This is a genomic window from Sedimentitalea xiamensis (genome assembly GCF_030164465.1).
Taxonomy (GTDB): domain Bacteria; phylum Pseudomonadota; class Alphaproteobacteria; order Rhodobacterales; family Rhodobacteraceae; genus Sedimentitalea; species Sedimentitalea xiamensis.
Window position 1 is genome coordinate 114,844 of record NZ_JASNJE010000005.1, and the last position, 54,309, is coordinate 169,152.

At 63.1% G+C, this 54,309-nt stretch carries 60 protein-coding genes, 2 tRNA genes and 2 pseudogenes (1 of these 64 only partly in view); 16 read left to right on the forward strand and 48 right to left on the reverse strand.

The genetic code is table 11. The annotated features are described in order from the left end of the window. From QO034_RS06000 to QO034_RS06070, 15 genes are all read right to left on the reverse strand, one after another. Positions 1–431 carry the 5' portion of an enoyl-CoA hydratase/isomerase family protein gene (locus QO034_RS06000; protein ID WP_284484598.1) on the reverse strand. 322 nt of this gene lie to the left of the window's left edge, so 431 of the gene's 753 nt are visible here — the first part of the coding sequence; it begins with the start codon at positions 429–431; the stop codon falls past the left edge of the window. A gap of 114 nt (positions 432–545) precedes the next feature. After that, positions 546–1,247: an ABC transporter ATP-binding protein gene (locus tag QO034_RS06005; protein ID WP_284484599.1), complete on the reverse strand. Its 702-nt coding sequence runs from the start codon at positions 1,245–1,247 to the stop codon at positions 546–548. 1 nt (position 1,248) lies between these two features. Further along, entirely contained in the window at positions 1,249–2,025 is a 777-nt protein-coding gene (locus QO034_RS06010; RefSeq protein WP_284484600.1) for an ABC transporter ATP-binding protein, read from the reverse strand. Continuing rightward, a complete protein-coding gene (locus tag QO034_RS06015) occupies positions 2,022–3,326 on the reverse strand; it encodes a branched-chain amino acid ABC transporter permease (RefSeq protein WP_284484601.1) in 1,305 nt (434 codons plus the stop codon). Before QO034_RS06015 ends, QO034_RS06010 begins: the two co-directional genes overlap by 4 nt. Next, positions 3,323–4,279: a branched-chain amino acid ABC transporter permease gene (locus tag QO034_RS06020; protein ID WP_284484602.1), complete on the reverse strand. Its 957-nt coding sequence runs from the start codon at positions 4,277–4,279 to the stop codon at positions 3,323–3,325. The genes QO034_RS06015 and QO034_RS06020 overlap by 4 nt, the downstream gene beginning before the upstream one ends. A gap of 77 nt (positions 4,280–4,356) precedes the next feature. Next, positions 4,357–5,601 (reverse strand): branched-chain amino acid ABC transporter substrate-binding protein, encoded by a 1,245-nt coding sequence (locus QO034_RS06025; RefSeq protein ID WP_284484603.1) that lies wholly within the window; start codon positions 5,599–5,601, stop codon positions 4,357–4,359. Between the two features lie 495 nt (positions 5,602–6,096). Next, positions 6,097–6,894, reverse strand: coding sequence for an IclR family transcriptional regulator (locus tag QO034_RS06030; protein WP_284484604.1), 798 nt, complete (start codon positions 6,892–6,894; stop codon positions 6,097–6,099). 42 nt (positions 6,895–6,936) lie between these two features. Beyond that, a complete protein-coding gene (locus tag QO034_RS06035) occupies positions 6,937–7,965 on the reverse strand; it encodes a phosphotransferase family protein (RefSeq protein ID WP_284484605.1) in 1,029 nt (342 codons plus the stop codon). Positions 7,966–7,974: 9 nt separating this feature from the next. Further along, on the reverse strand, positions 7,975–8,625 hold the full coding sequence (locus tag QO034_RS06040; protein WP_284484606.1) for a histidine phosphatase family protein: 651 nt from the start codon (positions 8,623–8,625) through the stop codon (positions 7,975–7,977). Between the two features lies 1 nt (position 8,626). Beyond that, positions 8,627–9,631: an NAD(P)H-dependent flavin oxidoreductase gene (locus tag QO034_RS06045; RefSeq protein ID WP_284484607.1), complete on the reverse strand. Its 1,005-nt coding sequence runs from the start codon at positions 9,629–9,631 to the stop codon at positions 8,627–8,629. Then, complete coding sequence (locus QO034_RS06050) at positions 9,631–10,827, reverse strand: acetyl-CoA C-acyltransferase (protein WP_284484608.1); 1,197 nt, start codon at positions 10,825–10,827, stop codon at positions 9,631–9,633. The genes QO034_RS06045 and QO034_RS06050 overlap by 1 nt, the downstream gene beginning before the upstream one ends. Before the next feature lie 19 nt (positions 10,828–10,846). Beyond that, positions 10,847–11,776 carry an SDR family NAD(P)-dependent oxidoreductase gene (locus tag QO034_RS06055; RefSeq protein ID WP_284484609.1) on the reverse strand — a complete coding sequence of 310 codons (930 nt, stop codon included), beginning with the start codon at positions 11,774–11,776 and terminating at the stop codon, positions 10,847–10,849. Between the two features lie 18 nt (positions 11,777–11,794). Beyond that, a complete protein-coding gene (locus QO034_RS06060; RefSeq protein WP_284484610.1) occupies positions 11,795–12,616 on the reverse strand; it encodes an SDR family NAD(P)-dependent oxidoreductase in 822 nt (273 codons plus the stop codon). A 9-nt stretch (positions 12,617–12,625) separates the two neighbouring features. Next, entirely contained in the window at positions 12,626–13,735 is a 1,110-nt protein-coding gene (locus QO034_RS06065; protein ID WP_284484611.1) for an acyl-CoA dehydrogenase family protein, read from the reverse strand. Continuing rightward, positions 13,732–14,901 carry an acyl-CoA dehydrogenase family protein gene (locus tag QO034_RS06070; protein ID WP_284484612.1) on the reverse strand — a complete coding sequence of 390 codons (1,170 nt, stop codon included), beginning with the start codon at positions 14,899–14,901 and terminating at the stop codon, positions 13,732–13,734. The genes QO034_RS06065 and QO034_RS06070 overlap by 4 nt, the downstream gene beginning before the upstream one ends. 139 nt (positions 14,902–15,040) lie before the next feature. Between QO034_RS06070 and QO034_RS06075 the strand changes: the two genes are divergently transcribed. Beyond that, positions 15,041–16,036 (forward strand): NADPH:quinone oxidoreductase family protein, encoded by a 996-nt coding sequence (locus QO034_RS06075; RefSeq protein ID WP_284484613.1) that lies wholly within the window; start codon positions 15,041–15,043, stop codon positions 16,034–16,036. A gap of 3 nt (positions 16,037–16,039) precedes the next feature. Here the strand turns inward: QO034_RS06075 and QO034_RS06080 are convergent, their stop codons facing one another. Beyond that, positions 16,040–16,696 (reverse strand): histidine phosphatase family protein, encoded by a 657-nt coding sequence (locus QO034_RS06080; protein ID WP_284484614.1) that lies wholly within the window; start codon positions 16,694–16,696, stop codon positions 16,040–16,042. Between the two features lie 56 nt (positions 16,697–16,752). Between QO034_RS06080 and QO034_RS06085 the strand changes: the two genes are divergently transcribed. The 5 genes from QO034_RS06085 to QO034_RS06105 all read left to right on the forward strand — a co-directional run bounded on the left by QO034_RS06085 (position 16,753) and on the right by QO034_RS06105 (position 20,376). Next, positions 16,753–17,577 carry an enoyl-CoA hydratase-related protein gene (locus tag QO034_RS06085; RefSeq protein ID WP_284484615.1) on the forward strand — a complete coding sequence of 275 codons (825 nt, stop codon included), beginning with the start codon at positions 16,753–16,755 and terminating at the stop codon, positions 17,575–17,577. Positions 17,578–17,591: 14 nt separating this feature from the next. Then, entirely contained in the window at positions 17,592–18,593 is a 1,002-nt protein-coding gene (locus QO034_RS06090; RefSeq protein WP_284484616.1) for an NADP-dependent oxidoreductase, read from the forward strand. A gap of 20 nt (positions 18,594–18,613) precedes the next feature. Further along, positions 18,614–19,093 (forward strand): MaoC family dehydratase, encoded by a 480-nt coding sequence (locus QO034_RS06095; protein WP_284484617.1) that lies wholly within the window; start codon positions 18,614–18,616, stop codon positions 19,091–19,093. An 82-nt stretch (positions 19,094–19,175) separates the two neighbouring features. After that, a complete protein-coding gene (gene aroQ / locus QO034_RS06100; protein WP_284484618.1) occupies positions 19,176–19,616 on the forward strand; it encodes a type II 3-dehydroquinate dehydratase in 441 nt (146 codons plus the stop codon). Between the two features lie 4 nt (positions 19,617–19,620). Next, positions 19,621–20,376: a LuxR family transcriptional regulator gene (locus tag QO034_RS06105; RefSeq protein WP_284484619.1), complete on the forward strand. Its 756-nt coding sequence runs from the start codon at positions 19,621–19,623 to the stop codon at positions 20,374–20,376. Positions 20,377–20,920: 544 nt separating this feature from the next. Here the strand turns inward: QO034_RS06105 and tsf are convergent. Both tsf and rpsB read right to left on the reverse strand, forming a co-directional pair. Then, on the reverse strand, positions 20,921–21,796 hold the full coding sequence (gene tsf, locus QO034_RS06110) for a translation elongation factor Ts (protein ID WP_284484620.1): 876 nt from the start codon (positions 21,794–21,796) through the stop codon (positions 20,921–20,923). Positions 21,797–21,871: 75 nt separating this feature from the next. Further along, complete coding sequence (gene rpsB, locus QO034_RS06115) at positions 21,872–22,747, reverse strand: 30S ribosomal protein S2 (RefSeq protein WP_284484621.1); 876 nt, start codon at positions 22,745–22,747, stop codon at positions 21,872–21,874. A 284-nt stretch (positions 22,748–23,031) separates the two neighbouring features. Between rpsB and ugpB the strand changes: the two genes are divergently transcribed. From ugpB to QO034_RS06135, 4 genes are all read left to right on the forward strand, one after another. Then, entirely contained in the window at positions 23,032–24,342 is a 1,311-nt protein-coding gene (gene ugpB / locus QO034_RS06120) for a sn-glycerol-3-phosphate ABC transporter substrate-binding protein UgpB (protein WP_284484622.1), read from the forward strand. A gap of 157 nt (positions 24,343–24,499) precedes the next feature. Then, a complete protein-coding gene (gene ugpA, locus QO034_RS06125; RefSeq protein WP_284484623.1) occupies positions 24,500–25,381 on the forward strand; it encodes a sn-glycerol-3-phosphate ABC transporter permease UgpA in 882 nt (293 codons plus the stop codon). An 11-nt stretch (positions 25,382–25,392) separates the two neighbouring features. Then, on the forward strand, positions 25,393–26,229 hold the full coding sequence (gene ugpE / locus QO034_RS06130; protein ID WP_284484722.1) for a sn-glycerol-3-phosphate ABC transporter permease UgpE: 837 nt from the start codon (positions 25,393–25,395) through the stop codon (positions 26,227–26,229). Between the two features lie 3 nt (positions 26,230–26,232). Next, positions 26,233–27,252: an ABC transporter ATP-binding protein gene (locus QO034_RS06135; RefSeq protein ID WP_284484624.1), complete on the forward strand. Its 1,020-nt coding sequence runs from the start codon at positions 26,233–26,235 to the stop codon at positions 27,250–27,252. On the opposite strand, the gene QO034_RS06140 is transcribed toward QO034_RS06135, so the two are convergent. From QO034_RS06140 to QO034_RS06150, 3 genes are all read right to left on the reverse strand, one after another. Beyond that, positions 27,249–28,088 (reverse strand): lysophospholipid acyltransferase family protein, encoded by an 840-nt coding sequence (locus QO034_RS06140; protein WP_284484625.1) that lies wholly within the window; start codon positions 28,086–28,088, stop codon positions 27,249–27,251. The genes QO034_RS06135 and QO034_RS06140 overlap by 4 nt on opposite strands. Further along, positions 28,085–28,849 carry a GNAT family N-acetyltransferase gene (locus QO034_RS06145; RefSeq protein WP_284484626.1) on the reverse strand — a complete coding sequence of 255 codons (765 nt, stop codon included), beginning with the start codon at positions 28,847–28,849 and terminating at the stop codon, positions 28,085–28,087. Before QO034_RS06145 ends, QO034_RS06140 begins: the two co-directional genes overlap by 4 nt. A 117-nt stretch (positions 28,850–28,966) precedes the next feature. Next, positions 28,967–29,149, reverse strand: a complete 183-nt coding sequence (locus tag QO034_RS06150; RefSeq protein WP_284484627.1) for a DUF3553 domain-containing protein — start codon at positions 29,147–29,149, stop codon at positions 28,967–28,969. 29 nt (positions 29,150–29,178) lie between these two features. Here QO034_RS06150 and QO034_RS06155 point away from each other — a divergent pair, with 29 nt between their 5' ends. Beyond that, on the forward strand, positions 29,179–29,775 hold the full coding sequence (locus QO034_RS06155; RefSeq protein ID WP_284484628.1) for a histidine phosphotransferase family protein: 597 nt from the start codon (positions 29,179–29,181) through the stop codon (positions 29,773–29,775). 33 nt (positions 29,776–29,808) lie between these two features. Here QO034_RS06155 and QO034_RS06160 read toward each other — a convergent pair whose 3' ends face one another. The 9 genes from QO034_RS06160 to QO034_RS06200 all read right to left on the reverse strand — a co-directional run bounded on the left by QO034_RS06160 (position 29,809) and on the right by QO034_RS06200 (position 37,327). Then, positions 29,809–31,074: a glutamate-5-semialdehyde dehydrogenase gene (locus QO034_RS06160; protein WP_284484629.1), complete on the reverse strand. Its 1,266-nt coding sequence runs from the start codon at positions 31,072–31,074 to the stop codon at positions 29,809–29,811. Between the two features lie 52 nt (positions 31,075–31,126). After that, on the reverse strand, positions 31,127–32,233 hold the full coding sequence (gene proB / locus QO034_RS06165; protein WP_284484630.1) for a glutamate 5-kinase: 1,107 nt from the start codon (positions 32,231–32,233) through the stop codon (positions 31,127–31,129). Further along, a complete protein-coding gene (gene obgE / locus QO034_RS06170; protein WP_284484631.1) occupies positions 32,221–33,255 on the reverse strand; it encodes a GTPase ObgE in 1,035 nt (344 codons plus the stop codon). Before obgE ends, proB begins: the two co-directional genes overlap by 13 nt. A 35-nt stretch (positions 33,256–33,290) precedes the next feature. After that, positions 33,291–33,827: a GNAT family N-acetyltransferase gene (locus QO034_RS06175; RefSeq protein ID WP_284484632.1), complete on the reverse strand. Its 537-nt coding sequence runs from the start codon at positions 33,825–33,827 to the stop codon at positions 33,291–33,293. After that, entirely contained in the window at positions 33,824–34,432 is a 609-nt protein-coding gene (locus QO034_RS06180) for a LysE family translocator (RefSeq protein WP_284484633.1), read from the reverse strand. Before QO034_RS06180 ends, QO034_RS06175 begins: the two co-directional genes overlap by 4 nt. A gap of 80 nt (positions 34,433–34,512) precedes the next feature. Then, on the reverse strand, positions 34,513–34,782 hold the full coding sequence (rpmA, locus tag QO034_RS06185; protein ID WP_284484634.1) for a 50S ribosomal protein L27: 270 nt from the start codon (positions 34,780–34,782) through the stop codon (positions 34,513–34,515). A gap of 11 nt (positions 34,783–34,793) precedes the next feature. Beyond that, positions 34,794–35,447: a 50S ribosomal protein L21 gene (locus QO034_RS06190; RefSeq protein WP_284484635.1), complete on the reverse strand. Its 654-nt coding sequence runs from the start codon at positions 35,445–35,447 to the stop codon at positions 34,794–34,796. 186 nt (positions 35,448–35,633) lie between these two features. After that, entirely contained in the window at positions 35,634–36,455 is an 822-nt protein-coding gene (locus QO034_RS06195) for a DUF2059 domain-containing protein (protein ID WP_284484636.1), read from the reverse strand. Next, positions 36,455–37,327: a DUF2059 domain-containing protein gene (locus QO034_RS06200; RefSeq protein WP_407696729.1), complete on the reverse strand. Its 873-nt coding sequence runs from the start codon at positions 37,325–37,327 to the stop codon at positions 36,455–36,457. The genes QO034_RS06195 and QO034_RS06200 overlap by 1 nt, the downstream gene beginning before the upstream one ends. Before the next feature lie 122 nt (positions 37,328–37,449). Between QO034_RS06200 and QO034_RS06205 the strand changes: the two genes are divergently transcribed. Beyond that, positions 37,450–37,539 (forward strand) — tRNA-Ser (locus tag QO034_RS06205). A 156-nt stretch (positions 37,540–37,695) separates the two neighbouring features. Here QO034_RS06205 and QO034_RS06210 read toward each other — a convergent pair. Then, entirely contained in the window at positions 37,696–38,316 is a 621-nt protein-coding gene (locus tag QO034_RS06210) for a hypothetical protein (protein WP_284484637.1), read from the reverse strand. A 432-nt stretch (positions 38,317–38,748) separates the two neighbouring features. Between QO034_RS06210 and QO034_RS06215 the strand changes: the two genes are divergently transcribed. After that, complete coding sequence (locus QO034_RS06215) at positions 38,749–38,958, forward strand: TOBE domain-containing protein (RefSeq protein ID WP_284484638.1); 210 nt, start codon at positions 38,749–38,751, stop codon at positions 38,956–38,958. Here the strand turns inward: QO034_RS06215 and QO034_RS06220 are convergent. The 16 genes and pseudogenes from QO034_RS06220 to iscR form a co-directional block, all read right to left on the reverse strand. Beyond that, positions 38,913–39,674 (reverse strand): annotated as a pseudogene (locus QO034_RS06220) (ABC transporter ATP-binding protein); the annotation flags it as partial. The gene QO034_RS06215 and the pseudogene QO034_RS06220 sit on opposite strands and share 46 nt — an antisense overlap. A 59-nt stretch (positions 39,675–39,733) precedes the next feature. Then, positions 39,734–40,756, reverse strand: a complete 1,023-nt coding sequence (locus tag QO034_RS06225; RefSeq protein ID WP_284484639.1) for a FecCD family ABC transporter permease — start codon at positions 40,754–40,756, stop codon at positions 39,734–39,736. Then, entirely contained in the window at positions 40,729–41,757 is a 1,029-nt protein-coding gene (locus QO034_RS06230; RefSeq protein WP_284484640.1) for an iron ABC transporter substrate-binding protein, read from the reverse strand. Before QO034_RS06230 ends, QO034_RS06225 begins: the two co-directional genes overlap by 28 nt. Further along, positions 41,758–42,537: a molybdate ABC transporter substrate-binding protein gene (locus QO034_RS06235; RefSeq protein WP_284484641.1), complete on the reverse strand. Its 780-nt coding sequence runs from the start codon at positions 42,535–42,537 to the stop codon at positions 41,758–41,760. It lies immediately after the preceding gene. A 22-nt stretch (positions 42,538–42,559) separates the two neighbouring features. Next, on the reverse strand, positions 42,560–42,982 hold the full coding sequence (locus QO034_RS06240; protein ID WP_321169988.1) for an SAM-dependent methyltransferase: 423 nt from the start codon (positions 42,980–42,982) through the stop codon (positions 42,560–42,562). 322 nt (positions 42,983–43,304) lie between these two features. Further along, positions 43,305–43,418: pseudogene (locus QO034_RS06245) on the reverse strand (IS6 family transposase); the annotation flags it as partial. A gap of 505 nt (positions 43,419–43,923) precedes the next feature. Further along, positions 43,924–44,000 (reverse strand) — tRNA-Arg (locus tag QO034_RS06250). Positions 44,001–44,217: 217 nt separating this feature from the next. Then, the gene (locus QO034_RS06255) at positions 44,218–45,438 is read right to left on the reverse strand and encodes a cysteine desulfurase (RefSeq protein ID WP_284484725.1); all 1,221 of its coding nucleotides are present in this window, start codon (positions 45,436–45,438) and stop codon (positions 44,218–44,220) included. Then, positions 45,431–46,021: a Yip1 family protein gene (locus tag QO034_RS06260; RefSeq protein ID WP_284484643.1), complete on the reverse strand. Its 591-nt coding sequence runs from the start codon at positions 46,019–46,021 to the stop codon at positions 45,431–45,433. Before QO034_RS06260 ends, QO034_RS06255 begins: the two co-directional genes overlap by 8 nt. Beyond that, positions 46,018–46,503 (reverse strand): YIP1 family protein, encoded by a 486-nt coding sequence (locus tag QO034_RS06265; RefSeq protein ID WP_284484644.1) that lies wholly within the window; start codon positions 46,501–46,503, stop codon positions 46,018–46,020. The genes QO034_RS06260 and QO034_RS06265 overlap by 4 nt, the downstream gene beginning before the upstream one ends. Next, positions 46,503–47,783 (reverse strand): SufB/SufD family protein, encoded by a 1,281-nt coding sequence (locus QO034_RS06270; protein ID WP_284484645.1) that lies wholly within the window; start codon positions 47,781–47,783, stop codon positions 46,503–46,505. Before QO034_RS06270 ends, QO034_RS06265 begins: the two co-directional genes overlap by 1 nt. Further along, positions 47,783–48,538, reverse strand: coding sequence for a Fe-S cluster assembly ATPase SufC (gene sufC / locus QO034_RS06275; protein WP_284484646.1), 756 nt, complete (start codon positions 48,536–48,538; stop codon positions 47,783–47,785). The genes QO034_RS06270 and sufC overlap by 1 nt, the downstream gene beginning before the upstream one ends. A gap of 112 nt (positions 48,539–48,650) precedes the next feature. Next, positions 48,651–48,896, reverse strand: a complete 246-nt coding sequence (locus QO034_RS06280; protein WP_284484647.1) for a hypothetical protein — start codon at positions 48,894–48,896, stop codon at positions 48,651–48,653. Beyond that, positions 48,889–50,412, reverse strand: coding sequence for a Fe-S cluster assembly protein SufB (sufB, locus tag QO034_RS06285; RefSeq protein WP_284484648.1), 1,524 nt, complete (start codon positions 50,410–50,412; stop codon positions 48,889–48,891). The genes QO034_RS06280 and sufB overlap by 8 nt, the downstream gene beginning before the upstream one ends. A 16-nt stretch (positions 50,413–50,428) precedes the next feature. Continuing rightward, positions 50,429–51,472, reverse strand: coding sequence for a cysteine desulfurase family protein (locus tag QO034_RS06290; RefSeq protein WP_284484649.1), 1,044 nt, complete (start codon positions 51,470–51,472; stop codon positions 50,429–50,431). Further along, on the reverse strand, positions 51,469–51,930 hold the full coding sequence (gene iscR / locus QO034_RS06295; RefSeq protein WP_284484650.1) for a Fe-S cluster assembly transcriptional regulator IscR: 462 nt from the start codon (positions 51,928–51,930) through the stop codon (positions 51,469–51,471). Before iscR ends, QO034_RS06290 begins: the two co-directional genes overlap by 4 nt. Positions 51,931–52,110: 180 nt before the next feature. Here iscR and QO034_RS06300 point away from each other — a divergent pair, with 180 nt between their 5' ends. From QO034_RS06300 to QO034_RS06310, 3 genes are read left to right on the forward strand one after another with little or no spacing between them, the layout of a single operon-like run. After that, positions 52,111–52,764 (forward strand): alpha/beta hydrolase, encoded by a 654-nt coding sequence (locus QO034_RS06300; RefSeq protein WP_284484651.1) that lies wholly within the window; start codon positions 52,111–52,113, stop codon positions 52,762–52,764. A 14-nt stretch (positions 52,765–52,778) separates the two neighbouring features. Beyond that, the gene (locus QO034_RS06305) at positions 52,779–53,012 is read left to right on the forward strand and encodes a hypothetical protein (RefSeq protein WP_284484652.1); all 234 of its coding nucleotides are present in this window, start codon (positions 52,779–52,781) and stop codon (positions 53,010–53,012) included. Beyond that, complete coding sequence (locus QO034_RS06310) at positions 53,009–53,614, forward strand: HD domain-containing protein (RefSeq protein WP_284484653.1); 606 nt, start codon at positions 53,009–53,011, stop codon at positions 53,612–53,614. Before QO034_RS06305 ends, QO034_RS06310 begins: the two co-directional genes overlap by 4 nt. Here QO034_RS06310 and QO034_RS06315 read toward each other — a convergent pair. Continuing rightward, a complete protein-coding gene (locus QO034_RS06315; RefSeq protein WP_284484654.1) occupies positions 53,599–54,015 on the reverse strand; it encodes an acyl-CoA thioesterase in 417 nt (138 codons plus the stop codon). The genes QO034_RS06310 and QO034_RS06315 overlap by 16 nt on opposite strands. Between the last annotated feature and the right edge of the window lie 294 nt (positions 54,016–54,309).

Sequence of the window (54,309 nt, forward strand, 5' to 3'; positions counted from 1 at the left end):
GGTCCCACCGGGAAATCGGCGCCGACGCGGATCTCGGCCAGACCAAAGCGCACATTCGGGGCCGCAAGGCGGAAATCGCTTGCAAGCACGAAGAACAGGCCGCCCGCGATCGCGGCCCCGTTGACCGCGACGACGGTCGGTTTGGGACAGGCAAACAGGCTCAGGAACCCTTCGTTGAGCCCTTTGACGATACCGTGCTGGTCCTTCAGATCGAATTTCTGCGCTTCCTTGAGATCGAGACCGGCGGAAAAGACCTTGAATTCGCTGGAAAGCATGATCGCCCGCACCTCGTCGTCGGCTCCAAGACTGTCGATGATCCGGCCGAAATCCGACAGGAACGCGGCGCTCAGAGCATTGACGGGGGGGCGGCCGAGCCGGATTTCAACAACGCCGTCTTCATGGTCGATGCGGGTCAGGTATTCTGCCGTCATGGCATTCTCTTTCGTTTCATTTCGCCATCTACAAATCTTCGACACGCTGCACGGCAATCGGCTGCGGCACAACCCTAGCCCGTCTGAACGGGTGTTCCCTGGGACAAAGACCGATCAGACCTCGAGCCATTCCTTGCGCACATCGTCGCGGGACCGAAGTTCTTCCGGCGTGCCTTCGAAGACCATCTGTCCATGCCCCATCACGTAGACCCGGTCGGCAATGTCCATTGCGATGGCGAGCTTTTGCTCCACCAGCAATGTGGACACGCCACGGCTGGCGATCTCCTTCAGGAGTTCGCCGACCTTTTGCGTCATCTGCGGCGACAGCCCTTCGGTGGGTTCGTCGATCATGATGAAATCCGGGTCGCCCATCAGGGTCCGGCACATGGTCAGCATCTGCTGTTCGCCGCCGGACAGAACCGACGCTTCGACGTCCGCGCGATTGAGCAGATTCTCGAACAGATTGAACATGTCCTGCATCGACCAGCGCCCGGACCCGTCCTTCTGGCCGGGCTTGAGTCCCAGGATCAGGTTCTGCCGCGTGGTCAGTCCCGGAAAGATGTCCCGGTTCTCAGGCACGTATCCGATGCCGAGGTTGGCGATCTCGAAGGCTTTCTTGCCGGCGATGTCCTGCCCTTTGAAACGCACCGTTCCATGCGGTTCGACCTCGCCCATGATGGCCTTGCAGGTGGTCGACCGCCCGACCCCGTTGCGTCCCAGAAGCGCGACGATCTCGCCCTCTTCGATGGCGATGTTGACGCCCTGAAGAATATGGGACTTGCCGTAATAGGCGTGCAGATCCTGTACGTGCAGCATGTTAGTGTTCTGCCTCCAATGCGGCGCCAAGATAGGCTTCTTGCACCTTGGGGTTGGCGCGCACCTCTTCGGGGCGGCCGGTGGCAATGATCTCGCCATAAACCAGAACGGAAATGTAATCGGCGAGGCCGAACACCACGCCCATGTCATGTTCCACCATCACCAGCGTCTTGTCTTCGGTCACGGTGCGGATCAGTTCGACGATGTAATCGGTTTCCGAATGGCTCATCCCGGCGGTGGGTTCATCCAGCATGATGACGTTGGCGCCGCCGGCGATCGTGATCCCGATTTCCAGCGCCCGCTGTTCCGCATAGGACAAAACGCCGGCCGGCAGATCGCGCCGCGCGGTGAGGTTGATCTGCTCCAGGATGCTGTCGGCGGCATCCGTCAGATCCTGTGACCGGCTCACCATGTTCCAAAAGGAATACCTGTAGCCCTTGGACCACAAGAGCGAGCAGCGGACGTTTTCGAAGACGCTCATCTTCGGGAAGATGTTGGTGATCTGGAACGACCGGCTCAGTCCCATCCGGTTGATCTGGAACGGCGCCAATCCGGCCAGATCGCGGCCATGCAAACGCACCTTTCCCGAGGTCGGCGGGAAACGCCCCGTGATCAGGTTGAACAGCGTCGACTTGCCCGCGCCGTTCGGGCCGATGACCGCATGGCGTTCGCCCTTTCCGATCTTCAGGTTGACGCCGCGGATGATCTTTGCCTTGCCGAAACTCTTGTGCAGGTTCTCGATGGCCAGCGCGGGTGTCGAATTCGCAGAAGAGTTCATGTGCGGCCTCCGGAGAAATTGTTGGCCTTGTGCCAGGCTTCCACGAGTCCGGGCACGTTCCGGCGCGTTATCCAGAATGCGGCTGCGGTGACGACGATCGCGATGATCCAGGGAAAGACGGCGTGACTGTCAAAGGTCGTCCAGAACAGCGTCATTTCATCTTCGCCGGTGGCGGCATGCCGGAAATGAAAGATCATTTCGACCAGCGCCGACAGGCCGAGGATCGTGATCAGGCCCGGTAACAGCGTCCTGATGTAGGGCAGGACCAGATGCCGCGCCTTGCCGAACTTGAAAGCCGGAACATGCATCATGATCAGTCCGGCAAGACCGCCCGGAAAGAACATGACCGTCGAAACGAAGAGCACCCCGGCATAGAAGGCCCAGAGATCGGTTTGCAGGCTCAGCACGGTCTGCACCAGCGTGAAGACGATGGCACCCAGGATCGGCCCGAAGAAGAACCCGACACCGCCGAGAAAGGTCACCAGAAGGATCACGCCGGAAGACGTCGTATTGAGGTTCTCTTCGGTCAGGATCTCGTAGTTGATCGCAAAGAGCGCCCCGGCGATCCCGGCAAAAAAGCCGGAAAAGATGAAACTGTAAAACCGGACCCATCTCGCGGAATAGCCGAGGAATTCGGCGCGTTCCGGGTTGTCCCGCACCGCATTGGCCATGCGCCCGATGGGCGTGCGTGAAAACAGATACATCAGGAGGGTCGAGATCATCAGCCAGGCGGAAATCAGGTAATAGACTTCGATCTGTTTCAGGAACTCGATGCCGAAGAACGGCAGGCTGTAGGTCCGGTCGCCCGAAATCCCTTCCTCGCCGCCAAAGAACGCCACGATGATGATTGAAGAGGCGGCGATCAGTTCGCCCACACCGAGGCTGATCATGGCGAAAACAGTGCCCGCGCTGCGGGTGGAAAAGCTGCCGACGATCATCGCCAGGCCCATTCCGAAGAGACCGCCAAAGATCGGCAGCAATGGCAATGGCAGCACGGCGAAGAACTCGGTCGCGTTCATGATGTGCATGCAGGCAAAGCCGCCGATACCAGAATAGACCGCATGGCCGAAGGACAGCATCCCCCCCTGCCCCAGCAGCATGTTGTAGGCCAGCGCAAAGACGATCGTGATCGCCATCTGGTTCATGATGGTGATGGCGGAATTGTTGGTGAAGATCATCGGCAAGACGATGAGAACCAAAGCCGCCACGATCCACGGAGTGGCGCTGATGGTCATGGATCCGGCGCGCATCCGCTGGGCGGGCTTGGTCGGATCGGTCGTTATCTGGTCTTGCTCGTTCATGCGTCTCGTTTCCCAAGCAGGCCGTAGGGACGGAAGATCAGGATCAGCACCATCAGGATATACGGCAGGATATCGGCAATCTGCGGGCTGGTGATCGTCCAAAGATCCCGGAAAATGTTGTCATCGAGGTACTCCGGCGTCGAGATGCCGATGCCGTTCAGGATGTCTTCCATGCGGATGTTGTAGGATTTGGCGAATGTCGTGATCCAGCCGATCAGCAACGAGGCGACCAGCGCGCCCCAGAGCGACCCCAGCCCCCCGATCACGATGGTCACGAAAACGATGGACCCGAGCACGAAGGCCATGCCGGGGAACGTGCCAAGCACCGGCCCGGCGATCGCCCCGGCGACCCCGGCCAGGGCCGTGCCGACGCCGAAGACGCCCATGAAGATCAGCGGCACGTTGTGGCCAAGCGCCTCGACGGTTCGCGGATAGCTCAACGCGGCCTGGATGATCATCCCGACGCGGGTCTTGGTCAGGACGAACAGCAGCCCGATGAAGATCGCCACCGAGATGAAGATCATGAAGATCTTGTAGGCGGGGATCGAGTTGCCGGCGATGGCGAAAGCGGTGAAATTCAGGACTTCGGGAATGTCGAAGGGCATCTGGTTCTTGCCCCAGATGAACTGCACCAGTTCCTCGATCAGCAGGGCAAGGCCGAAGGTGAAGATCAGTTCCGGAACATGGCCGTATTGGTGGACCCGTCGCAACCCGTAGCGTTCAACCCCGGCGCCGGCGATCCCGACGATGATCGGCGCGACCAGAAGCCCCACCCAAAACCCCATGTATAGGCTGATCTGATAGGCGAAATAGGCGCCTAGCATGTAAAAGCTGGCATGGGCGAAGTTGAGCACGCCCATCATGGAAAAGATCAGGGTGAGGCCAGCGGACAGCATGAAAAGCAGCAGTCCCGTCACCAGCCCGTCGATCAGATTGACGAGTACGAGCTCCATCTGGCCCTCCGGTCAGTCATGTGATTATGCGAAAACGCCCGCTCCGGCCCGCGACGGGCCGGAGCGGAGTGACCGGGTTACGGCCGTTCCATTTTACAGGTGGTCGGGCTGTCCATCCCGGCCATTTCGATCGTGGATTCCGCCACGACGCCAAAGCCGGAATTGTCATAGTCGAATGTCACGCCTTCGTTCGTGTGCACCGCGATATGCATGTTCTGGATCGCCTGATGGTCCTGCGGCCGCATGTAGACCTTTGTGCCCCACATGCTGTCATATTCCATGCCTTCCAGTGCGGACGCGACCGCGACGACGTCCGTCGATGTCCCGGCGGCCTGGATGGCCTGCGCCAACATGCCGATCGTATTGGAAATGCGGGACTGGTCCACGTTGCCATCCGGATACTTGGCCTTGTAAGCGGTGTAATAGGCAGCGGCTTCTTCGGTCGGCGGCGGGTTGATCTGGCCTTCGCTGATCAGACGGATCGACCCTTTGCCACCTTCGCCGAACGCGGCCGTGATGCCGCTGCCGGCTGCATAGTAGGTGTAGATCGGGCCGGTGAAGCCGTTCTCGATGATCGACTTGCCGAGACCCAGCATGTCGGCCCCCCAGTTGCCGGTGATCACGGCGTCGGTTTCGGCGCCCACGATCTTGCGGGCATAGGGGGTGAAGTCCTTGACCTTACCGATCGGGTGCAATTCGTTGCCGACGATCTGGATGTCCGGACGTTTCGCGGCTAGGTTGGCTTCCGCCGCCTCGGCGACTGCCTTGCCGAAGGAATAATCCTGACCGATCACGTAGACGTTCTTGATGCCCTCGTTGGCCGCGATCACATCGGTCAGCGCATCCATCTTGATGTCCGCGTTGGCGTCAAAGCGGAAATGCCAGAAATTGCACTTCTCGTTGGTCAACGCCGGATCGACCGCGGCATAGTTCAGGAACAGAACCCTGCTGTCGGGGTTGCGCTTGTTGTGCTTGTCGACGGCTTCGGTCAGCGCATTGGCGACGCCGGAACTGTTGCCCTGCACGATGTAGCGAACGCCCTGGTCGATGGCGACCTGAAGCTGGATCAACGATTCCTTCGGGCTGATCTTGTTGTCAAAGCCGATGACCTCGAACATCTGACCGTCCAGAACGCCGCCCTTCGCGTTCACCAGGGTTTCGGCGGCAAACTCGAACTGATGCAGGCCGTTGGTTCCGGTCGCCGCGAACGGACCCGAAAGCGGGTCGATGAAGGCGATCTTGATGTTCTCTGCAAAGGCCGTCGTAGAGCCGATGATGAGCGCCAGAGCCGTTGTGACGCCAAGCTGTTTTGTCTTCCGCATGTGGTTTCCTCCCTTACACGCAACTCGACATGCCTGCGTGCATTTTTTATCGTCGAGCTTGCGCCAAAGCCTTGCATATCGACCGTCAATGTCAAGCGCAGAGGCGTTGGAAACCGTTCCGTCTTTTCCTGCGCCGCGACGGCTCCGGAACCCGGCATTTGAGCGATAATCACGGTCCGAAAGAAAACACCGCTCCACGTCGAATTCCAGCTTCACGAATCTACATTAAAGTCATCAAGCAAGATATTGGTATCTTAAGTTATTTCGTGTTCATCACAAGCTTTCCAAATCGATCTGATGCGTCGTAGGCGGAACGAAACTGACCCTTTTTCAGGCGCTTTCGGTATGCTGGCCGCGCGGTTTTTCTTTGGGTCATACGTCCTGTTTTGACGGTCGGACCGAAGCAAAGACGTCGCGTTCAAACAGAGATTTGTTCCGCTGTGCAGAATTATGTTCCACCTGACAGCGAGTGATTCCCGTTGGCCGGCAGACTCGCTAGGGACGCGAACTCAGCGTCCTGGCGGCGGCCAGCAGTTCCTTGGCGTAGTAACCTTCCAGCTGCTTCTTCTTGACGTGAAAGGACGGCCCACCGACGTTCAGCCCGTAGACCCGCGCACCGTTCAGGGAAATTACCGGAACCGCAATTCCGTTGACATCCGCGCGCCAGTCCCCGTATCCGGTGCAATACCCGTGTTCTTCGTATTCCGCGGCGGCGCGGGCGTAACTGCTTTGCCGCCTGTCTTCCTCGTCGGGGTCTTCCCTTCGGCCCATTTCGAACGCATCGGCCCGTTCCTCTTCGGACATGCCGACCAGAATGGCCCGCCCGATGGCCGAAAAGAACAGCGGTAGCCTGGATCCGACATGCATGCTCAGAGACACGTTTTCTCGCGAACGTTGAACCGCAATGTAAACGACATCAAGCCTGTGACGTTCCGCCAACGCGCAGGTGATGTAGGAATTCGGACCATCCCGCAGGTCGCGCATCACGGCCAGCGCCCGGTCGTTCATCTCCAGGGACGACAGGACGCCATAGCCCAGTTGCAGAACCCCGGCGCCAAGGCGATACATCCCGGTGTTCGGATCCGCCACGAGATAATCCAGAACGCAAAGCGTATGAGTCAGCCGCGACACGGTCGGTTTCGGCAGACCGGTGCGTTCCGCGATATCCGTATTGGTCAGCTCCGCCTCGCCGGGACGAAAACAGCGCAGGACATCCAGACCCCGCGCCAGAGCCGTGATGAAGTTCCGGTCCTTGGATTCGTCGGGATCGTCCCTGAACACATCGTCGGACATCAGGCCGCGCTCCTTGTGACCGGCACCATCATTCGGTTCTCCTCATCCTTTCAGCGCCTTGAGGCCGTTTTCGGCAAAGACCGGAACATATTGCCCGACCTTCATGGCGCGTTCCGGGTTGCTCGCGTTTCCATCCAGGGCGCGTTTCAGAACCCCCTGGATGATCGCAGCCATTCTGAAGAAGCAGAAGGACAGGTAGTATCCGAAGTTGTCTATCCCCGGTAAACCCCTGCGTTCGCAATAGCTTGCGATGAATTCTTCATCGCTTGGCAAGCCCAGGGCGGCGCGGTCGATACCCGCCAGCCCCCGGCCTTCACGGCCCGCCGGCATCTGCCATTGCATGATGACGGAGGCGAGATCGGCAAACGGGTGCCCGATGGTCGACAGTTCCCAGTCCAGAACCGCCAGGCAACGGATTCCGTCCTTCTGGAAGATCATGTTGTCGATGCGATAGTCCCCGTGCACCAGGGTGCGCTGCCCGTCGTCATCCGGCATCCCGTCGACAAGCGCCCGCATCAATTCGTCCATCGCCGGGATCCGAGATGTTTCAGAGGCGCGGTACTGCTTGGACCAGCGCCCGACCTGGCGTTCGAAATAGTTTCCCGGCGGGCCATAGTCCGACAGGCCGACCGCGTCGATATCGACCATGTGCAGAGCCGCGAGAACCCGGTTCATGTCGCCGATCACCGCGGAGCGTTCCGGGTTGGAGAGATCGGGCATCGTCGGGTCGCTGAAGTTGCGCCCGTCGACGTGATCCATGATGTAGAACATGGAGCCGATGACGCTGTCATCATCGCAGAGCAGGTGCATTTTGGCGACAGGCACATCCGTGTCTGCGAGCGCCCTTTGAACCCGGAACTCCCGGTCTACCGCATGCGCGGATTTCAGGAGCGATCCCGGCGGCTTGCGCCGCAGCACATAGTTCTTCTTGGGTGTCATCAGCAGGAAGGTGGGGTTGGACTGCCCGCCCTCGAACTTGCGCGCGCTCAGCGGACCTTCGAAACCGGGAAGGTTGCCGGCGAGATAGGTGCCTACGGCCTCCAGATCGAGCGTTTGGGCGGTGTTCGTCATGTCCTGTCCTCAGCTAAAAGTCAGCAGCTTCGCGGTTTCCTGCGTGGAAAAATGCGGTGTCGCATTGAATTCATGCAGAAAAAACGCTTCTCGGGAAAAGAAGAACCGTGTCCAGGACGTGTTCTTGACCTGGAGGTTCAGCGCGATCATCTGCTCGGGCGGGGCACCGAGACTCCGGGAAACGAGTTGCCCGATCGGACCTCCGGAACTGATCACCAGCACCCGGCGCGCGTCGGTCTGCGTCGCGAAAAGCCGCGCCGCGTCCACCCGGTCCACGAAGGCTTTCCAGCTTTCACGCGCGCTGGCCAGACCGCCGCCCTGCCAGTCGAGGATGGTTTCGCGCAGGGTCCGGAAATGCGTTTTGCGGTCGTGGCGCACCGGATCGGGCACCTGCCCGCCGAACCGTGTGTTCAGCAGATCGTGGAAATCGTATTCGTTGAGGCCGGGATGGGTGTCCGGGCTATCGGTAAACCCCATGGACCGCAGTGTCTCCTGCTGGCGCTTCAACGTGCCCGTCACCAGCCGGTCGGGCATCCAGCCGGCGTCGCGCAGCGCCTGCCCGGCCAGTTCGGACTGGCGGTGCCCCAGGTCCGACAAACGGTCGTAATCGTCTTCGCCGAAACTGGCCTGCGCGTGGCGTATGACAAGAAGCTCAGCCATGTCAGGGCGCGAACTCCGCCGCCAGGGATGCTCCGGCGTGCAGGTATTCCTTTTCGATCCGGTTCACGAGGCTTGCGACATCGGCCACTTCGCGCACCGCGCCAATGCCCTGCCCCGCGCCCCAGATTTCCTTCCAGGCCTTGGGTTTGGAGGAGCCGGAGCTGAAATTCATCGAAGACGCATCCGCCGAGGGCAGGTTCTCCGGGTCCATTCCGGCCGCCATGATCGACGGTTTCAGGTAGTTTCCGGAAACCCCGGTGAAGAGAGACGAGGTCACGATGTCCTCGGCCCCGCTGGACACGATCATGTCCTTGTAACCGCTCTGGGCATTCGCCTCGCGCGTCGCGATGAAAGGCGATCCCATGTATCCGAAATCCGCCCCGACCGCGCGGGCCGCCAGCAGGGCCTCGCCGCTGGCGATCGCGCCGGACAGCAACAGCGGACCGTCGAACCAATCGCGGATCTCGCGGATGAGCGCAAAGGGCGACTGCGGGCCGGCGTGCCCCCCGGCCCCGGCGGCAACGGCGATCAGCCCGTCCGCCCCCTTGTCGATGGCCTTGCGGGCAAAGGTGTTGTTGATGATGTCGTGCAGCACGACTCCGCCGCAGGAATGCGCGGCCTCGTTGACCTCGACCCGCGCGCCCAGCGACGTGATCCACACCGGCACCTTGTGCCGCACACAAATCTCGAGATCCCTGTCCAGACGACCGTTGGACCGGTGCACGATCTGGTTCACCGCGAAGGGCGCCGCTGGCCGGTCCGGATTGGCCTGGTTGTGGCGGTCGAGTTCTTCGTTGATCCGCGTGAGCCATGTGTCCAGCAACGGATGCTCTCCATCGGCTTCCCGCGCGTTCAGCGCCGGGAACGCCCCGACGATCCCGGCCTTGCATTGCGCGATCACCAGGTCCGGCGCCGAAACGATGAATAGCGGCGCGGCCACGAGCGGCAGCCGCAGCCCGCGCAGCGCTTTCGGCAGGCGACTGTCGTCGCGACCCCATTTCGTCATCAGAGAACCTCGAAGAGGCCGGCCGCCCCCATGCCACCGCCGACGCACATGGTGCAGACGACATATTTCGCGCCCCGCCGCTTGCCTTCGATCAGGGCATGGCCGACCATCCGCGCGCCGGACATGCCATAGGGATGTCCGATCGAGATCGCGCCGCCATCGACATTCAGAAGTTCGTCGGGGATGCCGAGCTTGTCGCGGCAGTAGAGAACCTGCACCGCGAAGGCCTCGTTCAACTCCCAAAGCCCGATATCGTCCATCTTGAGCCCATGCGCGGCCAACAGTTTCGGCACCGCGAAGACCGGGCCGATCCCCATCTCGTCCGGTTCGCAGCCGGCTGCCATCGCGCCCACGTAACGCCCCAGCGGTTCAAGGCCGCGCTGTTCGGCCAGTTTCGCCTCCATGACTATGGCGGCAGAGGCGCCGTCCGACAACTGGCTGGCGTTGCCCGCGGTGATATACCGGCCTTCGGCGATCGACATGCCGTTCTTGAATACGGGCGACAACGCCTCAAGGTTCTCGATGGTGGTGCCGGGACGGTTGCCTTCGTCCCTGGACAGCGTCACCTCCTGGTCGCTGATCTCTTTCGTCTCGCGGTCCTGCACCTTCATCACCGTGCTCATCGGGACGATTTCCGCATCGAACCGGCCCGCGTCCTGACCTGCGGCGGTGCGTTGCTGGGATTGCAGCGCATAGGCATCCTGATCTTCGCGGCTCACGCCATAGCGCGCCGCGACGGTTTCCGCCGTCTCCAGCATGCTCATGTAGATGTCGGGCTTGTTCTGTTTCAGCCAGGGGTCCGCCCCGACGCGCATGTCCGGGGTCTGCACCATGGAAATGCTGTCGACGCCGCCGCCGATCACGACCTCCATGCCGTCGGTCAGAACCTGCTTGGCCGCCGTCGCGATGGCCATCATGCCTGACGCGCACTGCCGGTCCAGCGACATGCCCGCCACCGTCACCGGCAATCCGGCCCGGATCGCCGCCTGGCGCGCGATATTGCCGCCGGACAACCCCTGCTGAAGCGCCGCGCCGATCACGCAGTCGCTGATCTCTGCCGGATCGACGCCAGCGCGCTGCACCGCATGAGTGATCGCATGAGCGGTCAACGCCTGTGGCGTGGTGGCGTTGAAAGCCCCGCGATAGGCCTTGCCGATGGGGGTACGGGCGGTGGAAACGATGACGGCGTCGCGCATGGCGATCTCCTTTTGCTGTTCAGTTGCCCCAGTCGAGCGTCAGCCCACGGGCCTCGGCCGCGTTGCGGACGTATTTTCGGGTCTGTTCAAAGGCGTTCTGCAATTCTTCCTGGCCATCGGCATCCGAAATCTCGGCAAAGCGGGCTGCGACCGTTTCCGGGGTGTTGTCGTCCTCCGCCAGCGTAATTCCAGGCGTTTCGTAGATGCGTGTCCGGGCGTAGCTTCCGGCGCCCGCCCCCAGGATGACCCGGCTGGGCGCATCCTCGCTGACGAGATAGAGCAGACCCGGCGTGATCGTCCCGGGATCGAGAAGAGCCAGCGCGTCCGCAGGGATCAGGTCTTCGGTCATGCGCGTCGCCGCCGTCGGGGCCAGGGTATTGACGCGGATGTCGTCGCGCGCGCCCTCGATGTGCAGCACGTTCATCAGCCCGGCCATCGCCGCTTTCGCCGCCCCGTAGTTGGACTGGCCGAAGTTGCCATAAAGTCCCGACGCCGAGGTGGTCAGCACGATGCGGCCATATTTCTGTTCGCGCATGATCGGCCAGCAGGCGTGGCAACAGGTCGCCGTGCCCATCAGGTGCACCTCTACGACCTTGCGGAAATCATCCAGCGTCATCTTTGCAAAGGTCTTGTCGCGCAGGATGCCGGCGTTGTTCACCAGAATATCGACCCGCCCCCAATCGCGGCTGGCCTTCGCGACCATGTCCATGACGGATTCGGCGTCCGCCACATCGGCCCCGTGCGCCATGGCTTCGCCACCTTTGGCGCGAATTTCCTCGACCACCGACAGCGCCGCGTCCGACGACGCGCCCTGCCCGTCCGGCGACACGCCGAGATCGTTGATCACGACCTTTGCGCCGCGTTCTGCCAGACCCAGCGCATGGGACCGCCCAAGCCCGGTGCCGGCCCCGGTCACGATCGCCACACGCCCATCAAACCTGATCGTCATCGAAACGGTTCCTCCGATCTATTGCATCGCTTTTTCAAAGATGTTCTGCCCGCTCATCACGTTGATCCCGCCGCTGACGGGAATCACTGCCCCGGTGACATAGGCGCCGCCGCGACCGCAGAGGAACAGGACGCAACCGGCGATGTCTTCATCCCGCCCGACCCGGCCCAGCGGTACATCGCCACCGACTTTTTCGCGCATGTCTTCGTCCGCCGTGGCAAAGGCGGTCATTTTCGACACGAACGGGCCGGGGGCCAGGGCGTTGACCGTGATGTATTGGCCCGCGAGTTCCTTGGCCAGGATCTTGCTCAGGTGCAGCACGGCCGCCTTGGAGGCCGCATAGCTGTAGGCGCCGTCGCCCATCGGCATTTCGCCCATGACCGAACCAACGTTGACCACCCGAGCGGGATCGTCGACGGACCCGGAGGCGATCAGCATCGGCAGCAGGCCCTGGGTGAGGTGAAACAGGCCCGTCACGTTGACAGCCATGACTTTTTCCCAGGCGTCGAACGGGAAACCGCCCAGCGGTGCACCCCAGGTCCGGCCCGCATTGTTCATAAGGATATCAAGCGTTTCAGTCCGCTTCTTCACCTCGGCGACAAGCGCATCCACCCCGGATTCGGTCCCGACGTCCCCGGCGAAACCCTCCACCGATCCGGGCGCGTCCATGGCGTTCAGTTCGGCTGCGACGGCTTCGCATGCGTCGCCCTTTCGCGACGCGATCAGGACCCTGGCGCCTGCCTTCATCAGGGCTTCGGCGGCCATCCGGCCGATGCCCGTAGCGCCTCCGGTCACAAGCGCGGTCTTCCCGCGCAGCGAAAACAAGTTCTCCGGTGTCATGTCGATCCTCTAAAATCCGCGCAGCCGCGCAACGGTTTCCGCGTGATATCCATAGTCGCCCAGCCATTCCGAAGCGACCCGCGCGCGTTTCATGTAGAACCCCATGTCGAAGGCATCGGTCATGCCGATCCCGCCGTGCATCTGTACGCCTTCGATCACCGCATCGGTCGCGGTCCGGGTGGCGCGGGCCTTGGCCAGCGAGACGGCGAGCGTCGCGTTCTCCGGATCCGCATCCAGCATGCGGCCGGCATGCGCGATGGCCGACGCCGTCACCTCGATCTCGCACCAAAGATGGGCGGCGCGGTGCTGCAGGGCCTGGAAACTGCCGATGGGCGCTCCGAACTGCTTGCGTTCCTTCAGATAGTCGACGGTCATCCCAAACGCGCCGCTGGCCAGCCCGGTCATCTCGGCCGCCAGCGCCGCCTGTCCGGCCTGAAGCGCCGGGCGCAGGATGTCCAGCCCCTGCCCCAGCCCGCCGAGCACGTCATCGCCGGTGGCCTCCACGCCGTCAAAGACGATCGTGGCGGCATCACGGCTGTCCACCATCGCATTGGGCTGGCGTTTCGTGCCCGCGCGGTCCGCAGGCAGGTCGAACAGTGTCGGTCCCTCGTCGGTTCGGGCCAGAATGAGCAGACGGTCGGAAAAGCCGCCGTCGACCACGAATTTCTTCGTTCCGGTCAGGCGAAAGCCGTTGCCGTCCCGGCGTGCCGCGCAATCGACGGAACCGGGGGTGAACTTGTTGCCTTCATCCAGGGCCAGCGCATAGGTGCGGGTGCCGTCCGCGATGGCCGAAAGGGCATCGTTTCGCCCCGCGACCTGCCGGAGCGCCGTCGCGGCGATCACGGCGCTGGACAGGAACGGGCTTGTCACAAGGGTCTTGCCCATCTCCCCGGCCAGCACACCCGCGGCGGCATGGCCCATGTCCGATCCGCCGGCCGATTCCGGCACGAGGATTCCCGCCCATCCCATCGCGGCCATGTCCGCCCAGAGCGCGGGGTCGTGGGTCTGCCCCGCGTCACGCAAACCCCGCAGATGAGACACCGGCGCGACGTCGTCCAGGAATCCGCGCGCGGCATCTGCCAGCATGGTTTCCTCTTCGGTTCTGAGCAGGCCGGTCATGCGGGCAGACCCAGAACGCGGCGCGACACGATGCTCAACATGACTTCGGACGTGCCGCCTTCGATCGAATTCGCCTTCGTGCGCAACCAGTCCGCCGGGCGCGATCCGTGCGGGCCATCCCAGATCAGCGCGTCGCTGCCGCCTGCGGCCATGAGCAGCTCGTGCCTCTGCTTGTTCAGTTCGGTGCCGACGTATTTCAGCATCGCCGAGGCATCGCCGACCCCGGTGGTCCGCGCCATGTCCTTGTAGCGTTCCAGCGTCAGCCCGATGGCCAGCGCATCGACCTCGCACCGCAGCGCCGCCGCCCTGAGGCAGGCGTCGGTCAGCCCGCCGCTGTCATCCGACAGGATGGCTCCGAGCGAACGTCCGCCGCCGGCGCCCTGGCCGCTGGCGCTGATCATTTCCCGTTCGTGCGTCAGCAGGTATTTCGCCACGTCCCAGCCCCGGTTCACGTCGCCCACCACCTGATGTTTCGGAACGACCACGTCGTCAAAGAAGGTTTCACAGAACGGCGACACGCCTGAAATCAGCTTGATGGGGCGCGTCGATACCCCCTTTGTCCGCATGTCGATCAGGACAAAGGAAATGCCCTTGTGCTTGGGTGCATCCCGATCCGTGCGCACGAGGGCGAAGATCCAGTCGGCCTTGTCCGCGTAGGAGGTCCAGATCTTCTGCCCGTTGACAAGCCAGTGATCGCCACGGTCCTCGCATCTGGTTTGCAGGCTGGCCAGATCCGACCCCGCGCCAGGTTCGGAATAGCCCTGACACCAGCGGATTTCACCCCGCGCGATTGGCGGCAGGTAGTGTTGCTTCTGGTCTTCGGTTCCGAACTGCAACAGCGCCGGTCCGAGCATCCAGATTCCAAAGCTCAACAGAGGCGGGCGTGCGCCGATTCGCGCCATCTCCTCGCGCAGAATCTTTTCACGCGCCCGGTCCAGCCCGGCGCCGCCGTAGGCGGTGGGCCAGGTTGGCACGGTAAAGCCCTTTGCCGCGCACCGGTGCAGCCAGGTCTTCTGGTCCTCGGACTGGAATTCCCAGGTCTTTCCGCCCCAGCAGATATTGGCGTCGTCGGCCTTTCCGTCCCGCATGGCTTCGGGACAGTTTTCCTGCAACCACTCCCGAGTCTGCTCGCGGAACCTGTCCAGGTCCGTCGTCTCCTGCCCCATTGCGCATCCTCCCCGACGTATCGCACGGCTGTTCCGCTGTGCAGAATTGCATTTCGAATTTCGATTGACAACACCGATTTGCGACAAGACATTCGGGCCCAACGCCTGCAAGGTGAAACGGAATACAGGGAGAGTAACCATGAAAGCGATGCTGAGTACGGCTCCGGGAGGACCCGACACGCTGGAACTGACAGAGCTGCCGGACCCGGTTCCCGGCAAGGGCGAGGTGCGCATCCGCGTTCGCGCCGCCGGTGTCAATTTTCCGGACACGTTGATGATACGGGATCTCTACCAGATGAAACCGCCCCGGCCCTTTGCCCCGGGCGGAGAAATCGCGGGCGAGGTGGATGCGGTCGGGGAAGGTGTCGAAGGCTTGTCGGTCGGCGACCGTGTTCTGGCCCTCTCGGGCTTCGGCGGGTTCGCAACCCACATCACCATCGACGCCAGGAAAGTCATCCCGATTCCGGACGCCATGCCCTACGAGGATGCCGCCTGTTTCATCTTCACCTACGGGACGTCGCACCATGCCCTGAAAGACCGCGCCCATCTGAAACCCGGCGAGTCCCTGCTGATCCTGGGCGCGGCGGGCGGTGTTGGCGCGGCGGCCATCGAATTGGGCAAGGCTGCGGGCGCCAAGGTGATCGCTGCCGTATCCAGTGCGGACAAGGCGGAATTCTGCAAATCCATCGGCGCGGATGAAACCATCGTCTATCCGAGGGATCTCGACCGCGATGCGCAGAAGGCGCTGTCAAATGAAATCAAGGCGCTGGCGGGTCCGGATGGGGTGAACGTGGTCTATGACGCGGTCGGAGGCGACTATGCCGAACCGGCCATTCGCGCACTGGCCTGGGAGGGCCGGTTTCTTGTCGTCGGGTTCCCGGCGGGGATTCCGAAAATCCCGTTGAACCTGACCCTGCTCAAGGGCTGTCAGGTCGTCGGCGTGTTCTGGGGGGCCTCGACCTTCCGCGATCCCAGGGGGCATGCCGAGAACGTCGGGGAACTGTTCCAGATGTATGCCGACGGAAAGATAAAACCCCGGATCAGCGCGCGATTTCCGCTGGAACAGGCCGCCGAGGCGCTGACGCTGATGCAGGACCGCAAGGTAATGGGCAAAGTCGTCCTGACCATGCCATGACGGTCAGGTCAGATGCGCACAATCGTTGAACCCGCGCACGATCATGCGCTCGCCATGGATCACCAGGCGGCTGATGCTGCCGTTGGCCGCGCCGAGAAAAGCGAAGGGTTCGGACCCGCTGGCCAGCGCCACCGCCGCCCCGATCACGCCGCCATGCACCACGACGGCAACGCGTTGATCCGGATGCGCGGCAGCGATGCGCAACAGGCCGGAACGCACCCGCGCATGAAAGACCGCGGTCGTTTCCGCGCCGGGGATTTCGCCCCATTCCTGCCGCGCCCTGGCCCGCTGGATCTCGGGTGCGTTGTCGGCGACCTTGATGCGGTAAAGTCCCCCGTCCCAGTCGCCCAGATGGACTTCGCGCAGGTCGGGCTCGATGGCGGGCGTCAGGCCGAGCCGCGCCGCCAGGGGCGCCGCGGTCTGATGGGTGCGCCGCAGCGTGGTCACGTAGAGCGCGCTCAACGGTTCGCCTTCAAGCCGCTTGGCCACCGCGAGGGCCTGGGCCTCGCCTGCGGGATGCAGGGCCGGGTCGCCATGTCCGTCCTTCAACGCAAAGGAAACGCCCGGACGCGCGGCCTCGGTGCGGCCATGACGGATCAGGAGGAGATCGGCGGCGCCGGGCGGCGCGACATAGTCGGTCTGGTGGTATTCCCTGCTCATGACGTTATCACTTTCCGGTTGTTGCCAAACCGCTTTGTAAAGGGGAACCGCAACGGATGACAACGCGCAGTGTGGACACCGGGACGGATCATCTGAGCTGTTCGATCACGGATCGGGTCGGGGTGCTGACGCTTAACAACCCGGAGCGACGCAACGCGCTTAGCGATCGGATGGCCGACGCGCTTGCGCGGATGCTGAGCGAGATGGAATCCGACCCCGAGGTGCGTGTGCTCGTGCTGACCGGGGCCGGCGGCGCCTTCTGCGCCGGGGGCGACGTGCGTTCGATGGGCGCGTCGCTGGCGCAGGGGCAGGAACCGGACCCCGAAACGATGATCCGCAGCCTGAAACAGGGACAGGACAGGATCTCGCTGCGCCTGTTTGACTTCCCGAAACCGACAATCGCCGCCCTGCCCGGTCCGGCGGCGGGCGCCGGGATGTCGATCGCGCTGGCCTGTGACCTGCGGGTCGCGGCCCATAGCGCGCTTCTGGTCCCGGCCTTCGGCGCAATCGGCCTGTCCGGCGATTTCGGCGGCAGCTGGCTTCTGACGCAGCTCGTTGGGCCGGCGCGGGCCAAGGACATCTATTTCACCGGCCGCCGGATCCTGCCGATGGAAGGCCAGGATCTCGGTCTGTTCAACCGGGTCGTCCCCGACGAGACCCTGATGCAGGACACGCTGGCGCTGGCGGGGGAACTGGCGGCGGCGGCCCCGGTCGCCCTGCGCTACATGAAAGCCAATCTCAACCGGGCCATGTCCACGGATTTCCGCAGCGCGCTGAACGGCGAGGCCGAACACATGATCCGAAGCATGCTGACCGAAGACCACAGGAACGCCGCGCAGGCGTTCGTGAAGAAACGCAAACCGGAATTCAAGGGCCGATAGGCAGGGACAACGACATGGAAAACAGACAGATCGTGGTGGCCGAGCTGCCGAAGGACGAACTGACCAGCGATCATTTCGCGATGCGCGGGGTCCCGATGCCGGTGCCGGGACCGGGAGAGGTGCTGCTGCGGACCGTGTTGATGTCCATCGACGCCGCCAACCGAAGCTGGATGAAAGGCGCGACCTATCGCGAGGCGGTCAATGCGGGCGATCCGATGCCGACCTACGCCGTTTGCGAGGTCGTGCAGAGCAATAGCCCAAAACTTAACAAAGGCGATCTGGTCGCGGCGGAATCAATCTGGGCGGACTACGCGACCTGCCCCGCGCACAAGGCGCAAAAGCTGCCGGATGTCCGGCCCGTTTCGAACCTTCTGTCGGTCTATGGCATCGCCGGGAAGACCGCGTTTCACGGGCTGATCGGCGTCGGCCGGCCCATCGCCGGGGAAACCGTCCTAGTCTCCGCCGCCGCCGGATCGGTCGGAGGATATGTCGGGCAGATCGCCAAGGCTCTGGGCTGCCGCGTCGTCGGCATCGCCGGCGGGGCGGAGAAATGCGCCTGGGCGGTTGAAACTCTGGGATTCGACGCCTGTGTCGACTATCGCGACCCGAAGATGTTCAAGGCTCTGAAGGCCGCCTGCCCGGATGGGGTCGATGTGTATTTCGACAATGTCGGCGGAACCATCCTGGAAACGGCCCTGTTCCTGATGAACGAACGCGGACGCATCGTCTGCTGCGGAGCGATAAGCCAATACGACACCGCCGCCCCCACCGGTCCCCGCAACCTGCCCGGTCTCGTCGTGGTGAAACGTCTGCGGATGGAAGGCTTCATCGTGATGGATTTCGCCGATCGGGATGCGATGGCCCTGCGGGCGCTGCGCACCTGGGTGGAAAGCGGCCGGATCAAGGTTTTCGAGGACATCGTCGAGGGCTTGGAGAACGCGCCCGAGGCGCTGATCGGTCTGCTGGCCGGGGACAACAAGGGCAAGCGCATGGTGCGCGTCGGACCGGATCCGTAATCTGAACAAGGGAGACAAACATGGCTGCAATTGACGACGCACTGGCGAAATCGCAAGCGCTGGTGGGCACCGAAGTCGGTGTTTCGCGGTGGATCACGGTCGATCAGGCGATGATCGACGCCTTTGCCGACATCACCCATGATACGCAATGGATTCATGTGGACCCGGAGCGGGCGGCGGCGGAAACACCTTTTGGCGGCACTATCGCGCACGGGTTTCTGACCCTCTCGCTTGCCAGTCGTTTCGCTTACGACTGCTTTTCGATGATGCCGGGGCAGGTCATGGGCATAAACTATGGTTTCAACAAGTTGCGCTTTCTTTCTCCGGTGCGGGCCGGGTCGCGGCTGCGCGGGCGCTTCGTGCTTGCCGACGTGAAGAAACGCAACCCGACCGAGCTTCTGCGCGAAAACAACCTGACGATCGAGATCCAAGGACAGGATACGCCGGCGCTGGTCGCGCAGTGGCTGGGGCTGGCGGTTTTCGGCGATCCGGAGGGGTAAGAGCGCCAACAGGGCCATCCGCGGACTGGACAGACCCCGTTTGGGCGGCGTAAGACCGTTGCATTCCAAAGGAAATTGCGAAATGCCCGGTATTCTCATTCTCAACGGTCCAAATCTCAACCTGCTCGGCACGCGGCAACCCGAAGTCTACGGGTCCACCACCCTGGCGATGATCGAGGATGCCTGCCGGGCTCATGGTGCGGACATCGGGCTTTCCGTCACCTGCATGCAGTCCAATCACGAAGGCACCCTGATCGACGCCATACACGCCGCCAAGGGCGGCCGGTCGGGCCTGATCATCAACGCGGGGGCCTATACACACACGTCGATTGCGCTGATGGATGCGGTTGCATCGGTCGAATTGCCCGCGGTCGAGGTCCACCTGTCCAACATTCACGCCCGCGAGGAGTTCCGCCACAGGTCCTATCTGGCCAGGGTCGCGCTCGGCCAGATTTGCGGATTCGGCGCGCAGGGCTACATAATGGCTTTGGACGCTTTGAAAGCACACCTTGAAAAGGCGTGATTTCATGAAGTTGCGGGAATATCTTCACTTCGTTTCCAACAGCCAGAGCCTGGAGGAACTGTGGCCCGCCCACACCAGGCAGATGGAAACATTCGGGTTCGACCGGCTGATTTACGGGTTCACGCGCTTTCGGACCGAAACCTCGCTTGGCGATCCCGAAGACTTCACGATCCTGACCAACCACAGCCCGGAATATATCGATGGATTCCTGCATGGCGGGCTCTATTTCCATGCGCCGATGTTGCGATGGGCGCTTGATAACGAAGGCGCCGGAAGCTGGCGGCAGATCTACGAGAAATTCGACCTAGGCGCGCTGACGGCCGAGCAGATCAAGGTCGTTCAGTTCAATCTGACACACAAGGTGACGGCGGGCTATACGATCAGTTTCAATTCGGTATCGCCACGCTCGAAGGGGGCGATCTCGCTGGCGGCCGGGCCCGGCATGTCGCAGGAAGAGATCGACGCGATCTGGGACGAGCATGGGGAAGACATTCACCTGATGAACAATGTCGCGCATCTCAAGATCCTCACCCTGCCCTACAGCCCGCCAAACCGGGGCCTGACCAAGCGGCAGCGCGAGGCGCTGGAATGGGTGGGCGACGGCAAGACCACGCAGGACATCGCGATTCTGATGGGGCTGACGGCGGCGACGGTCGAGAAACATCTGCGGCTGGCGCGTGATTCCCTGTCGGTGGAAACCACGGCGCAGGCGGTCCTGAAAGCGGCGCTGCACAACCAGATGTTTATCATGGAAGCCTGAATCGTTAAGTTTCAGGAACTTATGCGTATTCCTTGCTGTTCGTTTACCTAGGGTAAGGAATACAATACTTTTACAAAAACCCGTTAGGCTGCACAGTATAGATGTTCCGTGAGTGGTGGCTTTGGCCTGGGAACAGTGGGAAATGAACCTTGCAATTTCAAGGCTCTCTGACCTTTACCGGCTCTGCCGGATCCGGTCCGGGCGTGTATTGATCCGCGTCCGGCCGGACATTGATACGTCCCGTCCATCCCCATAGTCAGGGACGGTCAAATGACGGGGTCGCAGTATCTGCGGCCCCGTCGATTGTTTCGCCAGCGATATTTTCGCCGATCTGCCCCATCGTTCGTCCGGGATCTGCGCCAAGGGTCGGGCCCGCATGGCCAGATCCCCGCGACCTTCAGGGAAGCAGGACAGACGCCCTCGGCAGCCTGCACAATGCACCTGCGAAGGTCCGGCGCCGCCAACCACGCAAACAGGCTCCACGGAATGAAAAACCCGCCCGGCGAAATACCGGGCGGGTTTGTAGTTCCGGATCGTCCGGCGATCAGCCCTTGGCGGCTTTCGCGACCTCGGCGGCGAAATCCTCTTCCTTCTTCTCGATGCCTTCGCCGACTTCGAGACGGATGAAACCGGTGATCTCGGCGCCGGCTTCCTTTGCGGCGGCGCCGACGGTCAGGTCCGGGTTCACCACGAACTGCTGGTTCAGAAGAGTGACTTCGGCCATGAATTTCTTCATCCGTCCGACGATCATCTTCTCGATGACCTCTTCGGGCTTGCCGCTTTCACGGGCGATGTCCATCTGGACGTTCTTTTCCTTTTCGACTACGGCCGGGTCCAGGTCCGCTTCGGACAGGGACGCAGGGTTGACCGCGGCGATGTGCATCGCGACCTGCTTGCCAAACGCCTCATCGCCGCCCTTCAGCGCCACGAGGACGCCGATCTTGCCCATGCCGGGGGCAGCGGCATTGTGCACGTAGGATACGACGCTGTCGCCATCGATTCCGGACATGCGGCGCACCGACATGTTCTCGCCGATGGTGGCGATCTTGTTGGTGATCACTTCCTCGACCGAATTTCCGCCCATGTCGGCAGCCTTGAGCGCCTCCACATCGGACACGGTGAGAGCAGCCCTGGCGATGCCCGCGACCATCTCCTGGAACTCCGCGTTCTTGCCGACGAAATCGGTTTCCGAGTTCACCTCGACCGCGACGCCCTTGCCGCCGTCCACGACCACGGCGACCAGGCCTTCGGCGGCGATGCGGCCGGATTTCTTGGCCGCCTTGGCCAGACCCTTGGTGCGCAGCCAGTCCACGGCGGCGTCCATGTCGCCATCGGTTTCGGTCAATGCCTTCTTGGCGTCCATCATGCCTGCGCCGGTGCTGTCGCGCAGTTCCTTCACCATAGATGCAGTGATTGCCATCTTTTGGTTCTCCTACAGAATGTCATGTTCCGGGGCAGGATACCCTGCCCCGCGTGTCACCTGGATGACGTGCGTTCAGCCCTTGGCGGCTTTCTCCAGCGTCTTGGCGGTGGATTCGATATCCAGCGGCGCGTCCTTGGACATCACGTCATCCGACGCGGTTTCGCCGGACACGTTGCCGGTTTCCACGCCAGCGCTTCCGGCGACGGCCTCTTCGACAGGGGCCTCTTCCATGGCGCCCAGATCGACGCCGGCCGCGCCCAGTTGGGCGGACATGCCGTCCAGCGCCGCACGGGCGGCCAGGTCGCAGTAGAGACTGATGGCGCGGGCCGCGTCATCGTTGCCGGGGATGATGTAATCGACACCATCGGGCGAACAGTTGGTGTCGACAACCGCGACCACCGGAATACCCAGCTTGTTGGCTTCGGCGATGGCGAGCGCCTCTTTCTTCACGTCGATGACGAAAAGCAGGTCCGGCGTGCCACCCATTTCACGGATGCCGCCGAGGGATGCCTGAAGCTTGCCCTGGTCGCGTTCCATGCCAAGACGTTCCTTCTTGGTCAGGCCCGAGAAGCCCGATTCCATCTGCTCGTCGATCTGCTTGAGGCGCTGGATCGATTTGGACACGGTCTGCCAGTTGGTCAGAGTGCCGCCCAGCCAGCGGTGGTTCATGAAATACTGCGCGGACTTCTCGGCCGCTTCGGCGATCGGGGTCGCCGCCTGGCGCTTTGTGCCGACAAAGAGAATGCGGCCGCCCTTGGCGACGGTGTCGCGGATGACCTGCAGCGCCTGGTCCAGCATCGGGACGGTCTGTGTCAGGTCCATGATATGGATGCCATTGCGCGCGCCGTAGATGAAGGGACCCATGCGCGGGTTCCAGCGCTGCGTCTGGTGACCGAAGTGAACGCCTGCTTCCAGCAGCTGGCGCATGGTGAACTCGGGAAGAGCCATGCTCGTTTTCCTTTCCGGTTTGAGCCTCGGCGGGGGTCTCGACGCGGATGCGCCAACCGGCGGACCTTTGGGGATGTCTCCCCCAATCGGCCCAACCCCGCCTGCGGGTTGAATGGCGCGCGTATATGGCAGCCACGCCACGGGCGCAAGGGATAATCCGGTGCCATAACCGACGAATTCCGGATACGCCGCCAAATTCGGCATTGTTGCAAAACTGTTGTGAGAATCGCTCAGGTGGTTACGCTGTAAACCATTGCACTGAAATGCAGCAGAGCGGAGAAAACATGACACTGAAGACATTGCTGGGAGCAGCCGTATCGACCCTGGCCCTGACCACCGGAGCCTGGGCCCAGACCGAGATCCAGTGGTGGCATGCCCATTCAGGCCGTCTCGGCGAACTGGTCGACGAGATCGCCAGCGGCTTCAACGCCAGCCAGGGCGACTATGTGGTGACTCCGTCCCACAAGGGCAACTACTCGGAAACACTGAACGCCGGGATTGCCGCCTTCCGCGCCGGAGAGCAACCGCAGTTGCTCCAGGTCTTCGAGGTCGGCACCGCCACGATGATGGCTGCCGGCGGCGCGATCAAGCCGGTCTACGAACTGATGGAGGCCTCGGGTATCGACTGGGATCCGGACGCCTATATCGGCGCGGTGAAAGGCTATTACACCACTGCCGACGGGCGGATGCTGTCGATGCCGTTCAACTCCTCCACCCCCGTGCTGTGGGTGAACCGCGATGCGCTGGCCGCGGCGGGACTGGACCCCGACATGGACCTGTCGACCTGGGAACAGGTGGAAACGGCGCTGGATGCGCTCAAGGCCGCTGGACATGCCTGCCCGCTGACCACCGCCTGGCAAAGCTGGATCCATCTTGAGAACCTGAGCGCCTATCACAACGTGCCCTTCGCCACGCAGGAAAACGGCTTTGCCGGGCTGGACACCGAACTGACGCTGAACGGGCCGGTGCAGGTCAAGCATATTCAGGCGATGGGCGATTGGGCGCGGGACGGCAAGTTCATCTACAACGGCCGCCGCAACGAGGGCGGCGCCAGTTTCCGCGCCGGCGAATGCGCGATGTTCACCGAATCCTCCGCCGGATATGCCGGGATCAAGTCGGAAGCCGCGTTCGACTTCGGGGTCCGGCCCCTGCCCTATTGGGCCGAGGTCGCGGGCGCGCCGCAGAACACCATCATCGGCGGTGCTTCGCTCTGGGTGATGGCGGGGCATGACGACGCGGAATACGCCGGCACCGCCGCCTTCCTGAACTACCTTTCCTCGCCCGAGGTGCAGGCGAAATGGCATCAGGACACCGGCTATCTGCCGATCACCAAGGCAGCGGGCGAACTGACCCGCGAACAGGGCTTCTATGACGCCAATCCGGGCACCGATATCGCGGTGATCCAGATGACGGCGAACGAGCCGACGGCCAATTCCAAGGGGCTGCGTCTGGGCAGTTTCGACCAGATCCGTGGCATCATCGACGAGGAACTCGAAGCGGTCTGGGCCGGCGACAAGGACGCGCAAGCCGCACTGGACAGCGCCGTGGAACGCGGCAACCAGCTTCTCCGCCGGTTCGAGCAGGCCAACCAGTAAGGCTTCGGGATCGACTTGTCCCGCCACGCGTCCCGATCCGTCGGGGCGCGTGGAACGTGCATTTCAAAGGAACAGACCATGTTGACGATTGCGATGATCCTGAACGGAACTTGCGCCCCGGGTCTGTTCGCGATGGCCGGGAAATGACCTGAGCCGCATGGAGAAACGCGTCACATTCAAGGGCTGGACCCTGCCGCTGTGTCTGCTGTTGCCGCAGGTCGCGATTACGGCGGTTTTCTTCTTTTATCCTGCCGGGCAAGCGGTTTATCAGTCACTGTTCATCCCGGACCCGTTCGGGCTGAAGTCGCAGTTCGTGGGGCTGGGGAATTTCAACTATCTTCTCAACGATCCCTATTACCGCGCCTCGTTTGCAACCACGGCGGTGTTTTCCGGACTGGTCACGGTGGTGTCGATGGGCATCGCACTGTATCTGGCCATTCTGGCCGACCGGCTGATCAAGGGGGCGGGCACCTATCGCACGCTGCTGATCTGGCCCTATGCGGTCGCACCCGCCGTGGCCGGGGTGCTTTGGATGTTCATGTTCAACACCCGCGTCGGCGTCGTGACCTGGTATCTGGGCCTGCTGGGGTACGACTGGAACCATGTGCTGAACGAGGGTGAAGCCATGGGTCTCGTCGTCGCGGCGTCGAGCTGGGGGCGCGTGAGTTACAATTTCCTGTTCTTTCTTGCGGGTCTGCAGGCGATACCGAAATCGGTGATCGAGGCTGCGGCGATCGACGGCGCGCGGTTCTGGACCCGGTTTCGCACCATCGTCTGGCCGCTGCTGTCACCCACCACCTTCTTCCTGCTGGTGGTCAACGTGGTCTATGCGTTCTTCGAAACCTTCGGGGTCATCCACACCATCACTTCGGGCGGGCCGCAGCAGGCGACGACGATCCTGGTCTACAAGGTCTTTTCCGATGGCTTCGTCGGACAGGACCTGGGGTCATCGGCGGCGCAGTCGGTCATCCTGCTGGTGGTCGTCGGCCTCCTGACCGTCATCCAGTTCAAGTTCATCGAACGCAGGGTGCATTACTGATGGACGAAGGCATGGTTCAGAAACGCGGGATCGGCCACTGGTTCACCCATCTCGGGCTTATTGTCGGGGTCCTGATCATCTTTTTCCCGATCTGGCTGGCCTTCGTTGCCTCGACCGTCACCCAGCCGGAAATCGTGCGCCCGCCAATGCCGCTCTGGCCCGGAGACCGGTTCGTCGAAAACTACACCTCGGCTCTGGTGTCGGGCATCAATGCGCCGGTGGCGCGGATGCTGGTCAATTCGCTGGTGATGGCGCTGGGAATCGCAATCGGCAAGATCATCATCTCGCTGCTGAGCGCGTTTGCCATCGTCTATTTCCGTTTTCCGGGGCGGCGGCTGTTCTTCTGGCTGATCTTCCTGACGCTGATGTTGCCGGTCGAAGTGCGGATCGTGCCGACCTACGAGGTGGTGGCGGGCTTCGGGATGCTGAACAGCTATTCCGGGCTGATCTTCCCGCTGATCGCCAGCGCCACCGCGACCTTCCTGTTCCGGCAGTTCTTCCTGACCGTGCCGGACGAACTGGCGGAAGCGGCGCGGGTCGATGGCGCCCGGCCCATGCGCTTCTTCTGGGACATTCTCCTGCCGATGAGCCGCACGAATATCGCGGCCCTGTTCGTGATCCTGTTCATCTATGGCTGGAACCAGTATCTCTGGCCCCTGCTCATCACCACCGATCCGTCGATGAACACCATCGTCATGGGCATCAAGCAGATGTTTCCATCCGGAGACGACGTCGCCGACTGGCCGGTGATCATGGCCACGTCGATCCTGGCGATGCTGCCCCCGATCGTGGTGGTGATCACGATGCAGAACCTGTTTATCCGTGGCCTCGTGGACAGTGAGAAGTAACAGATGGCGACCCTGACTTTGAGAAACGTAAAGAAACGGTTCGGGGCGACCGAAGTCATACATGGCGTCGACATCGACGTCGACGACGGCGAATTCATCGTGATCGTCGGCCCGTCGGGCTGTGGCAAGTCGACCCTGCTGCGGATGGTGGCGGGGCTTGAGACCGTCACCAGCGGCAAGATCGCCATTGACGGACGGCGCGTCAACGACCTGGAACCCATGGACCGCGACATCGCGATGGTGTTCCAGAACTACGCGCTTTACCCGCATATGTCGGTTTTCGACAATATTTCATACGGGTTGAAGATCGCGAAAATGCCGAAGGAAGAGATCGCCGAACGGGTCGCGGTGGCGGCGAAGATGTTGCAACTCGAACCTTATCTGTCGCGCAGGCCACGGGAATTGTCCGGTGGCCAGCGGCAGCGGGTCGCAATGGGGCGCGCCATCGTGCGCAAGCCGTCGGTCTTCCTGTTCGACGAACCCCTGTCGAACCTCGATGCCAAGCTGAGGGTTCAGATGCGGCTTGAAATCAAGGCCTTGCAGAAGGATCTTGGCATCACGTCACTCTACGTGACGCACGACCAGGTCGAAGCCATGACTCTGGCGGACCGGATGATCGTGATGAATGCGGGCGTCGCCGACCAGATCGGCAAGCCGCTGGATGTCTACGCCAACCCGGCCACCGAATTCGTGGCGGGTTTCATCGGATCGCCCGCGACGAATTTCGTGCCGCCCGCCGCCGTTGCTGGTGCGCCCTCGGGCGCGGCCCGGCTGGGGATACGACCGGAACATGCGCGGCTCACCGATGCCGGGTCCGGACGGATGCAGGGCGTCGTGACCTTCTCGGAGGCGTTGGGGGCCGAGACCCTGATCCATCTGGTGCTGCCCTCGGGCGCGCCGTTCACTGTCCGTCAGGACGGCGCTCTGCCCCGTCCCGTCGAAGGCGAACCCTGCGGCATCGACTGGCCGGATGGCGCGGATATCCGGTTTGACGCGGATGGGCGGCGGATTGCGCTGCCCTAACCGGTTTCGCTTTCGATCTGGCCTTCAAGGCCCGACCGAACCGCCCTTTCGCATTGCGCCGCGAGGCTCTTGCGATCCGGAAAATCCGCGACACGCAACGGCGGATGATAGACCAGCCGCACCGAACCCTGCCGGCGCACCGCCAGGGTCTTGAGCAGGTGTCCGGCAAAGTCCATGTCGCCCCACCAACCGTAGAATCGCGGCGCTTCGCCGGGCGGGGCACTGTAGATCACGCTGACCGGCTGGACATACATCCGGTCGCGCAGATGGTCGGTGAAGAAGGCCTGAAACAGCGTCGTCTTGAAGGGCAGCACCCGAAGACCGTCGGTCGAGGTGCCTTCGGGGAAGAACAGCAGTTTGTGGCCGGCAAAGAGCCGCGCTTCGAACGCCTCGGTCTGTTCGCGCGCGCGCGCCGGGTTGCGTTCGATGAACACGGTCCCGGTCGCCCGCGCCAGCCAGCCGATGCCGGGCCAGCCCGCGACTTCGGACTTGGACACGAAATAGATCCGCTTGCGCGCGTTCAGGGCAAAGATGTCCAGCCAGGAGACGTGGTTGGCGACCACCGCGCCCGGTTGCGTCATCAGGGTTCCGGTTGCCGAGAACCCCATGCCGAGGATTCGAAAGGCGTTGCGGCAGACGAATTGAGTGATGAAGGGCGTGACGGGGCGTTTGACGCCACAAAGCGGCCGTTCGATCAACCGTACCAGCAGGAGCAGTATCAGCGCACCGAACACCAGCGTTCCCAGCGCCACTCCACGCCAGAGAACACGCACCCAGCCGGCCAGGCCGATCGCAACCGGATCCGGTTCGGTTTCGCTTTCCCACGTCTGACTCATCCCGATGAATCGGCCCGGTAGAGGCGGCCCTGCCGGGTTTCCATGCGCGCGGTGTCCAGCACAAGGCAGACATCGGTCGTGTTGAACGCGTGATCGACGAAAGCGCCTTCGCCGACCACCCCGCCCAGACGCAGGTACGCCTTGATCAGCGCCGGGGTCTGGCGCATCGCCAGCTTGCGGTCGATACGATCCGGCGCGATCAGGTCCATGCGCTGGAAATGCGCGCTGCGCGCCCGCACCCGCAATTCCGGCGGCGCGAGATGCGCCTGGTGGAGCCGGGACAGCGGTTGCGCGATGGCCGCGACATCGGTGCCGTGGAAGCTGGCGACGCCGAACAGGATGTCGATCTGGTGGCGGCGCACGTAGTCGGCGAGTCCGGTCCAGAGGTGGTGCATCGCCGAACCGCCCCGGAAATCGCGATGCAGGCAGGACCGCCCGAGTTCGAGCAGGCGGCGGTCGCCCGTCTTCAGGACTCCCAGGTCGTATTCGTCCTCGGAATAGAACTGACCGGCCCGCGCCGCCTGATCGTCGCGCAGCAACCGATAGACGCCCACCACCGCACCGGATGCACGGTGAAAGACCATCAGGTGATCGCAGAAGGCGTCGAACCGGTCCTGTTCCAGCCCGCCGACGTGATCGACCATGCCGCCATCGCTGCCCAGCTCGCGCACGAACACGTCATAGCGCAGTTTCTGCGCCGCCCTGAGATCGGCGGGCGTGCTGGCCAGTTTGACGGAAAACTCCGGTGTCAGGTCGGTCATCTCCGGTCCGTTCTGCGCAGGCAGGTCAACGATGCCCGCCCCTTAGCGTGAATCGGTGCACATTGGCAACGCGTGCCGGTGCCCTCTGGCGGAGCGTTAACACTTCGTAAACCAGTTTCACGGATCAAAGACCGGAACCAAAGCGACCTGGGCTCCATCGATGACCACCTTGCCGACTTCCCGAAAGTTCACGGTGATCTTGCCGGCGATGTTGGATTGCACCTGTCCGACGCCCCATTCCGCGAATTGCGGATGGCGCACGAACATGCCAGGTGCAAGGATGGCGTTCAGGTCAGTCATGCCGGGGTCCGGATCATCGGAGGAACAACATGGGGCACAGTAACCTCAATCTCGCCGCGCTGATAGGGTCCAGAATATGCCACGATCTCATCAGTCCGATCGGGGCGATCAATAATGGGCTCGAACTGCTGGACATGGCGGGCGGCGCGCAGGGGCCTGAAATGGACCTGATCAGCGACAGCGTCGGCAATGCCGGTGCGCGCATCCGGTTCTTCCGCATCGCCTATGGCGCGGCGAGCGACCAGATGTTGGGACGACCGGAGATCGTTTCGATTCTCGACGATATCGGCAAGAGCCAGCGCCAGAAAATGCGCTGGGGGCCGCTTGAACCGCAACCGAGATCGCAGGTTCGGATGGCGTTTCTTGCGATGCAATGCTGCGAAACCGCAATGCCCTATGGCGGAGTGATTCACGTGATGGTCGAAGACGGGGTTTGGACCCTGGCGGCGGAAGCCGACAAGATGGTGATCGACGACGCGCTTTGGGACGGGCTGGAGACTCCTGGCCTTCTGCCGCATATCACGCCGGCGCTGGTCCAGTTCGCGCTTCTGCCCGAAATCGCGAAGGAACTGAACCGCACGGTGTCGGCCAAGCGCTCAAACGGGCAGATCATCATCCGGTTCTGACGCACCGGGACCGCCTGCGCCCGTTGTCTCGCGTCAGCCGCGCACGGTTCCGTCGCCCCGCACAAGATATTTGAAGCTTGTCAGCTGCGCCGCCCCGACCGGGCCACGCGCGTGCATCTTTCCGGTCGCGATGCCGATTTCCGCGCCCATGCCGAATTCCCCGCCATCGGCGAACTGGGTCGAGGCGTTGTGCATGAGTATGGCGCTGTCCAGTTGGGCAAAGAACCGTTCCACCGCCGCCGGGTTTTCGGTGACGATGCAATCCGTGTGGTTGGAACCGTAGCGCCGGATATGCGCGATTGCGGCGTCGATATCCGGGACCGGGCGGGCGGCGATGATCATGTCGAGATACTCCCGCCCCCAGTCCGCGTCGGTCGCAGGCTTTGTCCCGGCAATTTGCGCCAGACGACCATCCGCGCGAACCTCGACCCCGGCACCGATCAGCGCTTCGATCACCGCGCGTCCAAGGCCGTCGGCGATCTCCTCATGCACGAGCAGGCATTCCGCCGCGCCGCAGATTCCGGTGCGCCGGGTCTTGGCGTTGAGAATCACGTCGAGCGCCTTTTGCGGATCGGCGTCCTTATCCAGATAGATATGCACGATACCTTCCAGATGGGCGAATACCGGCACCCGCGCCTCGCGCTGCACCAGCCCCACGAGTCCCTTTCCGCCGCGCGGCACGATGACATCCACCGTGTCGGTCATGGTCAGCAGTTCGGACACCGCCGCCCGGTCGCGTGTCGGCACCAGCTGGATCGCATCCTCGGGCAGACCGGCGGCCCGCAGACCCTCCACCAGGCAGGCATGGATCGCGCCCGAAGAGTGAAAGCTTTCGGAACCGCCGCGCAGGATCACGGCGTTGCCGGACTTCAGGCACAGCGCGCCCGCGTCAGCCGTCACGTTGGGGCGGCTTTCATAGATCACGCCGATAACGCCCAGAGGCGTGCGTACACGGCTGATGTGCAAACCCGACGGACGGTCCCATTCCGCCAGCACCTCGCCCACCGGGTCATCCTGCGCCGCCACCGCGCGCAGCCCGTCGACGATGCCCCGGATCCGCGACTCGTCCAGCATCAGGCGGTCCATCATCGCGTCCGAAAGCCCCTTGTCGCGGCCAAAGTCCAGATCGCGCGCATTGGCGGCGACAATGCCGTCCCGTTTCGCCCAAACCGCGTCGGCAGCCGCAGTCAACGCCGCAGTCTTGCGGTCCGCACTGGCGAAGGCGAGCACCTGGCTGGCGGCCCTGGCCCGTTGCCCGATGTCGGCCATCATGGCGGGAATGTCGGTCTGGTCTTTCATCTTTGTCGCCCTCTTGCAGCGGTCGGCGGAGTATTCTTTGAAAGGTGCGACGTCAGAATGCCATGTCGTCGCGATGGATCAAGGCGGCCCGGCCCGGATAGCCGAGGATGGTTTCGATGTCGGCGGACTTGCACCCCATTATGGCGCGGGATTCCGCGGCGGTATAGCGCGACAGCCCCTGCCCCAGCTTGTGGCTGTCCGGCGCGAGAATATCGACCGGGTCCCCGCGCCCATAGCTGCCGCTGACCTGCACGACACCGGCCGGAAGCAGGCTCTTGCCCTTGCAGAGCGCATCGGCGGCGCCGGCATCCACCATGACCTGACCGCGCGGTTTCATCGCGCCGATCCAGCGCTTGCGGGCCGCCTGCGGGTCAAGCGTCGCCGTGAACCAGGTGCAGGCTGCCCCGTTATTGAGTGTTTTCAGGGGATTGAGAGGCGACCCTTCGGCGATTGCCATGGCGCAGCCCCCTGCCGTGGCCAGTTTCGCCGCCATCAGCTTGGTTTTCATCCCGCCCTTGGACAAGCCGGATCCGGCATCGCCCGCCATCGCCTCGATCGCGGGGGTGATCCGCTCGATCACGTCGAACCGCGTGGCGGTCGCGTCCTGCATGGGATTGGCCGAATAGAACCCGTCCACGTCCGACAGGAGGATCATCTGGTCGGCACCGATGGTGACGGCGACCTGGGCCGCAAGTCGGTCGTTGTCGCCATAGCGGATTTCATCGGTCGCGATGGTGTCGTTCTCGTTCACGATCGGCACGGCGCCCAGTCCGATCAGGGTTTCCAGCGTCGCGCGGGAATTCAGGTAGCGGCGGCGATTGCTGCTGTCTTCCAGCGTCACCAGCACCTGCGCGGTGGTGATCGCATGCGGCGCGAGCGCCTCTTCATAGGCGCGGGCAAGCCGGATCTGGCCGACGGCGGCGGCGGCCTGGGACTGTTCAAGGGCGAGTTCGCTGCGCGGCAGGCCGAGAACCCCGCGCCCCAGCGCGATGGAGCCCGAAGACACGAGGATCACGTCCTTGCCCATCGCCTTCAGCCAGGCCACGTCATCGGCCAGCGAGCGGAGCCAGTCGGCGCGCAACGCCCCGGTGCCGCGATCCACCAGCAGGGCTGACCCGATCTTGACGACCAGCCGGCGCGCGTCGATCAGGGCCGCCACGACTCTTCCTCTCGCACGGGGGCGTGGCGCAGGCGATCCTGATGAATCCCGGCCCGCAGCGCGCGCAGCACTTCGGTCACGCCGGCCCGGCTGACACCGGACATTTCCAGGACCGGCCCGCCCGATGCCTGTTCCAGTTCAGCCCGCGCCGCCGCCCGTTCGTCATCGTCCAGCGCGTCGATCTTGTTCAGCGCAGTGATGCGGGGCTTGTCCGCCAGATGGCCGCCGTAGGCTTCGAGTTCGGTGATGATCGTCCGGTAGTCCTCGGCAATCGCGGGCGAGGTTCCGTCCACGAGGTGCAGCAGAACGGAACAGCGTTCCACGTGGCCAAGGAAGCGGTCGCCGATGCCCCGGCCTTCGTGCGCCCCGGCGATCAGGCCGGGAATGTCGGCGATGACGAATTCCACGTTGTCCACGCCGACGACACCGAGATTCGGGTGCAGGGTGGTGAACGGGTAATCGGCGATCTTGGGCCGGGCGTTGGAGGTCGCGGCGAGGAAGGTCGATTTCCCGGCGTTCGGCAGGCCGAGCAGCCCGACATCGGCGATCAGCTTGAGGCGCAACCAGAGCGTGCGTTCGACACCTTCCTGCCCCGGATTGGCGCGGCGCGGCGCCTGGTTTGTCGAGGATTTGAAATGCAGGTTGCCGAAGCCGCCGTTGCCGCCGCGGGCGAGCTGGACCCGTTGGCCCACTTCGGTCAGGTCGGCGATCACGGTTTCTTCGTCCTCGTCGAGGATCTCGGTTCCGACCGGCACCCGCAGAACGATGTCGTCGCCGTCCTTGCCGGTACGCTGCCGGCCCATGCCGGGCTGGCCGTTCTTCGCGAAGAAGTGCTGCTGATAGCGAAAGTCGATCAGCGTGTTCAGGCCGTCGACGGCCTCGGCCCAGACCGATCCGCCGTTGCCGCCGTCACCACCATCCGGTCCACCGTATTCGATGAACTTCTCGCGCCGGAAACTGACACAGCCGCCCCCGCCGCCCCCGGACCGGATATAGACCTTTGCGAGATCGAGAAATTTCATGTCCGTCTCCTAGCGCAAAGGCCGCTGCGGGCCAATCAGAGTTTCTTGCTGTAGGTCCAGGTCGCGACCGTCGTGTTGCGCGCGACCGAAAAGCTTTCGGCGTCGCCCAGATACTGGAACCCGCAATGGGTCAGCACCCGCGCCGAGGCCGGGTTGTCCTGGAACACAGACGCGAACATGGTGGCGTTGCCCATCGGATTGGCATCGAGCAGCGCCTGCACGGCATCCGAAGCCAGACCCGTGTTCCAGAACGGCGGCGCGACCCAATAGCCGACTTCCGACTGGTTGCGGTCCATCTTCTTCAGCGAGATCACTCCCATGAGTTCGGCGCCTTCGGACTTGGTGCCATCCATGGCCCAGACGTCTTCGTCCCGGTCATCGGACATCGCGCGGGCGACATAGGCTTCGGCGACCCCCGGCGGCAACGGATGCGGGATAGAGGTGGTCATGCGCGCAACGCGTTCGTCGCCGCCATACAGTTCGATCAGCCCCATGTCAGACCGGCGCACCGGGCGCAGGTCGAAACGTTCGGTTTCGATGAGGGGCTGGGTCGGGATCTGATCCAGTTTCATGTGCTTGTTCCTCCTCCGAACAACACGAAGAACACGGACAGCACGGTCAGGCCGGCCAGTGTCCACATCAGGTATGTTTCCGCAGGCGATCCTGCAACGGTAGCGGCGATCCGGTCGCCCGCGAAGGTCCAGACCGGGTGAAACAACAATTGGCATCCCAGCAGAACCGCCGCGACGATGGCGGTGGCTTCGAACGGCGGCGTGCGGATCGCCACGAAACCGGTGAAACCGGCGACGATCATCGCCCAGGCCTTCGGGTTGAGCGGATGCACGATCAGCCCCGCCCAGAATCCCGGCGCGGTTTCCGATCTTGCGTTCGGTGACAGGCGCAGGTTGGCGACCTTCCAGGCGAGCCAGCAGATATAGGCTGCCGAGACCCATTTCAGGGTTTCGAACAATCCTGGCGCGCGATCCGAAAGCTCCATCAGCCCCAGGCCCACGGGCCAGATCACCAGTTGCTTTCCCAGGGCCACGCCAAGGACGAAGGGCAGCGCCGCACGAAAGCCGAACCGCGCGCCGGTGGCCAGCAGCGCCATGTTGGCGGGCCCCGGTGTCGCCACCTGGCTGGCAGCGTACACGATGAAACTGGCGGTGGCGACAGCCATGGGTTGTCCTTGAAAACCAGAAAGGGGACCGGCGGTTCTCGCCGATCCCCCTTAATTTTTCATTAAGCTCCGGATACGGCTTACTCTGCGGCCTCCGCCACTGGCAGAACCGAAATGAAGGTGCGGCCCTTCAGGCCCTTGTGAAAGGTCACACTGCCTTCGGCGGTTGCGAAGATCGTGTGATCCTTGCCAAGGCCGACACCCTGGCCCGGCCAGAACTTCGTACCGCGCTGACGCACGATGATGTTGCCGGGAACGGCGGCCTGGCCGCCGTAAAGCTTCACGCCAAGGCGGCGACCGTCGGAATCGCGACCGTTACGGGAGGAACCGCCTGCTTTCTTGTGTGCCATGCTTTCTCTCCTTAACCTTTGGCCAGTTCTTTGGCCTGTTCAATCCAGCCTTCACGCTCGATCCGGCCCTTGAACGACAGTTGCTCGTCAATAGCAGCTACATCCGCATCCGTCCATGCCGCGATCTGGGCGAAAGAGGTGACGCCGGCGGCCTGCAGTTTCTTTTCCAGGGCGGGGCCGACACCGGACAGCTTCTTCAGATCGTCCACACCGGCCGGTGCTTCGGTCACGGCGTCGTCTTTCTGCGCGGCCTTGGGTGCAGCGGCTTTCTTCGCCGGCTTGGCGGCCTCGACCGCCACGGCGGAAACGGAACCGGCACCCACCGCGGCCTTGACGCCGGTCTTGTCGGCGCCGGAGGCGAGGATGTCGGTGACCTTGATCAGGGTCAGTTTCTGGCGATGACCCTTGGTCCGCTGGCTGGAATGCTTGCGGCGGCGCTTGACGAAATGGATGACCTTTTCGCCCTTGATCTGGTCGATCACTTCGGCCTGCACACCGGCCCCCGCGATCAGCGGAGCGCCGACCACCGGGCTGTCGCCACCCAGCATCAGAATATCGTTGAATTGAACCGTTTCGCCAGCGTCCGCAGCCAGTTTCTCAACGCGGAGCGTGTCGCCCGCCTGAACCTTGTACTGCTTGCCGCCGGTCTTGAGGACCGCAAACATGCGCTTCTTCCTTTGTCTGTCGCGTCCTGTGGCCCCCGGTTCCGGGCGTTCGGACCCCATTTTCCGGGATCGCCTCGAACAGCGCGCCCGCATCCGGGCGTAGTGATACATAAACCCGGCGCGAGAAATCGGGCCGGGATGCGCGCTTATGGTCGGATCGGCGCGGACTGTCAACCGCAATTGCCGTCAAATATCGCTGCCGGCCATGGCGCGGGCGGCAGCGCGTCCCAGGTCTTCCGAAATCGACAGGTACATCGCGTCGAACCCGGCAAAGATGGCGGCGTTCAGAGCCTGCCCTCCGTCGGTTTCGGAATAGGTTACATAGGCGTCCAGTTCCGTGTCGCTGAGCGGACGGTAAGCCATCAGAAGAAAAGCGAACAGCCAGCTTTCCGTGTCGTCCCTCAGTTCCGCTTCCTGCGCCCAGACGTCCGCCAGGATTTCCCGGTCCGATGTCCGGGCACCGCGCCCGTCGGCAAGCCCGCGAAAGAACCGGAAGTTCGATCCCAGGGCCGAGGCGACGTTGCGGTCTACCAGGTCGTTTACCTCGACGAACCGCGTGACGGCGCCGAGGCGGCGATCGCCCGTGTCCAGGATATCGTCATGGGCGGCGCGGGCGATTTCTTCGACCGCCGGATCGGACATGGCGACGCGGGCGGCGTTTTCCAGCGACAGGATGCGCTGGCCGAGATCGGTGCCGAAAAAGGCGATGGCGTCACGACGTTGCGCATCCGAAAGACCCTCCGCAAGAGCGTTCTCCACAAAGACCACCATGCGGTCCGGATCGTAAATTCTATCGACTTCGTCGTGAAAGAACTGTCCGCCCTGCCCGTCCAGCATGTCGTCTTCAAGGTCCTTCGCATATCGCAGGCCTTCGTCGTGCATCACCGATATGACGTCGTCCAGTTTCAGAACCGCCGACAGGGATGGTTCCGGCGCCTCGCCCGCCGCGACTCCCCCAAGGAACGCGATGCCGACCGCAAGCGCGATCGCGGCGCGACCGCCGGGCATCAGATGTCCTGTCCGGGATGAAGTTCCGCCATGCGGACGGCGAGCACCTCGAACCGGTTCGCCATGACCTCGTATTGCACCGCGTTCAACAATTCGTAGACCTGTTTCATCTCCGGCTCTTCGAGCGCCGTGACATAGGTTTCGAGATCATCGTCGGAAAAGTCGCGATAGGTATAGGCTGCGCCCGCGATGGCCGATTTCAGGAGCAGCCGCCGCAGTTCCCGTTCCTGCGATTGGAACAGCGTGCGCAATTCGTCGACATCCATTTGCAGTTCGATCACACCCGCAGCACTTGCCGCCAGCAGGAACCGCATCTGGATTTCCTGGATCGCGCGCAGGCTCGATCCCGCCGCATCGATGGCGCGGTTCATCCGCTGGATCAATTGCGGACGCGCGGACCCCTCTGCGACGAGATCCGCGATGATCCTCTTGCCCTCTTCTTCCTTTTCGGCGTCGTCCATCATGTGGGCGGCGTTCTCGGCCACCACCAGCCGTTGCCCCAGGTCGGTCGCGTAAAATTCGGCCGCATGGTCCAGCAGGTCGTCCGTCAACGTGTTCTCGAGGATTTCGAGCGCGAGTCCCCGCATGACCTCCGTGTCAAAGACATCGCCCGACACGCGTTCCCACTCCGAGCCGAACTCCCGCGCGTCGATCCCCAGCATGTCCGGGGCAGAACCCGCGGACAGCGCGATGCTGTCGAGAGCGACGTCAAAGCCCGTGACGTTGAGAAACGCCAGGATGCGGTCCCGGTCTGCCGCCTGGCCTGCCGTGGCCGAAACCAGGAAAATGCCAAGGCTCAGCAAGACGGCCAGCATCGCCAGGAGACTGGACCGGATTACCGGAACGGGCGGAACAGAAACAGCAAGGGCCATGGCCGGATCGTAAGGCATTTGCGCGAACGGGCAAACGAATTTCGCCGTCGGTGCATTTATCCGGCCCAACGGGCCTTGCCAGCCCGGACAAAGCCGATTAAACGCAGCCACCAGACCCCCGCGGAGAGGTGCCGGAGTGGTCGAACGGGGCGGTCTCGAAAACCGTTGTGGGTGCAAGCCCACCCAGGGTTCGAATCCCTGTCTCTCCGCCACAATACTTCAAGACTGTATCTCAATTTCAAGTTATTATGGGATTCCTGATCCTGGAGCATGAAGCTCTGCCCACCTACAGCACACATCGCGACCCCGGATTTTGACGGACAAACGGCCCCGCTCGACCTCACGGAAACGTGAGCGTCAGGGCCGCTCTACCGTGAGCTTTTCCACTCTTGCTGTCGTTCTTCTTCGAAATACTGCACTACAGCGAACTCGCCCATCATCTGCCCGGAAACCCTCGCACAGAGGTAGCGGCATATCTGGCGAAGACGGGTGACGCGCTGGCGGTCCGTGCTTACCGAAAAGTTGTCGTAGTCTTCGGAGTTGATCCGCAGAATTTCATCTAGCCGGGCGCGGTCCAGCTCGAATGTGTGCGCGATTTGATTTCGAAGCCTGTTCAAGCCTTCCACTGTGGGGAGCATGCGCGGGTCGTTTACCCCGAAGCCCAAGAGGTAAGCTATCTCAAGCTTCTGCGCGAAACCTGCCTTAACATCCTTCACGGCAACATGAGTAGTTGCGTAGGCGCGGATGTACTGCAACAGGACGTGCTCAATAATTAAGTGCGCCTTGAGTAGCGCGTATTCGATGTTCTGCGTGCGCGGAAACTTCTTCGCTAGCTGCTCAAGGTCTTCGGCAATCGCTTCTATCTCTGCTTCCCGTTCCTCTGACGACGTGTAGTGGGCTATGGGATCAATCGAGAAACTGCCCTCTTTAAAGAAATTATGCGCAGTCTTCATATCTGGCCTAGGGCGCTTGACTTGACGATACTTCATTTCTGGACCCGATACATTCCATTGCCTTCCAATGCCTTATCCTACGCTGAGCATTAGAAAGAAAAAAGCCGCCCCCAAAGGGACGGCGGTTGCCCCTGGCACTTAAGGGAAGGATCGTCAGGCAGCGACGGCGTAGGATGCACGGCAAACTTCTTGCGCCCGGCTGCGGTCCTTGGACGTGACCGCATAGAGGGGGCAGAACAAGACGGCGGCTTCGGTCAAATCCAGCGCCAAGCCTTCAGCGGCAAGGGCTGCGTTCATGGACTGCGACGGCGACGGATGCCCACAGCAAGGACACCGGGCATATCCCATCGGCTTTCCGGCACATGGTGCAGGATGTGGTGCAGCCGCTCGCTTACCGTGGCCCCGTTGAAATCGCTCCGCTGCATCATATTCTGAGTAGCAAGGAAATTCAGCGAAAAAGGTAAGACCATGAAAATCAGCGCGCGCAACCAATTGGCCGGGACCGTCGTCGGTATCGACAAGGGCGCGGTCAATTCGACCGTGCAGATCGATCTGGGCGGGGCGGTGATCGTGACGGCGATGATCACCAACACGTCCGTTCAGGAACTGGGTCTGGAGATCGGCAAGACGGCCTATGCCATCGTCAAGGCCTCCGACGTCATGGTCGGCGCGGACTGACGCAGCGACGGCAGGCAGATCCTGCGCCCTGACGAAGTGGTTTCGACCGTGACGGGCAGGCCGTAGACGGTGCTGAGGTTGGCCTCGGTCAGGACGTCCGCGGCGGGGCCATCGGCCAGCACACCGCCGCGATGCATGAGCAGCACGCGGGCGTTCAGGGCAAAGGCCTGATCCGGGTCATGGGTCGACAGGATCACGCCGTGACCTTCGGCCGTGGCGCTTCGCGTCAGCGTTTCGATCTGGGCCAGAACCTGCGCCTGGTTGCCGAAGTCGAGGCTGGCGGTCGGTTCGTCCATGACGATCAGCGCTGCCTGCTGCGCCAATGCGCGGGCGATCAGCACCAGTTGCCGCTGACCACCGGACAGGCGCGAATAGTCACGATGCGCAAGGTCCTGGATGCCGAGGCGTCGCAGGGCGTCACGGGCGGCGGCGCGGTCGGTCTTGCCCGGCTGGGCGAAGGCCCCGAGCCGCGCGGTGCGGCCCATCAGCACGACTTCGAGCGCCTCGAAGGGAAAGGGCGGCGCATGGGCCTGCGGGACGTAGGCGATGGCCTGCGCGATCCGTGCCCGTGTCATGGCGCTGATCGGCTGGCCGTTGAGCAGGACGGAACCGCCAAGCTGCGGCAGCAGGCCCAGCAGCGTCCGGAACAGGGTCGTCTTGCCACAGCCATTGGGGCCGAGCAGGCAGAGGATCTCGCCCGGCCGGACCGTGACCGACAGGCCGATGCCGAGTGGCATCTTGCCATAGCCGATGGACAGGTCCCGCGCCTCCAGCATCACGACCACCCCCTGCGGCCACGGGCCAGAAGCCAGACGAAGAACGGCGCGCCGATGACAGCGGTCAGAACGCCCAGGGGCACCTCGACCGCCGCGATGGTCCGCGCCAGGGTGTCGACGATCAGCAAATAGCCCGCGCCGATCAACGCCGAAGCGGGCAGAAGTCGGCCAAACCCCGGCCCGACCAGCATCCGCGCGACATGCGGGATCACGAGTCCCACCCAACCGACCACCCCGGCCAGCGCCGTAACGCTGGCGGTGATCAGCGTGGCGGCGGCGATCACGACGAAGCGTGTGCGCCCGGCTTCGATCCCCAGGGCGCGCGCCTCTTCGTCGCCAAGGCTCAGCACATTGATCCGCCAGCGCAGCAGGGCCAGCGGGATCAACCCGACCAGCACCGTCGGCAGGGCGGGCAGGATGTCGCGTGTCGTGATCGAGGCGAGCGATCCCAGAAGCCAGAAGGTGATCGCGGGCAGTTGGTCGTAGGGGTCGGCCATCACCTTCAGCAAGGACGTCACCGCCCCCGCCAGCGCGCCGACCACCACGCCGATCAGCACCAGCGTCAACGTGCGGTCCGTGTGGCGCACCATCGCGCCGACCAGCATCACCACGCCCACCGCCGCCATGCCGCCGGCGAAGGCCGCGCCCTGGATCGCCGCCACCGGCAGCGACAGGAAGATGCCCGCCACCGCGCCCAGCCCGGCACCCGCCGACACGCCCAGGATGTCGGGTGAGACCAGCGGATTGCGGAACAGCGCCTGATAGCTCGCCCCCGCCGCCGCCAGCGCCGCACCCACCAGCAGCGCCGCGCCGACGCGCGGCAGGCGGATGTTCCAGACCACGATCTGCGCCTGCCGGTCGCCTTGCCCCAAAAGAGCGGACAGCACCTGCCCCGGTGTCAGCCCATAGGGTCCGATCATCACCGCGCCAAAGGCCAGAAGGGCCAGCACCACCGCCAGCGCCCCGGTCAATGTCCGGCCGGGACGCGGCAGGTCTACATCGGCGGTCGTCCCTCGGCCCATTCGAGCAGCCTTTCCAGTTCGTCGTCGCTGAGATCGACATGGTAATAGAGCTTGTAGAAGGCGCGGGTATCGTCGCGCAGGTCGCCTTGCCAGCGGTCAGGATACATCAGCCCCGCCATCCAGTGCAGCCCCATCATCCGGTTCAGCGACGGCGGCCGGTCGATCCAGCCAAAGGGCGCGGTGGGCGACAGGTAGACCCGGCCCTTTTGCACCGCACCGATGCCCTGCCACAGCGGGTCGTCAAACACCTTGGCGTAGAAATTCGGGTCCCAGGTCACGATGATGTCGGGGTTGGCAACGATCACCTGCTCCATCGAAGCATTCACCAGCCCGCGCGTCGCGCCGCCATCGTCGGCCACGTTGCGGCCCCCGGCGCGCTCGATGATCTCGGTGTTGATCGAGCCCTTCATGCCGGTTTCCAGCCCTTCTGGCCCACGGGCGAGGTAGACGCGCGGCCGGTCCTCTTCAGGCACCTCGGCCAGCCGCGCATCGAGCCGGGCAAAGGTCGCCTCGACATCGGCCGCCAATGCTTCGCCGCGCTCGGGCACACCCAGTGCGTCGCCCAAGATGCGCAGGGCCTCGGCGGTGTTGTCAAAGCGCCCGTCGATCAGCAGGTAGGGGATACCGGTCTGCGCCTGCACGCGGTTGGCAAGGTCGATATAGGTGTCGCGGACCGAGCCGAAATCGACGATCAAATCGGGCTTGATCTGCAAGGCGCGCTCGAGGTTCGCCTCGCCGCCGCGCCCGGTCAGACGGCCCGTTTCGGGGATGTCGCGATAGGGATCGGCGATAAAGGCGCGTTCTTCGGGGCGCAGGGCGCGGGGCCAGCCAGTGAGGGATTCCGGTTTCAGAACGTAGACCAGAACCGAGGCGGGCGGCCCCGCGGCAAAGACGGTGGTGACGTCATCCGGCACCTCGACCACGCGGCCGGCGCTGTCGGTCACGCTGCGGGCGTGGGCCGGCAGAGCCAGCGAGGCGAGGATCATCAGCAGAAAGCGCATCTAGCCCCCGTTCGGCGTGTCGAATCCGTAATCCGCCAGCACCGCCTGCCCCTCGGGCGAGAGGATGTAATCGGCCAGCGCCTGCGCCGCTTCGGGGGCGTCGTTCAGCACGATCAGCCCGTAATCGGCGCCCACCGACAGGGCCTCCGGAATCTGGATGATCTGCAGATCAGGCACCTCTTTCATCGCCAGCACGGCGTTGGTGCAATAGGTCAGGAAGACGTCCGCCTGATCGCTGTCCAGCACCCAGGCGTAAGTGTTGCGCCCCTGCGGCGGCTTGGCGCTGTCCGGTCCGCCGGTCAGTTGCAGCGCCTTGCCCTTCAGCGCGTCGGCATGGCCGGACTTGTCGAACAGGGCAAAGGCATAGTCGCCGGACGGGTCGGCCTTGGGGGTCGAAGTGCCCAGCCGCGTGCCCTCGGCCAGCATGACGTCGAGCAGCGTGGCGGTCGAAACCTCGACTTCGGGCCGGGCCAGACCGCACAGGCGGTTGCGGGCGAACAGCGTCACCGCGCCGCCCTTGCCGGCGTCGGCCAAAGTCTGCGGGTGGCGCATGTTGGCCGAGGCAAAGACATGCGCCGTCTCGCCCGCCTCGATCCGCTCGCGCATCAGGCCCGACGGGCCGAAACTGGTGGCGACGGACGTTCCCGTGGCCGCGGTGAAACCCGCCGCCACGTCGGACAGGGCGGCCTTCAGGCTGCCGGCGGCAAACAGCGACACGTCCTGCGCCATGGCCGGGGTGACGGTCACCGCGAACACCGCGGCGATAAGGGTTCGATACATGATGGTCCTCTCAGGGTTGGTCTTAAACGGTCTGGATGTCGCCGGGCTGCTCCGGCGCGTTCGGGGTAAAGGCGCAACGGTCGGGCTTGCGGTCGATCAGCGGCGTGCCGTCGCCGCAATTGAGCCCCTGCACATGCGGCACGCCGCCTTCGATGCGCGGCAGGCGCATGATCGACGTGCCGATCAGATCGGGCCGCGTGGGCGACCGCAAGGCAAAGGTGCCGAGGGTGCAACCATCGCTGCGCGGGCTTTGGTGGGTCAAGTCGCGGCGGCTTTGGTCCATCCGATACAGCACCTCGACCGTTCCATAGGCGTCGAGCCCGTCCGGCGCGTCCTGCCAGTCCGGATCAAGCTCGATCCGGCAATCGTGCCCGTCGATTCTCTCCTGCCGCGGGCAGTCCGCGCGATCGGTCCAGGGTGTGCGGATCCGGCCAATAAAGCGCACCAAGCCGTCTGACGCTGGCGCAAGTTGGACAATTTGTTCGTTCTCGCGAAGATCGTGGGGCATGGGCGTTCGTCGTTCCGGAAATTTTGCAGTAAAGTTTGCGCTGATATTGGAGGGATTCTGCAACTCGCATACTAAACTGTTAGGAAAATAATGAAATGCCAGCCTTGAATTTTTCTCCCCTTGGCCGGGGGATGTTCCGCCACGGAAAAAATACAGGAATTTGCATAAGGGCTGGAACACGGAGACGGGCAATAATCATGCTGAAGGGAAGTGTCAGACGGATTCGAACCGGTCTCAGGCCGGGCAGTAACCCTGCCCCCTATGCCGCGCCAAGGTCGCGCCACCCGGCGAGAGCGGCGGCACGGTTAAGCTTGAAATTCCGGCGTAAGCAGAGGGGGCGTTCCTGGTTGAAATGGTAGTGGACCAAGGCATGGCCCGCGCGCGTCCGGTCTTCTGTCTATGACCGGACACTCTCAATCGAGATGGCCTTTTCCAAGCTCAAGGCTCACCTAAGGCGGATCGGCGCGAGGATATTCGCCGACATGTTCGACGCCATCGCACAGGTCTGCGACCTCTGCACGCCCGAGGAGTGCCGGAACTGCTTCAGGGCTGCCGGATATGTCACTGGTTAATCGCGGGAGGCTTTAGGTCAGCCAAGGCTTTCGGAGCATGGATTGGTGCAGCGGCGCGGGCCGCTGGGTGCAACCGGAAAAACGGCCCACGGCCTGCGGAAGTCACGCGGAGCAAACATGCGCGAGAACGGCGCAACTGTTGATCAGCGCATGGCGTGGCTTGGTCCCGATACCGCGTCCGAGGCCGACAGATATGGCGGGTCTGCGGACTTGCGAGGATCATATCGGAAACGGAATGTGCCCACTCTCCCGAAACGACCGCCCACAAATCCGAAATAGGCAGGCAAAAACAATGGGGAAAACAGGTGGCGCACCCAGTAGGATTCGAACCTACGACCTTCGCCTTCGGAGGGCGACACTCTATCCAGCTGAGCTATGGGTGCAGACTGCCTAGACAGTGCTTACGCGATATTTACGCAGGTTAAAAGGCAAGAACCGCAGCCCCGCGAACTGCTGTTCCAAATCGTTATTCACTTCCGGCTGCCCGGCACGTCCCGACGGCGCGGCTGGAAGGGGCGTCCCGGTCCGTCGAACCGGCCGGGACTGCCGCGTCTATAACGGCGCCTTGCGCGTGCCGCAATCGCAAATTTTCCACGTCGGTCAGGCAAAGAGATCGTGTGCCAGTTCGAGCGCATCAATCAGCGTGTCGACCTCCTCCCTGGTGTTGTAGAGTCCGAAGGACGCCCGGCAGGTTGCCGTCAGGCCCAGGTGGTCCATCAGCGGACCGGCGCAATGGTGCCCTGCCCGCACGGCAACGCCGCGCTTGTCGAGAATCGTGGAAATGTCATGGGCATGGGCCGCGCCGTCCAGCGTGAAGGAAAAGATCGCCGCCTTGTCCGCCGCCGTGCCCTGCACATTCAGCCAGTTCAGCCCCGCCAGCCGGTCCCGCGTGTAGTCGCGAAGGCTGTCTTCGTGCGTGGCGATGTTCTGCATCCCCAGCGCCATCATGTAGTCCAGCGCGACACCCAGACCGATGGTCTGCACGATTCCCGGTGTGCCGGCTTCGAATTTCATCGGCGGATCGTTGTAGACGACAGCGTCCTTGCTGACTTCCTTGATCATGTCGCCGCCGCCTATGAACGGGCGCATCTCGGCCATACGGCCGGACTTGATGAAGATCGCACCCGACCCGGAAGGCCCGTAGAGCTTGTGGCCGGTGATCGCATAGAAATCGCAGCCGATATCGGAAACATTCACCGGCATGTGAACCGCCGCCTGGCTGCCGTCTACCAGAACCGGGACGCCTTTCGCATGAGCCCCTTCGGTGATCGCCTTGACATCGACCTTGGTGCCAAGAACGTTTGACACCTGCGTGACCGCGACCAGCCTGGTGCGCGGCGTGATCGCATCGATCACCGCCTGCGGGTCCAGCGCCCCGGTCGCATCCACATCCACCCATTTCAGGACGATGCCCTGCCGTTCGCGCAGGAAATGCCAGGGCACGATGTTGGCATGGTGTTCCATCACACTGAGAACGATCTCGTCACCTGCCTGCATCCGTGGCATCGCCCAGCCATAGGCCACGAGGTTGATGCCCTCGGTCGTGCCGGAATTCAGCACGATCTCGTCCTCCGATGCCGCACCGAGGAACCGGGCGACCGTACCGCGCACTGCCTCGTATTTTTCGGTGGCGAGGTTGGACAGGAAATGCAATCCGCGGTGAACATTGGCGTATTCCTGCGAATAAGCCTGCGTGACCGCGTCGATCACCGCCTGCGGTTTCTGCGCCGAGGCGCCATTGTCCAGGTAGGTCAAGGGTTTGCCGTTGACCTCGCGTGACAGGATCGGAAAATCCGCACGGATGGCTTGAACGTCATACATAGGGGTTTGATCCAATGATCGATCCTCCGAAGAGCGACAGCAGAAGCGTCAGGCCCAGCACGATGGCCAGCATCGCCCCGACCAGCACGCCCGCCGACCGTCCGAGCGAGTCCAGCCGGTGCGCCTGGTTGATGAAATGCAGCAGCATGTAAAGACCGTAGAGCGAAACCGCAAAGACCAGCAGAGCCGAGAACAGCGGCATGAACAGCAGCAGCACCATCACCGCGACCTGCGCGACGAGGCGAAGCGCCTGCAACCAGAGAACGACGGTCATGATATCGTCGATGGTGCCGGTGCCGCCCAGCACGCGCCCGGACCAGAACAGGGCATGGATGGTCAGGATCAATCCGCCCGCCACGAGCAGGCAATAGACCACCGGAGCGCTCAGCATGCCGGGCAGCGGAACCGGCCCCGAAACCAGCATGTTCGACAGGGTGAAGAGGATCGCGTTGAGAACCGCCACCACGGCAAGTGCCGTCCAGAGCGCCTCGCGCGCCGGTTCGGCGGTCAGCAGCATGCGGGCCGCCTGGGCCGGGTCCTTGATGGACAGGATCGCCAGCTGGCGCAGATCGGAGAGGGTCATTGTACGGGTCTTTCGGCTTGCCTCAGGCTGGATAGCCAGAACCAGCCGAAGACCACAAGCCATATCAGTCCGATGGCCTGCAACCCCGGCCCGGGACCGATGAATCCGGCCACCAGCCCGTGCAGCAGCAAGATCGGCGTCGAAGCGAGCAGCGACCAGAACAGCGCAAGGCGCGCCCCGAACCAATTGCCCTTGCCCCCGAAAACCAGGGCGACCAGATGGGTCAGCGCGGCGATGGCATAGAGCAGCAGCGGCGCGATGAAAACCCAGGCCAGCAACGATCCGCCCAGCATCACGTTCAGTTCCTGGCCGCTCAGATGCGCCTCGCGGGCCAGCCGCGGCATCTGAGCGAAGAACACGATGACGCAGAACACCATGAGAAATGCCAGCGCGCGGTCTTCGCGCTGGCCCATGTCCAGCAGGCGTCTCATCACCCGTCCCGGTCCGCGGTAGGTGGCGGTGATGTCGGACGTGACCGGCATCAGCGTCGGCGCGCCAACCAGTTTTCCAGCCGCGAGATGATATCCTTGGCAAGAGCCTCGTCCTCGACCTCCTGCACCGCTTCCGCCAGGAACGCCAGGGTCAGAAGGTCGGTCGCCGTGCCGTGCGGAACACCGCGGGAACGCAGGTAGAACAGCGCGTCCTCGTCGATGGCGCCGCTGGTGGAACCGTGTGAACAAGCAACGTCATCGGCATAGATTTCCAGTTCCGGCTTAGCGAGAAACTGGCTGTCCTCGTCCAGCAGCAGCGACTGGCTGATCTGATAGCCATCGGTCTTCTGCGCGCCTTCCTTGACGAGAATCTTGCCCTGGAACACCCCGGTCGCGCCGTTGCGCAGCACCTTCTTGAACACCTGGCGGCTTTCGCAGTTCACCGCGTCATGGGTCACGAAAACGGTATCGTCATGGTGAAAATCACCGTCCCCGACACAGGCGCCGGCGACATGGGCGATGGCGTCATCGCCCGTCAGCTCGATCACGCATTCGTTGCGGGTCAGAACGCCGTTGACGGAGAGCGTGAAGGACTTGAACACGGAGTCCCGGCCAAGACGCGCGAACACATGGGTCACGGCACGGCGTTCATGGTCGCGCCCCTGCGCGCGGACGTGATGCAGGATGCCACCGTCGGCGATGTCGATTTCCATGCACTTGTTGAACCGCGCCGCCGCCGGCCCGTTTTCCAGGATCGTCGCCTCGGCGTCGCGATCCACCCGCACGACGTGGTGCAGAATGGCATCCGAATGTTCGCTCCTGTGAATATAGATCAGGCTGATCGGCTTGCTCGGCTTGCCGGTCACGTGGATGATGACGCCATCGGTGGCGAATGCCGTGTTCATCGCCGCGAACGGGCGTTCCACCGGCGTTTGACCACGCGCTTCCAGAACCCCGTAGAAATCCTTGGCCCAGTGGATGTCGGCATCGCGCGCGTCCGCCAGACGGTCGATGGTCACGCCTTCCAGTTCCAGCGCATCAGAGGCTTCGGGATCGAACACGCCGTCCACGAACACGATCTTCAGCCGGTCCATCGACTCGAAAACCAGTTCCCCGCCCTGCTCCAGAAGCGCCGCCCGCGGCGGCTCCGGGTCCAGCAGCGAATCCGGCCGCGTGTATTTCCAGTATTCGTCCCGCCGTTGCGGCAGCCCCATCGCCGTGACACGGGACAGAGCATCCCGGCGCGCGGGTTCAGCCCATCCTCCGGTCGGAAGGGTCAGCCCGGCCAGACGCGCCTCGGTGGCGGTCCGCTTGCGTTCCGGCAGTCCCATCACGCCACCTCGGCGAGAATGTCAGCATAGCCGTTGTTTTCGACTTCAAGCGCCAGTTCCGGCCCACCGGATTTCACGATCCGCCCATCGGCCATGATATGCACGACGTCCGGCTTGATGTGATCCAGAAGCCGTTGATAATGCGTGATCACCAGGAAACCGCGGCCCTCGCTGCGCAGGGCGTTCACGCCATCCGCCACGAGCTTCATCGCATCCACGTCAAGACCGCTGTCGGTTTCGTCCAGGATGCACATCTTGGGTTCGAGCATCGCCATTTGCAGGATCTCGTTGCGCTTCTTCTCGCCGCCGGAAAAACCGACGTTGACCGGACGCTTCAGCATCTCTGCATCGATCTTCAGTTCCTTCGCGCGGGCGCGCACCAGTTTCAGGAAATCCGCGGCACTCATCTCGTCCTGTCCGCGCGCCTTGCGCTGCGCGTTCACGGCCGTGCGCAGGAAAGTCATGTTGCCGACGCCCGGAATTTCCACCGGATACTGAAACGCCAGGAACAACCCCGCCGCCGCGCGTTCTTCGGGTTCCAGTTCCAGCAGGTCGACTCCGTCCATGACGGCGCTGCCGCCGGTCACTTCGTAGCCGTCCTTGCCAGAGAGAACATAGGACAGAGTCGATTTCCCCGATCCGTTCGGCCCCATGATCGCATGCACCTTTCCGGCTTCGACGGACAGGTTCACGCCCTTCAGGATTTCCTTGTCTTCTTCTTCAAGTTTGACGTTCAGATCCTTGATTTCCAGCATCTTTTCTCTTTCTCTTGTCACTTGCGCAACCCAGGGTGCGCGTTATGCAATTGATGAACCGGCTGCGGTCATCCGTCCTTCGAGGCGTCGTGTCCTGGTGAACATCACGCGGTCAGTCCCGCTCGGTTTCGGCGTCTTTCGTCCGGCGCAGCCCCGTGTCCTGATCGCCGCCCAGCACCCTTGACACGACAGCGGCAAGGATCCATCCGGCCACCGCCCCGGCGGCGATGCCCAGAACCGGGGAACCATGCGCGGTCGCGTTGACCCAGGCCACCCCGAGCACGCCGCCCAGGACCGGCAGCGCGAATGGCAGCACCGCCAGAATCCGCGTGGACAGGGCGGGAGGACGATCAGCCAACGGAACCCTCCAACGAAATCGCGACGAGTTGTTGCGCTTCCATGGCGAATTCCATCGGCAGCGCCTGCAACACGTCCTTGCAGAACCCGTTCACCACCAGCGCGACGGCCTCTTCTTCGTCCATGCCACGGCTGCGGCAGTAAAACAGCTGGTCGTCGTCCACCTTGGACGTGGTCGCCTCGTGCTCGACCCGCGCCGAATTGTTGCGCACCTCGATATAGGGGACGGTGTGCGCACCGCATTTGTCGCCGATCAGAAGGCTGTCGCATTGCGTGTAGTTGCGACCGTTCCTGGCCTTCGGGTGCATGGACACGAGCCCGCGATAGGTGTTCTGCGCACGGCCTGCGCTGATGCCTTTGGAAACGATCCGGCTCTTGGTGTTCTTGCCAAGGTGGATCATCTTGGTGCCTGTGTCGGCCTGCTGATAGTTGTTGGCGATGGCGATCGAATAGAACTCTCCCTGGCTGTCGTCGCCGCGCAGGATGCAGGACGGGTATTTCCAGGTCACGGCGCTGCCGGTCTCGACCTGCGTCCACATCACCTTGGCCCGGTCGCCCCGGCAATCGGCGCGTTTGGTCACGAAGTTGTAGATGCCGCCCTTGCCGTTCTCGTCGCCCGGATACCAGTTCTGCACGGTGGAATATTTCACCTCCGCGTCTTCCTCGACGATGATCTCGACAACGGCCGCGTGCAGCTGCGCGATGTCGCGGGCCGGGGCCGTGCAGCCTTCGAGATATGAGACGTAGCTGCCCTTGTCGGCGATGATGAGGGTGCGTTCGAACTGGCCGGTGTTCTCGGCGTTGATCCGGAAATAGGTCGATAGCTCCATCGGGCAGCGGACCCCCGGCGGCACATAGACAAAAGACCCGTCGGAGAACACGGCGCTGTTCAGCGTGGCATAGAAATTGTCGCTGACCGGAACCACCGAGCCCAGGTATTTCCTGACCAGATCCGGATGTTCGCGGATCGCATCGGAGATCGAACAGAAGATCACGCCCGCCTTCTTCAACTCGGCCTGAAATGTGGTGCCGACGGACACCGAGTCAAACACCGCGTCCACGGCGACCTTGCGGCCTTCGGCGGGGATGCTGTCAGCCCCTTCCACACCGGCGAGGATCATCTGTTCCTTGAGCGGAATGCCGAGTTTTTCATAGGTCGCCAGCAGTTTCGGGTCGACCTCGTCCAGCGACTTGGGCTTGACCTCCATCGACTTGGGACGCGCGTAGTAATACTGGTCCTGAAAATCGATATCGGGATAGTCGACCATCGCCCATTTGGGCTCTTCCTTCTGCAACCAGCGATCGTAGGCCGCAAGCCGCCAGTCCGTCATCCACTGCGGTTCCTCGTTCTTTTCCGAGATCAGCCGGACGATATCGGGCGTCAGCCCTTTCGGGGCGTATTCCATCTCGATATCGGTGTTCCAGCCGTATTTGTAGGCGCCGCCGACCTCGCGCACCGCGTCAACGGTTTCCTGATCGACGCCCTCTTTCACCGGGGCCTGGTCCAAAGCAGCCATCTCGTCTCTCCTGCGGTTACGCCGCGCGGGCGCGGTGTTTCTTTTCACGGGACAGCCACGCATCGGCAAAGCGCAGCACATCCGTTTGCGTTGTCTGCGGCCCGAGCGACACGCGAATGGCGCTGGCCGCAACGTCATCGTCAAATCCCATCGTCGCCAGAACCCGGCTGGCGCGGACCTTGCCGCTGGAGCAGGCCGATCCGGCGCTGATCGCGAATCCGGCCAGGTCCATTTGCACGACTTGCGTCTCCCCCTTCCACCCCGGAGTGGCAAGACACAAGGTGTTCGGGAGACGTTTCACCGCATTCCCGACAAAAATAGTATTGATTGCGTCCGCCTCAAGGGCCTTCTCTAGAATATTTCTAAGGTTGGCGACTTCGTCCCAAGCCCCCGATTCCACATCGCGGACCGCGGCGGCGGCGGCGGCGGCGAACCCGACGATCCCCAGAAGGTTCTCGGTTCCCGAACGGCGGCCCATTTCCTGCCCGCCACCCCGGATCTGCGCGACCAGGTCGGTTCCACGCCGCAGGACCAGCGCCCCGACGCCCTTCGGGCCGCCCAGCTTGTGCGCGGAAACCAAGGCCATGACCGCGCCGCTGCCGTTGAAGGAAAACGGGATCTTGCCGAAAGCCTGCGTCGCGTCCGTGACGGCGAGCCCGGCCGGCAGGTCCTGCACCACGCCGGTTTCGGAATTCGCGACTTGCAGGGCCGATCGCGCCGGGTCGGCGACCTCCACCCCGCCCTGCCCGTCGGAGGGCAAGTCCGCCGCGCACCAGGCCGCCACCGCGTCATGCTCCGTGCCGCTGCACTGCAGGCCCCGCCCCGCACAGGCCAGGGCCGCGGCCTCGGTGGCGCCGGAGGTGAAGACCACATCCGCGCCCTCCGCCCCAAGGGCCTGCGCAAGCTGTTCGCGCGCCTTTTCGAGCAGCGCCTTGGCGGCCCGTCCTTCGGCGTGAACGCTGGACGGATTACCCACCACGTCCATCGCCGAGATCATCGCCGCGCGGGCCTCGTCGCGCAGCGGCGTCGTCGCGTTGTGATCGAGGTAAATACGGGTCACTCCGCATCCACCACGTCGAACAGGTTGGGCACCGCGGGACAGGGCGCAAGTTCGTTTTCGATGACATCCGACAGGCGGGTCTGGTGCAGGAACACATAGACATGGGCGCTCAGCCCTTCCCACAGCCGGTTGGTCAGGGACTGCGCCCGGCTGCCGGAGGATCCTCCGGAAGCGCCCGCGCCCTTGTGCATGGCATCGACCGATTCGTCGACGGCCGACAGAACGTCGACCACCCGGATCTGCGAGGGCGCCCGCGCCAGCCGATAGCCGCCTCCGGGACCCCGGACAGACGTGACAAGGTCCGCGCGGCGCAGCTTTACGAAAAGCTGCTCCAGGTAAGGCAGGGAAATATTCTGCCGTTGCGATATGTCGCCGAGCGTGACCAGACGGGCATCGGGTTGCAGCGCGATATCCGCCAGCGCCACCATCGCATACCGCCCCTTGGTCGACAGCTTCATGATCTCTCTCCAAACCTCTGACAGCGACGCGAAAACATTGACGTTTCGGTCCCCAATGCGTATGTGCCATTTCAACACGGCGCAAACCCGCGCTTGCGATTAGAAACGTTCTAAGGTGCCTTAGCGAATTCGTCAAGATTGTCGCGGCCCATACGAGAAACAGACAGGATCAACCGCTCTATGCCCGAGGTCATCTTTCCCGGACCCGAAGGCCGCCTTGAAGGCCGCTACCACCCTCAAAAAGAAAAAGACGCCCCGATCGCCATTGTTCTGCACCCGCACCCGCAGTTCGGCGGCACCATGAACAACAAGGTTGTCTACAACCTGCATTATGCGTTCTACAACATGGGGTTCACCGTCCTGCGGTTCAATTTCCGCGGCGTCGGGCGCAGCCAGGGCGAATACGACCAGGGGATCGGCGAACTGTCCGATGCCGCATCGGCGCTCGACTATTTGCAGTCCATGAACAACAATTCCAAGCATTGCTGGGTCGCGGGCTTTTCCTTTGGCGCCTGGATCGGCATGCAGCTCTTGATGCGGCGTCCGGAGATCACCGGGTTCATCAGCGTGTCCCCACCCGCCAACATGTATGATTTCACCTTTCTGGCCCCCTGCCCGTCGTCGGGCCTGATCATCAACGGCACAGCCGACCGGGTCGCGCCGCCGGCGGATACGGTATCGCTTGTCAACAAGCTGCACGAGCAGAAGGGGATCACGATCACCCACCAGGAAATCGAGGGTGCGGACCATTTCTTCAAGGACGCGCATATGGACACGATGATCGGCAGCGTCAGCGATTACGTGAAGCGCCGCCTGACCGAATCCTCCCGTTAGGCCGGGACAGTCCGATGAGCACGCTGGACAACCTCGCCTCCAAACTGGCCGAAGACACCATGCAGGCGATGCAGGTGACGGGCGACGATCGGTTGTATGTTCAGGTCGGCGACCTGCTCGCCGCTTCCTCGCAATCGCTGGAGGAAGCTTACCTGACCGAAGTGCGGGTGCGTCTTGCCGAGCGGTCGGCGCGCAAGTTCCTCGAAGCCAGGATCGCTTCTGCCGCCCCGGCGAACGCGACCGAATGACGGCGCGGCTGGAAGCGCAGATCGCGTTCCTGCGCGAAGCCGACAAGCTGAAGACGGTCCTGCGGGCCTCCCGGTTGATCGACGGATCGCGGCGCGAGAATTCCGCCGAACACAGTTGGCATATCATGCTCTACGCGCTGGTCCTGGCGGATCAGGCCGGCCCGGAGGTCCGGATCGACCGGGTTCTCCGGATGCTGCTGCTGCACGATCTTGTGGAAATCGACGCAGGCGATGCGCCGATCCACGGCCAGGTCGATCATGCGGCGATGGCCGCAAAGGAACAGGCCGCCGCCGACCGGCTGTTCGCACTCCTGCCCGGCGATCAGGCCGAAGCGTTTCGCGCCCTCTGGGACGAATTCGAAGCGGCGAAAACGCCGGATGCGGTGTTCGCCAAATCCATCGACCGGTTGCAGACTCCGGTCGCAAACCTGGTGAATGGCGGCGGCACATGGACCGACTACCAGGTCACGCTGGATCAACTGGACGACCGGATCGGCATCCCGGTGCGGCGGGGCGCGCCGGATGTCTGGCGCTGGCTGCGGCCGCATCTGGCCGCGTTCTTCAAGACCGCCGGTGCGTCGGACCGTCAGGCCGACATGTAGCGTTCCAGTGCTGCGCGGAAGACATCCGGTATCGGGGCCGACCGCCGGGCGTCCAGATCCATCAGCACCGATTTCCAGTGTGATTCAAAGACGCGGCCCCCGTCCTGCCGCAGAATCCGGTTTCGGAAGGTGGCGGATTTCGTGCCGATAGCCGCAATGTCCGTCCTGACCAGCAGGGTTTCGCCTTCCATCACTTCGGACAGGAAATTGCTTTCGCTGTGGACAACGGCGAAGGACAGCTTCCGACCGTCCACCGTTGCGCCCGGAGGCCAGCCCATGGCGGTCTGCATGGCGAATCCGTTCAGATTGCACAACGCGAAATAACGCGCCACGTTCATATGCCCGAGCGCGTCGCAATCGGCGGTTCCGATCACGACCCGCGTTTCCTGCACCTGCCCCATTTTCATCCTTTCTGAATGTAGTTTGACAGTTATTCTTTCAGTAACCGGAAGACGGTCGATGATGCCGGAAGTGCGCGGACGGGAGCCTTGTAAATAAGGCGCTGGACCGCGCCACGGGCAACATTTGACGCACTGATGTCTTGTCTTTCAATTCGGCATTAGACGGCCATTTCAGGGCGTCTCGGCGGATTTTGTGACATAGATCCTTTCAAACCCTTCGCGGTCGCGCAAGTGCCGTTGAATAAAGGATAATCGTAAAGCAGAACGGCCAGAATGCCGGGATTTTCGCGGCAG

Bases quoted from the DNA above. Each gene is read 5' to 3' on its own strand.
- QO034_RS06065 (WP_284484611.1), bottom strand. From the start codon at position 13,735: ATGACCGGCCTGCTCAGAACCGAAGAGGAAACCATGCTGGCAGATGCC.
- aroQ (WP_284484618.1), top strand. From the start codon at position 19,176: ATGCCCGGTATTCTCATTCTCAACGGTCCAAATCTCAACCTGCTCGGC.
- QO034_RS06235 (WP_284484641.1), bottom strand. From the start codon at position 42,537: ATGTATCGAACCCTTATCGCCGCGGTGTTCGCGGTGACCGTCACCCCG.
- QO034_RS06030 (WP_284484604.1), bottom strand. From the start codon at position 6,894: ATGTCCGACGATGTGTTCAGGGACGATCCCGACGAATCCAAGGACCGG.
- QO034_RS06010 (WP_284484600.1), bottom strand. From the start codon at position 2,025: ATGAACTCTTCTGCGAATTCGACACCCGCGCTGGCCATCGAGAACCTG.
- QO034_RS06090 (WP_284484616.1), top strand. From the start codon at position 17,592: ATGGAAAACAGACAGATCGTGGTGGCCGAGCTGCCGAAGGACGAACTG.
- QO034_RS06040 (WP_284484606.1), bottom strand. From the start codon at position 8,625: ATGGCTGAGCTTCTTGTCATACGCCACGCGCAGGCCAGTTTCGGCGAA.
- QO034_RS06300 (WP_284484651.1), top strand. From the start codon at position 52,111: ATGCCCGAGGTCATCTTTCCCGGACCCGAAGGCCGCCTTGAAGGCCGC.
- QO034_RS06015 (WP_284484601.1), bottom strand. From the start codon at position 3,326: ATGAACGAGCAAGACCAGATAACGACCGATCCGACCAAGCCCGCCCAG.
- QO034_RS06135 (WP_284484624.1), top strand. From the start codon at position 26,233: ATGGCGACCCTGACTTTGAGAAACGTAAAGAAACGGTTCGGGGCGACC.
- QO034_RS06200 (WP_407696729.1), bottom strand. From the start codon at position 37,327: ATGGCCCTTGCTGTTTCTGTTCCGCCCGTTCCGGTAATCCGGTCCAGT.
- iscR (WP_284484650.1), bottom strand. From the start codon at position 51,930: ATGAAGCTGTCGACCAAGGGGCGGTATGCGATGGTGGCGCTGGCGGAT.
- QO034_RS06045 (WP_284484607.1), bottom strand. From the start codon at position 9,631: ATGACGAAATGGGGTCGCGACGACAGTCGCCTGCCGAAAGCGCTGCGC.
- QO034_RS06020 (WP_284484602.1), bottom strand. From the start codon at position 4,279: ATGGAGCTCGTACTCGTCAATCTGATCGACGGGCTGGTGACGGGACTG.
- QO034_RS06195 (WP_284484636.1), bottom strand. From the start codon at position 36,455: ATGCCCGGCGGTCGCGCCGCGATCGCGCTTGCGGTCGGCATCGCGTTC.
- QO034_RS06260 (WP_284484643.1), bottom strand. From the start codon at position 46,021: ATGACCCTCTCCGATCTGCGCCAGCTGGCGATCCTGTCCATCAAGGAC.
- ugpA (WP_284484623.1), top strand. From the start codon at position 24,500: ATGGAGAAACGCGTCACATTCAAGGGCTGGACCCTGCCGCTGTGTCTG.
- QO034_RS06075 (WP_284484613.1), top strand. From the start codon at position 15,041: ATGAAAGCGATGCTGAGTACGGCTCCGGGAGGACCCGACACGCTGGAA.
- QO034_RS06180 (WP_284484633.1), bottom strand. From the start codon at position 34,432: ATGGCTGTCGCCACCGCCAGTTTCATCGTGTACGCTGCCAGCCAGGTG.
- QO034_RS06315 (WP_284484654.1), bottom strand. From the start codon at position 54,015: ATGGGGCAGGTGCAGGAAACGCGGGTCGTGATCGGAACCGCCGATTGC.
- QO034_RS06310 (WP_284484653.1), top strand. From the start codon at position 53,009: ATGACGGCGCGGCTGGAAGCGCAGATCGCGTTCCTGCGCGAAGCCGAC.
- QO034_RS06155 (WP_284484628.1), top strand. From the start codon at position 29,179: ATGGGGCACAGTAACCTCAATCTCGCCGCGCTGATAGGGTCCAGAATA.
- QO034_RS06225 (WP_284484639.1), bottom strand. From the start codon at position 40,756: ATGGGCCGAGGGACGACCGCCGATGTAGACCTGCCGCGTCCCGGCCGG.
- sufC (WP_284484646.1), bottom strand. From the start codon at position 48,538: ATGCTGGAAATCAAGGATCTGAACGTCAAACTTGAAGAAGAAGACAAG.
- QO034_RS06150 (WP_284484627.1), bottom strand. From the start codon at position 29,149: ATGACTGACCTGAACGCCATCCTTGCACCTGGCATGTTCGTGCGCCAT.
- QO034_RS06215 (WP_284484638.1), top strand. From the start codon at position 38,749: ATGAAAATCAGCGCGCGCAACCAATTGGCCGGGACCGTCGTCGGTATC.
- QO034_RS06210 (WP_284484637.1), bottom strand. From the start codon at position 38,316: ATGAAGTATCGTCAAGTCAAGCGCCCTAGGCCAGATATGAAGACTGCG.
- QO034_RS06085 (WP_284484615.1), top strand. From the start codon at position 16,753: ATGACAACGCGCAGTGTGGACACCGGGACGGATCATCTGAGCTGTTCG.
- QO034_RS06270 (WP_284484645.1), bottom strand. From the start codon at position 47,783: ATGGGACTGCCGGAACGCAAGCGGACCGCCACCGAGGCGCGTCTGGCC.
- rpmA (WP_284484634.1), bottom strand. From the start codon at position 34,782: ATGGCACACAAGAAAGCAGGCGGTTCCTCCCGTAACGGTCGCGATTCC.
- ugpB (WP_284484622.1), top strand. From the start codon at position 23,032: ATGACACTGAAGACATTGCTGGGAGCAGCCGTATCGACCCTGGCCCTG.
- QO034_RS06060 (WP_284484610.1), bottom strand. From the start codon at position 12,616: ATGACACCGGAGAACTTGTTTTCGCTGCGCGGGAAGACCGCGCTTGTG.
- QO034_RS06050 (WP_284484608.1), bottom strand. From the start codon at position 10,827: ATGCGCGACGCCGTCATCGTTTCCACCGCCCGTACCCCCATCGGCAAG.
- QO034_RS06070 (WP_284484612.1), bottom strand. From the start codon at position 14,901: ATGGGGCAGGAGACGACGGACCTGGACAGGTTCCGCGAGCAGACTCGG.
- obgE (WP_284484631.1), bottom strand. From the start codon at position 33,255: ATGAAATTTCTCGATCTCGCAAAGGTCTATATCCGGTCCGGGGGCGGC.
- QO034_RS06145 (WP_284484626.1), bottom strand. From the start codon at position 28,849: ATGACCGACCTGACACCGGAGTTTTCCGTCAAACTGGCCAGCACGCCC.
- QO034_RS06140 (WP_284484625.1), bottom strand. From the start codon at position 28,088: ATGAGTCAGACGTGGGAAAGCGAAACCGAACCGGATCCGGTTGCGATC.
- QO034_RS06160 (WP_284484629.1), bottom strand. From the start codon at position 31,074: ATGAAAGACCAGACCGACATTCCCGCCATGATGGCCGACATCGGGCAA.
- QO034_RS06005 (WP_284484599.1), bottom strand. From the start codon at position 1,247: ATGCTGCACGTACAGGATCTGCACGCCTATTACGGCAAGTCCCATATT.
- ugpE (WP_284484722.1), top strand. From the start codon at position 25,393: ATGGTTCAGAAACGCGGGATCGGCCACTGGTTCACCCATCTCGGGCTT.
- sufB (WP_284484648.1), bottom strand. From the start codon at position 50,412: ATGGCTGCTTTGGACCAGGCCCCGGTGAAAGAGGGCGTCGATCAGGAA.
- rpsB (WP_284484621.1), bottom strand. From the start codon at position 22,747: ATGGCTCTTCCCGAGTTCACCATGCGCCAGCTGCTGGAAGCAGGCGTT.
- QO034_RS06255 (WP_284484725.1), bottom strand. From the start codon at position 45,438: ATGTATGACGTTCAAGCCATCCGTGCGGATTTTCCGATCCTGTCACGC.
- QO034_RS06025 (WP_284484603.1), bottom strand. From the start codon at position 5,601: ATGCGGAAGACAAAACAGCTTGGCGTCACAACGGCTCTGGCGCTCATC.
- tsf (WP_284484620.1), bottom strand. From the start codon at position 21,796: ATGGCAATCACTGCATCTATGGTGAAGGAACTGCGCGACAGCACCGGC.
- QO034_RS06055 (WP_284484609.1), bottom strand. From the start codon at position 11,776: ATGACGATCAGGTTTGATGGGCGTGTGGCGATCGTGACCGGGGCCGGC.
- QO034_RS06095 (WP_284484617.1), top strand. From the start codon at position 18,614: ATGGCTGCAATTGACGACGCACTGGCGAAATCGCAAGCGCTGGTGGGC.
- QO034_RS06080 (WP_284484614.1), bottom strand. From the start codon at position 16,696: ATGAGCAGGGAATACCACCAGACCGACTATGTCGCGCCGCCCGGCGCC.
- QO034_RS06175 (WP_284484632.1), bottom strand. From the start codon at position 33,827: ATGAAACTGGATCAGATCCCGACCCAGCCCCTCATCGAAACCGAACGT.
- QO034_RS06265 (WP_284484644.1), bottom strand. From the start codon at position 46,503: ATGCCGGTCACGTCCGACATCACCGCCACCTACCGCGGACCGGGACGG.
- QO034_RS06190 (WP_284484635.1), bottom strand. From the start codon at position 35,447: ATGTTTGCGGTCCTCAAGACCGGCGGCAAGCAGTACAAGGTTCAGGCG.
- QO034_RS06230 (WP_284484640.1), bottom strand. From the start codon at position 41,757: ATGCGCTTTCTGCTGATGATCCTCGCCTCGCTGGCTCTGCCGGCCCAC.
- QO034_RS06305 (WP_284484652.1), top strand. From the start codon at position 52,779: ATGAGCACGCTGGACAACCTCGCCTCCAAACTGGCCGAAGACACCATG.
- QO034_RS06105 (WP_284484619.1), top strand. From the start codon at position 19,621: ATGAAGTTGCGGGAATATCTTCACTTCGTTTCCAACAGCCAGAGCCTG.
- QO034_RS06035 (WP_284484605.1), bottom strand. From the start codon at position 7,965: ATGACGAACACCGCCCAAACGCTCGATCTGGAGGCCGTAGGCACCTAT.